Source organism: Pseudomonas sp. S30 (assembly GCF_016518545.1).
In the GTDB taxonomy this organism is placed as follows: domain Bacteria; phylum Pseudomonadota; class Gammaproteobacteria; order Pseudomonadales; family Pseudomonadaceae; genus Aquipseudomonas.
Genome location: NZ_JACVTO010000007.1, coordinates 112,311 through 169,110, shown reverse-complemented (window position 1 = coordinate 169,110; position 56,800 = coordinate 112,311). Strand labels below are relative to the sequence as shown.

Annotated in this window: 50 protein-coding genes and 2 pseudogenes (2 of these 52 only partly in view); 24 read left to right on the top strand and 28 right to left on the bottom strand. The window is 63.9% G+C overall.

The window, feature by feature from the left end; genetic code table 11:
- On the top strand, positions 1–3,607 hold the 3' portion of the coding sequence (locus IAE34_RS10505) for an NEL-type E3 ubiquitin ligase domain-containing protein (RefSeq protein WP_200138877.1). Its footprint begins 1,172 nt before the window's first position; the window shows 3,607 of its 4,779 coding nt (coding positions 1,173–4,779); its start codon lies beyond the left edge, outside the window; the stop codon is at positions 3,605–3,607.
- Positions 3,608–3,787: 180 nt separating this feature from the next.
- A complete protein-coding gene (locus IAE34_RS10500) occupies positions 3,788–4,342 on the top strand; it encodes a DUF4174 domain-containing protein (RefSeq protein ID WP_200138876.1) in 555 nt (184 codons plus the stop codon).
- Positions 4,343–4,398: 56 nt separating this feature from the next.
- Here the strand turns inward: IAE34_RS10500 and IAE34_RS10495 are convergent, their stop codons facing one another.
- The 3 genes from IAE34_RS10495 to IAE34_RS10485 form a co-directional block, all read right to left on the bottom strand.
- Positions 4,399–5,265: a shikimate dehydrogenase gene (locus IAE34_RS10495; RefSeq protein WP_200138875.1), complete on the bottom strand. Its 867-nt coding sequence runs from the start codon at positions 5,263–5,265 to the stop codon at positions 4,399–4,401.
- 133 nt (positions 5,266–5,398) lie between these two features.
- A complete protein-coding gene (locus IAE34_RS10490) occupies positions 5,399–6,739 on the bottom strand; it encodes an MFS transporter (RefSeq protein ID WP_200138874.1) in 1,341 nt (446 codons plus the stop codon).
- 158 nt (positions 6,740–6,897) lie between these two features.
- The gene (locus tag IAE34_RS10485) at positions 6,898–7,581 is read right to left on the bottom strand and encodes a FadR/GntR family transcriptional regulator (RefSeq protein ID WP_200138873.1); all 684 of its coding nucleotides are present in this window, start codon (positions 7,579–7,581) and stop codon (positions 6,898–6,900) included.
- Positions 7,582–7,871: 290 nt separating this feature from the next.
- Here IAE34_RS10485 and IAE34_RS10480 point away from each other — a divergent pair, with 290 nt between their 5' ends.
- The 5 genes from IAE34_RS10480 (at position 7,872) to IAE34_RS10460 (ending at position 11,695) form a co-directional block, all read left to right on the top strand.
- A complete protein-coding gene (locus tag IAE34_RS10480) occupies positions 7,872–8,657 on the top strand; it encodes a transporter substrate-binding domain-containing protein (RefSeq protein WP_200138872.1) in 786 nt (261 codons plus the stop codon).
- 20 nt (positions 8,658–8,677) lie between these two features.
- Entirely contained in the window at positions 8,678–9,343 is a 666-nt protein-coding gene (locus IAE34_RS10475; protein ID WP_200138871.1) for an amino acid ABC transporter permease, read from the top strand.
- Positions 9,340–9,990, top strand: a complete 651-nt coding sequence (locus IAE34_RS10470; protein WP_200138870.1) for an amino acid ABC transporter permease — start codon at positions 9,340–9,342, stop codon at positions 9,988–9,990. Before IAE34_RS10475 ends, IAE34_RS10470 begins: the two co-directional genes overlap by 4 nt.
- Positions 9,977–10,711 carry an amino acid ABC transporter ATP-binding protein gene (locus IAE34_RS10465; protein WP_200138869.1) on the top strand — a complete coding sequence of 245 codons (735 nt, stop codon included), beginning with the start codon at positions 9,977–9,979 and terminating at the stop codon, positions 10,709–10,711. The genes IAE34_RS10470 and IAE34_RS10465 overlap by 14 nt, the downstream gene beginning before the upstream one ends.
- A gap of 174 nt (positions 10,712–10,885) precedes the next feature.
- Complete coding sequence (locus tag IAE34_RS10460; protein WP_200138868.1) at positions 10,886–11,695, top strand: helix-turn-helix transcriptional regulator; 810 nt, start codon at positions 10,886–10,888, stop codon at positions 11,693–11,695.
- On the opposite strand, the gene IAE34_RS10455 is transcribed toward IAE34_RS10460, so the two are convergent.
- Positions 11,677–12,261 carry a LysE family translocator gene (locus IAE34_RS10455; RefSeq protein WP_200138867.1) on the bottom strand — a complete coding sequence of 195 codons (585 nt, stop codon included), beginning with the start codon at positions 12,259–12,261 and terminating at the stop codon, positions 11,677–11,679. The two genes, IAE34_RS10460 and IAE34_RS10455, sit on opposite strands and share 19 nt — an antisense overlap.
- A gap of 257 nt (positions 12,262–12,518) precedes the next feature.
- Here IAE34_RS10455 and IAE34_RS10450 point away from each other — a divergent pair, with 257 nt between their 5' ends.
- The gene (locus IAE34_RS10450; RefSeq protein WP_200138866.1) at positions 12,519–14,087 is read left to right on the top strand and encodes a TerC family protein; all 1,569 of its coding nucleotides are present in this window, start codon (positions 12,519–12,521) and stop codon (positions 14,085–14,087) included.
- Here the strand turns inward: IAE34_RS10450 and rarD are convergent.
- A complete protein-coding gene (gene rarD, locus IAE34_RS10445) occupies positions 14,053–14,937 on the bottom strand; it encodes an EamA family transporter RarD (protein WP_200138865.1) in 885 nt (294 codons plus the stop codon). The two genes, IAE34_RS10450 and rarD, sit on opposite strands and share 35 nt — an antisense overlap.
- Before the next feature lie 366 nt (positions 14,938–15,303).
- On the opposite strand from rarD, the gene hppD reads away from it, so the two are divergent.
- Positions 15,304–16,380 (top strand): 4-hydroxyphenylpyruvate dioxygenase, encoded by a 1,077-nt coding sequence (gene hppD / locus IAE34_RS10440; protein WP_200138864.1) that lies wholly within the window; start codon positions 15,304–15,306, stop codon positions 16,378–16,380.
- 11 nt (positions 16,381–16,391) lie between these two features.
- Here the strand turns inward: hppD and IAE34_RS10435 are convergent, their stop codons facing one another.
- Positions 16,392–17,198 (bottom strand): CSS-motif domain-containing protein, encoded by an 807-nt coding sequence (locus IAE34_RS10435; protein WP_200138863.1) that lies wholly within the window; start codon positions 17,196–17,198, stop codon positions 16,392–16,394.
- Between the two features lie 290 nt (positions 17,199–17,488).
- Here IAE34_RS10435 and IAE34_RS10430 point away from each other — a divergent pair, with 290 nt between their 5' ends.
- Positions 17,489–19,552 (top strand): hybrid sensor histidine kinase/response regulator, encoded by a 2,064-nt coding sequence (locus IAE34_RS10430; protein WP_233631065.1) that lies wholly within the window; start codon positions 17,489–17,491, stop codon positions 19,550–19,552.
- Between the two features lie 3 nt (positions 19,553–19,555).
- On the opposite strand, the gene IAE34_RS10425 is transcribed toward IAE34_RS10430, so the two are convergent.
- Both IAE34_RS10425 and IAE34_RS10420 read right to left on the bottom strand, forming a co-directional pair.
- Complete coding sequence (locus IAE34_RS10425; RefSeq protein WP_200138862.1) at positions 19,556–21,148, bottom strand: response regulator; 1,593 nt, start codon at positions 21,146–21,148, stop codon at positions 19,556–19,558.
- Positions 21,149–21,259: 111 nt separating this feature from the next.
- Positions 21,260–22,318, bottom strand: a complete 1,059-nt coding sequence (locus IAE34_RS10420) for a tetratricopeptide repeat protein (RefSeq protein WP_200138861.1) — start codon at positions 22,316–22,318, stop codon at positions 21,260–21,262.
- 194 nt (positions 22,319–22,512) lie between these two features.
- On the opposite strand from IAE34_RS10420, the gene IAE34_RS10415 reads away from it, so the two are divergent.
- Both IAE34_RS10415 and IAE34_RS10410 read left to right on the top strand, forming a co-directional pair.
- Complete coding sequence (locus IAE34_RS10415; protein WP_200138860.1) at positions 22,513–23,403, top strand: pirin family protein; 891 nt, start codon at positions 22,513–22,515, stop codon at positions 23,401–23,403.
- Positions 23,404–23,611: 208 nt separating this feature from the next.
- Complete coding sequence (locus IAE34_RS10410) at positions 23,612–23,884, top strand: DUF1652 domain-containing protein (RefSeq protein WP_200138859.1); 273 nt, start codon at positions 23,612–23,614, stop codon at positions 23,882–23,884.
- Between the two features lie 96 nt (positions 23,885–23,980).
- Here IAE34_RS10410 and IAE34_RS10405 read toward each other — a convergent pair whose 3' ends face one another.
- The 5 genes from IAE34_RS10405 to IAE34_RS10385 form a co-directional block, all read right to left on the bottom strand.
- The gene (locus IAE34_RS10405; RefSeq protein ID WP_200138858.1) at positions 23,981–24,817 is read right to left on the bottom strand and encodes a bifunctional allantoicase/(S)-ureidoglycine aminohydrolase; all 837 of its coding nucleotides are present in this window, start codon (positions 24,815–24,817) and stop codon (positions 23,981–23,983) included.
- A gap of 152 nt (positions 24,818–24,969) precedes the next feature.
- Positions 24,970–25,662 (bottom strand): sel1 repeat family protein, encoded by a 693-nt coding sequence (locus IAE34_RS10400; protein WP_200138857.1) that lies wholly within the window; start codon positions 25,660–25,662, stop codon positions 24,970–24,972.
- 149 nt (positions 25,663–25,811) lie between these two features.
- Positions 25,812–26,897 carry a hypothetical protein gene (locus tag IAE34_RS10395; protein WP_200138856.1) on the bottom strand — a complete coding sequence of 362 codons (1,086 nt, stop codon included), beginning with the start codon at positions 26,895–26,897 and terminating at the stop codon, positions 25,812–25,814.
- Between the two features lie 25 nt (positions 26,898–26,922).
- Positions 26,923–27,555, bottom strand: coding sequence for a LysE family translocator (locus IAE34_RS10390; protein ID WP_200138855.1), 633 nt, complete (start codon positions 27,553–27,555; stop codon positions 26,923–26,925).
- A gap of 2 nt (positions 27,556–27,557) precedes the next feature.
- Positions 27,558–28,334 carry a YqcI/YcgG family protein gene (locus tag IAE34_RS10385; protein ID WP_200138854.1) on the bottom strand — a complete coding sequence of 259 codons (777 nt, stop codon included), beginning with the start codon at positions 28,332–28,334 and terminating at the stop codon, positions 27,558–27,560.
- 160 nt (positions 28,335–28,494) lie between these two features.
- Here IAE34_RS10385 and IAE34_RS10380 point away from each other — a divergent pair, with 160 nt between their 5' ends.
- Positions 28,495–29,415 carry a LysR substrate-binding domain-containing protein gene (locus IAE34_RS10380; RefSeq protein WP_200138853.1) on the top strand — a complete coding sequence of 307 codons (921 nt, stop codon included), beginning with the start codon at positions 28,495–28,497 and terminating at the stop codon, positions 29,413–29,415.
- A gap of 36 nt (positions 29,416–29,451) precedes the next feature.
- Here the strand turns inward: IAE34_RS10380 and IAE34_RS10375 are convergent, their stop codons facing one another.
- The 9 genes and pseudogenes from IAE34_RS10375 to mqo form a co-directional block, all read right to left on the bottom strand.
- Complete coding sequence (locus IAE34_RS10375) at positions 29,452–29,916, bottom strand: nuclear transport factor 2 family protein (protein WP_200138852.1); 465 nt, start codon at positions 29,914–29,916, stop codon at positions 29,452–29,454.
- Between the two features lie 166 nt (positions 29,917–30,082).
- Positions 30,083–31,264 (bottom strand): annotated as a pseudogene (locus IAE34_RS10370) (MFS transporter).
- A 72-nt stretch (positions 31,265–31,336) separates the two neighbouring features.
- Complete coding sequence (gene dkgB / locus IAE34_RS10365; protein ID WP_200138851.1) at positions 31,337–32,140, bottom strand: 2,5-didehydrogluconate reductase DkgB; 804 nt, start codon at positions 32,138–32,140, stop codon at positions 31,337–31,339.
- Between the two features lie 175 nt (positions 32,141–32,315).
- The gene (pvdM, locus tag IAE34_RS10360; RefSeq protein ID WP_200138850.1) at positions 32,316–33,665 is read right to left on the bottom strand and encodes a pyoverdine-tailoring dipeptidase-like protein PvdM; all 1,350 of its coding nucleotides are present in this window, start codon (positions 33,663–33,665) and stop codon (positions 32,316–32,318) included.
- Positions 33,666–33,805: 140 nt separating this feature from the next.
- Complete coding sequence (gene mrdA, locus IAE34_RS10355) at positions 33,806–35,701, bottom strand: penicillin-binding protein 2 (protein WP_200138849.1); 1,896 nt, start codon at positions 35,699–35,701, stop codon at positions 33,806–33,808.
- Positions 35,702–35,938: 237 nt separating this feature from the next.
- The gene (locus tag IAE34_RS10350) at positions 35,939–38,140 is read right to left on the bottom strand and encodes a xanthine dehydrogenase family protein molybdopterin-binding subunit (protein ID WP_200138848.1); all 2,202 of its coding nucleotides are present in this window, start codon (positions 38,138–38,140) and stop codon (positions 35,939–35,941) included.
- Positions 38,137–39,138 carry an FAD binding domain-containing protein gene (locus tag IAE34_RS10345; protein ID WP_200138847.1) on the bottom strand — a complete coding sequence of 334 codons (1,002 nt, stop codon included), beginning with the start codon at positions 39,136–39,138 and terminating at the stop codon, positions 38,137–38,139. The genes IAE34_RS10350 and IAE34_RS10345 overlap by 4 nt, the downstream gene beginning before the upstream one ends.
- The gene (locus tag IAE34_RS10340) at positions 39,135–39,641 is read right to left on the bottom strand and encodes a (2Fe-2S)-binding protein (RefSeq protein ID WP_200138846.1); all 507 of its coding nucleotides are present in this window, start codon (positions 39,639–39,641) and stop codon (positions 39,135–39,137) included. Before IAE34_RS10340 ends, IAE34_RS10345 begins: the two co-directional genes overlap by 4 nt.
- 359 nt (positions 39,642–40,000) lie before the next feature.
- Entirely contained in the window at positions 40,001–41,653 is a 1,653-nt protein-coding gene (gene mqo / locus IAE34_RS10335; protein WP_200138845.1) for a malate dehydrogenase (quinone), read from the bottom strand.
- Positions 41,654–41,885: 232 nt separating this feature from the next.
- On the opposite strand from mqo, the gene IAE34_RS10330 reads away from it, so the two are divergent.
- Together IAE34_RS10330 and IAE34_RS10325 are read left to right on the top strand one after the other, a co-directional pair.
- Entirely contained in the window at positions 41,886–42,182 is a 297-nt protein-coding gene (locus IAE34_RS10330; protein WP_200138844.1) for a hypothetical protein, read from the top strand.
- A gap of 95 nt (positions 42,183–42,277) precedes the next feature.
- Positions 42,278–43,387: a Gfo/Idh/MocA family protein gene (locus tag IAE34_RS10325; protein WP_200138843.1), complete on the top strand. Its 1,110-nt coding sequence runs from the start codon at positions 42,278–42,280 to the stop codon at positions 43,385–43,387.
- A 45-nt stretch (positions 43,388–43,432) separates the two neighbouring features.
- Here IAE34_RS10325 and IAE34_RS10320 read toward each other — a convergent pair whose 3' ends face one another.
- Positions 43,433–45,181, bottom strand: a complete 1,749-nt coding sequence (locus IAE34_RS10320) for a glycoside hydrolase family 15 protein (RefSeq protein WP_233631084.1) — start codon at positions 45,179–45,181, stop codon at positions 43,433–43,435.
- 229 nt (positions 45,182–45,410) lie between these two features.
- Between IAE34_RS10320 and IAE34_RS10315 the strand changes: the two genes are divergently transcribed.
- Positions 45,411–45,713: a DUF6555 family protein gene (locus tag IAE34_RS10315; RefSeq protein WP_200138841.1), complete on the top strand. Its 303-nt coding sequence runs from the start codon at positions 45,411–45,413 to the stop codon at positions 45,711–45,713.
- Between the two features lie 5 nt (positions 45,714–45,718).
- Here the strand turns inward: IAE34_RS10315 and IAE34_RS10310 are convergent, their stop codons facing one another.
- The 4 genes and pseudogenes from IAE34_RS10310 to IAE34_RS10300 form a co-directional block, all read right to left on the bottom strand.
- Positions 45,719–46,222, bottom strand: coding sequence for a CinA family protein (locus tag IAE34_RS10310; RefSeq protein WP_200138840.1), 504 nt, complete (start codon positions 46,220–46,222; stop codon positions 45,719–45,721).
- A 46-nt stretch (positions 46,223–46,268) separates the two neighbouring features.
- Positions 46,269–46,859 carry a molybdenum cofactor guanylyltransferase MobA gene (mobA, locus tag IAE34_RS10305; protein ID WP_200138839.1) on the bottom strand — a complete coding sequence of 197 codons (591 nt, stop codon included), beginning with the start codon at positions 46,857–46,859 and terminating at the stop codon, positions 46,269–46,271.
- Positions 46,860–46,919: 60 nt separating this feature from the next.
- Positions 46,920–47,066, bottom strand: a pseudogene (locus tag IAE34_RS24745) (hypothetical protein); the annotation flags it as partial.
- Between the two features lie 62 nt (positions 47,067–47,128).
- Positions 47,129–47,488 (bottom strand): HPF/RaiA family ribosome-associated protein, encoded by a 360-nt coding sequence (locus IAE34_RS10300; RefSeq protein WP_200138838.1) that lies wholly within the window; start codon positions 47,486–47,488, stop codon positions 47,129–47,131.
- A 258-nt stretch (positions 47,489–47,746) separates the two neighbouring features.
- Between IAE34_RS10300 and IAE34_RS10295 the strand changes: the two genes are divergently transcribed.
- The 6 genes from IAE34_RS10295 to IAE34_RS10270 all read left to right on the top strand — a co-directional run bounded on the left by IAE34_RS10295 (position 47,747) and on the right by IAE34_RS10270 (position 53,988).
- On the top strand, positions 47,747–48,052 hold the full coding sequence (locus IAE34_RS10295; protein ID WP_200138837.1) for a DUF3649 domain-containing protein: 306 nt from the start codon (positions 47,747–47,749) through the stop codon (positions 48,050–48,052).
- The gene (locus IAE34_RS10290) at positions 48,049–49,620 is read left to right on the top strand and encodes a PepSY-associated TM helix domain-containing protein (RefSeq protein ID WP_200138836.1); all 1,572 of its coding nucleotides are present in this window, start codon (positions 48,049–48,051) and stop codon (positions 49,618–49,620) included. The genes IAE34_RS10295 and IAE34_RS10290 overlap by 4 nt, the downstream gene beginning before the upstream one ends.
- Entirely contained in the window at positions 49,620–49,946 is a 327-nt protein-coding gene (locus IAE34_RS10285) for a DUF3325 domain-containing protein (protein WP_233631063.1), read from the top strand. The genes IAE34_RS10290 and IAE34_RS10285 overlap by 1 nt, the downstream gene beginning before the upstream one ends.
- Positions 49,943–50,497, top strand: coding sequence for an RNA polymerase sigma factor (locus tag IAE34_RS10280; RefSeq protein WP_325100984.1), 555 nt, complete (start codon positions 49,943–49,945; stop codon positions 50,495–50,497). Before IAE34_RS10285 ends, IAE34_RS10280 begins: the two co-directional genes overlap by 4 nt.
- Positions 50,494–51,471 carry a FecR family protein gene (locus IAE34_RS10275; protein ID WP_200138834.1) on the top strand — a complete coding sequence of 326 codons (978 nt, stop codon included), beginning with the start codon at positions 50,494–50,496 and terminating at the stop codon, positions 51,469–51,471. The genes IAE34_RS10280 and IAE34_RS10275 overlap by 4 nt, the downstream gene beginning before the upstream one ends.
- A gap of 123 nt (positions 51,472–51,594) precedes the next feature.
- Positions 51,595–53,988 carry a TonB-dependent siderophore receptor gene (locus tag IAE34_RS10270; RefSeq protein ID WP_200138833.1) on the top strand — a complete coding sequence of 798 codons (2,394 nt, stop codon included), beginning with the start codon at positions 51,595–51,597 and terminating at the stop codon, positions 53,986–53,988.
- Between the two features lie 24 nt (positions 53,989–54,012).
- Here IAE34_RS10270 and IAE34_RS10265 read toward each other — a convergent pair whose 3' ends face one another.
- Positions 54,013–54,894 (bottom strand): helix-turn-helix domain-containing protein, encoded by an 882-nt coding sequence (locus IAE34_RS10265; protein ID WP_200138832.1) that lies wholly within the window; start codon positions 54,892–54,894, stop codon positions 54,013–54,015.
- Positions 54,895–55,089: 195 nt separating this feature from the next.
- On the opposite strand from IAE34_RS10265, the gene IAE34_RS10260 reads away from it, so the two are divergent.
- The gene (locus IAE34_RS10260; RefSeq protein ID WP_200138831.1) at positions 55,090–55,989 is read left to right on the top strand and encodes a DMT family transporter; all 900 of its coding nucleotides are present in this window, start codon (positions 55,090–55,092) and stop codon (positions 55,987–55,989) included.
- A gap of 85 nt (positions 55,990–56,074) precedes the next feature.
- Positions 56,075–56,800 carry the beginning of a glucosyltransferase domain-containing protein gene (locus IAE34_RS10255; protein ID WP_200138830.1) on the top strand. 795 nt of this gene lie beyond the right edge of the window, so only the first 726 of its 1,521 coding nucleotides appear in the window; its start codon is at positions 56,075–56,077; the stop codon falls past the right edge of the window.

Sequence of the window (56,800 nt, the reverse complement as noted above, 5' to 3'; positions counted from 1 at the left end):
CCAGCGCCTGGCCAGCGAGGGCTGGGCGCTGCTCAACCTGGCAGGGATGTTCGTGCCTGCCATCGGTCTGGCCTTGCTGGCGGTCAGTGCGCTGGAGCTGCTGCAGGAGGGCTACCACGGCTTCCAGGCCTGGCGCGAAGGCGATACCAGCGAGGCGCTGGACCATCTGCTCAACGTCGCCGGCGATGTGGCCACTTTCGCCGCCATGACCGCTGGTATCACCGTGGCGCAGCGGTTGTGGAGTCGCTCCAGCTGGGTGGACGAGCTGCTGCCCGCCAGGCTCGAAGATGGCACCACGCGACTCTGGCGTGAAGATGTGCAGGCTTATCGCAGCGCGCCGCCTGCCGATGCCCAGTGCGACGAGCAAGGCATCTGGCGGCAAGCGGACCGTGCATGGGTCAGGATCGACGCACATCATTACGCCGTGCGGCAAAACGCCGATCTGCGCTGGCAGCTGGTGCCACGCAGTGGTTACGGACCTCTGCTCGACCACAACGGCGCAGGCGCCTGGCGTTTCTGGTGGGAGCAACCCTTGCAATGGGAAGATCCCTATCAGTTATGTCGGCGCCTGGGCGAAAGCTGGGCGCAGTTGGACGATGGGCAACTGGACGAGATCATCCACATCCATGGCCTGGACGCCGGGCAGTTGCGGGCAGTGCATGCCGACGGCCGGGCTCCGGATGCCGCCTGGCTGGACAGCGTCGAACGTTACCAGCTGGACCGCCGGCTGCGCCTGACCATCGATCAGTTGCGCAGTGGCCGGCCGGCCGTGGACGTCCAGGTGCTCGCTCAGGCCCGATCGCTCCCAGGCGCCTCTCAGGCCAGCGACCAGACCCTGGCCGAGCTGGCGTGGGGACAGCGGCGCGTGCTGTTCGACCGTCTTTATCAGGCCACACAGGTCGATCAGGCGCCGGCCTTGCAAGCTTTGCGGCGCCAGTATCCCTCCCTGCATTCACGTGGCGCTGAACAGGTACTGGCACTGGCCAGGGCCACCGATCGCGCGCGTTTGCTGAGCGGTGGGCGTGTGCCGCTGAGCATCGCCGAATCAGCGGTGGCGATGGCACGGCGCATTCGTGTGGCCAGGGTGCTGGAGAGCCTCTATCTGGATGCCAGCCAGAGCGCGGATCTGGCGCGGGTCTCGATTCACCTGCTCGGTCGGATGCCGGGCGCGGCAGGCACGGGTTGGCGCCTGTACGAAGAATCGGTGTCCGGCCCTGTGCTCTTCACCGTCGAGGCCAAGGAGGGAGCCGCCACCTTCGAGCTGGTTCACCAGCAGGGGCACTTCCGGGTGATTGGCGCAGGGCTCGATGCATCGGGCGGGCTGTTCGAGGTATTGGCCCAGACCTTCGATCTGGCCCAGTGTCAGGCCATGGAACTGAGCGAACCTCTGGCGCACAACATTCGCGTGCGTCTGACGCGTTTCGCCAGCCTGCGGCGCGCTGAAATCGAGCGAGCCCTGGGGCTGTCCCGAACCACGGGCCTGTTCCGAGCGCCGTTTCGTAGCGCCAACGGGCGTATCGGCTACCCGCTCAGCGGGCGCGGGAACAGGCGCAGTCGCGCCTTGTATGCCAGGGTTCGTGCGTTATATCCAAACTTCAGCGACGCCGAGGTGGAAAGCTGGTTGCTCGCCACCCGTGCTCAGGGCGTCGATCACAACCTTGAGCTGCAACGTCTGTCGGCAGAGCTCGACACCCTGCGCGAGCACCTGAGTCTATGGACGCAGCAGGCCCAGGGGCTGATGGAGAGAAGCGAACGCAGCTCCTTGCGAGATGCCCTGATGGCGGCCTGGCGCCGTCAGTCGCAACGCGTGGCGAATCATGTGGGCGAGCCTATCGGCTACCGCCTTGCCCTGTGGTCGGTGCCGATGCGCCGTTTGCCGGAGTTGCCCGAACATGTCCGCTTCGGTCACATCCGCTCGTTGAGCATGAGCTGCATGAGCCTTGAAGAGATCCCCGAGTCGTTCATGGCCGCGTTTTCAGGCCTGCAATCACTGGCACTGACCAACAATGAGCTGACCCGCCTGCCACCGGCGGTCGAGCGCCTGGCGCAGTTGCGCGAACTGGACCTGTATGGCAACTCGATCGTACTGGACGAGGCGGACGCTACGCGGCTGGCCGCCTGCCATCAGTTGCACCGGTTGAGCCTTTCGTTCAATCCACTGGGCCGTAACCTGAACGTCAGTGCCATGACGCGCCTGGAGTCGCTGCAGATGCGCGCAACCGGTGTCGACGCCTTGCCCCAAGGGCTGCTGGACCTGCAGCTGCTGCAGGACGTGGATCTGCGCAACAACCACATCACGCAACTGCCGGAGGCGTATTACCGGGTGCCGCTGTGGGTCTCCGGCGCCATCCTGCTGGGTGAGAATCCTCTTGAGGAGGCGTCGGCACGTCGTTTGCGCAGTTTCATGCGCCTCAACGGCTGGCTGGAAGATGCCCAGGGCGACGAGGAGCCGGACGACATGCACGCCGATGATCCGGTGCAAGCCTTGAACCATGCCCGGGAGGGGTGGTTGAGCAGTATCTCCCCGGCTGATGCGCGCGAGTTCGGCGAGGCATGGGAGGCCTTGATGGCCGAGCCTGGCAGCCTGGATTATCTGAGGCTGCTGGGACGGCTGCGTGAGACTCGAGACTATCGCACCGACCCGACCGGACTGGGCACCCGGGTCAGCGCCATGCTCGCCGCTGCGCGTGATAACGGTGAGTTGCGCCAGGAACTGTTCGACCTCTCCAGAGGGCTGGAGGGCTGTGACGATGCAGTCATCGGCCGCTTCAGCGACCTCGAAGTCCACCTGCTGGTGTGGCAGGCACGAGGCGCTGCCGAGCGCGGTGGCGAGCGTGCCGCGCTGCTGTATCTTGGACGACAATTGTGGCGCCTGGATGAGGTCGACAGGATCATCGCCGAAGAGCTGCAACGGCGACGCCTGGGCGGCGGTCGGCCGGATGAGGTGGAGGTCGGGCTCGCTTACCGGCTGGGCCTGCGTGACGAGTTCGACCTGCCCGGCCAGCCGGCCACCATGAGTTATCGAGAGGTGGCAGGGGTCAGCACGGCGGACCTGGACACTGCGCGCGCTCGATTGCGCGAAGCCGAAACCGATGCCGCTGTAGCGCAGTCGATGGTGTGGAAGACGTTCTGGCGAACTCACGTGGTGGCGGCCGACCCCACGGGTTTCGAGCAGTTGGACCAACGCTTTCACAGCCGCCTTCAGGTCGTCGGAGACATGATCGAAGGCAAGACCTACGACCAGGTACTCGAAGCACGCGCGGCGCACGTGCAGGCCTTGCAATCGCAGAGCGAGACCTTGGCCATCCAGCTGCAAGACGCAGGGCAAGATGCCGAAGCTGCGCAACGCTACCAGGTGGCGCTGGCCGATAACGCGCGCCAATTGGAGGAGGGGCGAGCGGAACTCGCCCTGATGCAGGCCGACTTCGACTTCGCCGAGCGCGTACGCCATTTGCAATCCACCACTGATGACTATCAAAGCTGGCTGACCAGCATCGGTCGCGACCGGGAGGCGGCCAGGGATGCGCGAGTGCTGGAATACACCCTTGCGGCATTCGCCGAATCCAGGCCTGAACCGCAGCCTGGGCCGAGCAACGCACCATCCTGAGTCTGCGTCGGCTATGCTTGTGAGGCAGATGTGTCAGACGTTTCCGAGATGTGGTGAGCTGCTGTCAAAGCGGCAAGTCATCCTTGGGTTTCACAGGCCCTGACCCCTGGTCCAGGGCCGACTCGGACTCCGTTCGCCGATCCATAGTCACCGATTCAACCGAGAAAACAGGAGATGCCCATGCTCGTCCGGTCCTTGACCCTCGCCTCCCTACTCTTGGTCAGCAGTCCGCTCTGGGCTGCCGACAGCGACGCCCCGTTGGCCAAGGAGCTGGGCAAGGCACGGCCACTGGTGGTCATCGCCCCCAGTAGCGCAGACCCGACGTTGCGTGGCCTGGAGCAGGCCATCAATGACCCGGCCACCCAGGCCGGGTTCAAGCAGCGCGATCTGGTGCTGTTCAGCGTGGCTCAGATGATGGGCAGGCGCGAAGACAAGAACCTCGAGCAGCAGACCACCATGGCCTTGATCCGCGAGCTCAAGCTTCCTGCGAGCAAAGGCACCAAGGTGATCTTGATCGGCAAGGACGGCGAGCGTCTAACGCTCAAGGACGGCGAAGATTCCACTCCGCTCGATGCCCAGGCCATCTTCAAGGCGGTCGACGAGTTGCCTGCCAGCGAGAAAGCCGTGGCCGCACCTGCCCCGGTGGCCGCTGCACCTGCCAGCAAGCCGGAAAAGCCCGGCAAGCCTGCCAAACCAAGCAAACCCACTGCCTTGCCCAAACCCCTAGACGACTGAACCACACGTGAGCGCCGGGCCGGTGCAGGTGCTTGGGTCAGCCAGCGAGCGATGCGTCAGCCCTGGGTCAGCCGTAGGAAGTGCGCCTGCATCCGCTGCGCATCGGCGGCTCGCCCACTGAACAGCTCGAACGCCTTGACGGCCTGGAACACGGCCATGGTGCCCCCGTGCAGGGTGCGACAGCCCAGTGCTCTGGCCTGGCGCAACAACTCGGTTTCCAACGGAAAGTAAACGATGTCCGCCACCCACAGCCGCTCGTGCAAGCATTGGACGGGCAGGGGGCAGCCGGGCAGTTTCGACATGCCTACCGGGGTGGTATTGACCAGGCCGTCTGCCGAGGCGACCTGCGTAGCCAGGTCGTGGCCCAGTACGGCGCGGTCTGCGCCGAAGTGCAGATTGAGGTTGCGTACCAGGGCCTGTCCGCGATCGACATCCAGCTCGAACAGCACCAACTGCTCCACGCCGTTGGCCAGCAGGGCATGGGCTACCGCCGACCCAGCCCCACCGGCGCCCAACTGCACCACCCGCTGGCGTGGCGCGTCGTGCAGGCCACGTCGCAGGCCCTCGGCGAAGCCCAGGCAGTCGGTGTTATGACCGATGCGTCGGCCTTGGCTGAACACCACGGTGTTGACCGCTCCGATGGCGCGCGCCTCTTCGGAAAGCTCGTCGAGCAAGGGGATGATCGCCTGCTTGAAGGGAAAGGTGATGTTCAGCCCGGTGAAACCGCAGCGCTGCGCGCCATCGATCAGGCTGGACAACGCCGCGTCAGGCAGGTCCAGTTCGTCGGCGTCGATGATGCGATAGAGGTAGCGCAAAGCCTGGGCGTCGCCTTCGGCTTCGTGCAGGGCGGGTGTGAGGGAGGCCTGTATGCCTCGACCGATCAGGCCGGCGAGGATGCTCGAGGAGGGCGTTGCAGAATTCATGGCGTCGCATCGCTTTTGTTATTGGATGCGGCACTATATGTACCATCTGGTTAGTTCTGTAAATCACGGTCTGCGAGCCGGTGATGAAACCGGGCGATTACCGCCCGATTCACTGACCCCTGGCGACGGTTTCTCAAGGCGCGTGCAAGCGTCCCGTGGGCGTGTCGGCAGCGCCCAACGAAGGGTCGTCCAAGGAGCTGCGTGCCGTCTCGGGCAAAGCCAGGCCACCCACCAGCGCCAACAAGGCGATGACCACGAGGTAGAAGGCCGGCGCCAGTCGACTGCCCGTGGCGTCTATCAGCCAGGTCGCCACCAGCGGAGCGGTGCCACCGAACAGGGTGTAGGCCACGTTGTAGGTAATGGCCGAGGCGGTGTAACGGGTGCGAGTCGGGAAACTCTCCGAGAGCAATGCCGCCGTCACCACGCCGCTGCACAGCGCGCCCACCGCCAGCAGGATCACCCCCAGCAGTGCGCCCGACATCGAGCCTGAGCTTGCCAGCCAATAGGCTGGAAACACGCATAGCATCACCCACAGACAAGTGAAACCGATGGTCCGCCGGCGGCCGATGCGGTCAGAAAGCGCACCTGCCAGGGGGCAGCCGGCAGCGGCGACGAGCAGCGCCACGGTGGTCACCAGCAGCGATTGGGCGCGGGTCAGGTGACCGACCATTTGCAGGTAGGTCGCGAAGTAGGTGGTGAACATGTAGAACGACAGCGCCGTGAGCGAGATGAACGCGCCCAGGTTGCGAATCGTCCGGCCGTGATGGCGCAGGGTGTCTTTCAGCGGTGAGTGCTCATGCTGGCGCCCCTCGGCCAGCGCTTCCCGGAACGCCGGGGTTTCCTCCATCCGCCAGCGCAGGTACAAGCCTACCAGGCCCAGGGGCGCTGCGATCAGGAAAGGCACGCGCCAGCCCCAGGCGCTCATCGTCTCGGCACTCAGGCCCGCTTCCAGGCCATAGGCGATCACGGCGGCGCAGGCGAAGGCCGAGAATGTGGACACCGGCACGAAGCTGCCGTAGAACGCGCGTCGATGCCGTGGCGCATGCTCCATCAGGTAGGCGCAGGCGCCGGCGTATTCACCGCCGGCGGAGAAACCTTGCAGGCAGCGCGCCAGCGTCAGCAGGACGGGGGCGGCGATACCGATGCTGGCATAGGTCGGCAGGACACCGATCAACGTGGTCGAGCCGGCCATCATCAGGATGGTCAGCGAGAGAATGCGCTTGCGTCCCAGCCGGTCGCCCAGCGCACCGAACACGACACCGCCCAGCGGACGCAGGGCGAAGGCCACGGCGAAGATCGCGAACGTCTTGAGCAAGGCCACGCTGGGGTCTTCGCTGGCGAAGAACTGGCTGGCGATCAGCGTGGCGAGAAAACCGTAGACCGCGAAGTCGAACCACTCGACGAAGTTGCCGATGGCCGAGGCAGCGATCACGCGGCGCAGTGTGGCCGGGGATACCTCATGGGATGCGGACATGGATGTGAGCTCCGGGTGTCTAAGGCAGCCTGATGAAGGCGGGCAAGGTCATGCCCTGCCGTCTGGTTATCGGCTCCAGTACACCTCACTGCCTTGGCGCACGCATCTTCCAGGACGACACCGGGATATCCGTTTGGACCACCAGGACGTCGGGCGGCCTAACCCGCGAACACCACACCGGTGCGTGAAGCGGCATTGCGGATATGGGTCTGCATCGCCCGTTGCGCCCCCGCCTGGGATCGACGTTCCAGCGCCTGCAGGATCTTGCGATGTTCCTGCCAGGTCTCCAGTGCACGTTCAGGGCGAATGAACGGCAGCTTCTGGCTTTCCAGGAAAATGTCCCGGCTGTTGGTGATCACCTGCAGCATCGCCTGGTTGCCGCAGGCCAGCAGCAGGGTCTTGTGAAACGCGTAGTCCAGCTGCGCGGCGGCCTCGAAGCGTCCGGCGCGCAGCTCCACGCCCATGGACTGGACATTGGCGCGCAGACGGTCGAGCGTTTCGGTGGTCAAGGCCAACGCTGCTTGCCCGGCCGCGAAACCCTCCAGGGCGTAGCGCATCTGGAAGATGTCCGCAGCCGACACCTGGTCGGCATAGCGCCAGGTAGGGGCACCGGCAGCCGGGTCCTGCACGTAGACCCCTTTGCCGGCCTGAACGCTCACCACCCCCATCGCGCTCAGCGATGACAGCGCTTCGCGCAGGGAAGCCCGGCTCACGCCAAGTCGGTCTGCGAGGTCGCGTTGAGACGGCAGCGCATCGCCAGCCTGGTAGTTGCCGTGCTCGATGAGCTTGCGGATGGCCAGCAGGGCCTGTTCCGGCACGGCGCGGGGAAGTGTGTCGAGCATACTGTTCGGACCAGAGGGAAGGGCGGTGACGCTCACGTTTTACGGACATCCGCCGTGGCTGGCAAGCATTGCGCCATGCTGGCGCAGTGCACCAAGGATCCGCACGAAAGCGGGGCAGGTGGTCGACAGTAGAACTTCACTGTTCAGACCAGTATGACCATGCCGCCCGCGTGTCGGCGTTCGCCCGGATGGATTGCGCAAGCTGGCATGAGCCCTGCAAGACAAGGCACGGCGACCTGATCCATCAGGCGCCCACGGCGTTACTCCTTCCCGACCGTTCGAGGCCTTCCATGACTTGTTTGCGCACTCTGCTCCTGGCGACTTTCCTTTGCAGTTCCAGCCTGGTGACGGGCATCGCCCAGGCCGACACCCTGAGCGACATCCAGGCTCGCGGCGTGTTGAAGGTGGCGGTACCCCAGGACTTCCCGCCGTTCGGGTCCGTGGGTCCTGATCTCAAACCCCGTGGCCTGGACATCGATACCGCGCAACTGCTGGCCGACAAGCTCGGCGTGAAGCTGGCCCTGACCCCGGTCAACAGCACCAACCGCATCCCCTTTCTCACGACGGGCAAGGTCGACCTGGTGATTTCCAGCCTGGGCAAGAATCCGGAGCGCGAGGCGGTGATCGATTTCTCCAAGCCCTATGCCCCGTTCTACCTGGCGGTGTTCGGTCCGGCCGAGGCGTCGATTTCCGATGTGGCTGCCCTCGCAGGCAAGACCATCAGCGTCACCCGGGGCTCGATCGAAGACATGGCCCTCACAGCAGTGGCGCCCGCCGATGCCGTGGTGAAACGCTTCGAAGACAACAACTCGACCATCGCAGCCTACCTTTCAGGCCAGGTCCAGTTGATCGCCAGCGGCAGCGTGGTGATGGCCGCAATCGCCGAGAAGAACCCTGCCAAGGTGCCGGTGGTCAAGCTCAAGCTCAAGGACTCGCCGGTGTATGTCGGTGTCGCGAAGGGTGAGCAGCCGCTGCTCGAACAGGTCAACACTACCCTGACCGCTGCCAAGGCCGACGGCACGCTGAGCCGTAATGCCGAAAAATGGCTCAAGCAGCCATTGCCTGCCGATCTTTGAGCCTGGTCGGGACCTCGAGCATGGCCTACCAATTCGACTTTCAACCGGTACTGGCCCACGGCGCTCTGCTCCTGCAGGGCGCGGCCTACACCTTGCAACTCACCCTGGTCGGAACGCTGCTGGGGCTGGCCATCGGTGTGGTGGGGGCGGGCGTGCGGGCCTGGCGCGTACGGCCCTTCGACCTGCTGTTCGGTGTGTACGTGGAAGTGATCCGCAACACGCCTTTTCTGGTGCAGCTGTTCTTCATTTTCTTCGGGCTTCCGGCGCTCGGGCTGCGTCTGGACGAGTGGCAGGCGGCCGTGTTGGCGATGGTGGTCAACCTGGGGGCCTACAGCACGGAAATCATCCGTGCCGGCATCCAGGCCATTCCCAGAGGTCAGTTGGAGGCAGCGGCGGCCCTGGCCATGAGCCGGTTCGAAGCGTTTCGCCACGTGGTCTTGCGTCCGGCGCTGGCCAAGGTCTGGCCTGCCCTGACCAGCCAGATCGTGATCGTCATGCTGGGCTCTTCGGTGTGCTCACAGATCGCCACCGAGGAATTGTCCTTCGCCGCCAACTTCATCCAGTCGCGCAATTTCCGCGCGTTCGAAACCTACTTTCTCACGACCCTGCTGTACCTGCTGATGGCGATCGTCGTCCGGCAGTTGCTGATGTGGATCGGGCAGCGTCTGCTGCAAGGGAGGCGTTGATGGACTTTACCCTGTGGGACATCCTGCGCAACCTCGCCACGGGCCTGCAATGGACGCTGGCGCTGTCGCTGGTGGCGTTCGCCTGCGGTGGCGTGACCGGCCTGGCGATACTGGTCGGGCGGATCTCCGATCACTGGCTGCCCAGAGCGCTTGCGCGCGGATACATCGAAGTGTTCCAGGGCACCCCGCTGTTGATGCAACTGTTCATGGTGTTCTTCGGCCTCGCACTTTTCGGCCTCGATGTGTCCGCCTGGGCTGCCGCTGCCATCGCCCTGACGCTGTTCACCAGCGCGTTTCTGGCCGAGATCTGGCGTGGCTGCGTCGAGGCCGTTCCGCGTGGCCAATGGGAAGCCAGTGAAAGCCTGGCGCTGAGCCGGCTGGAACAGCTGCGCCACGTCATTCTCCCGCAGGCGATGCGCATCGCCATCGCGCCTACCGTCGGTTTTTCGGTGCAGGTGGTCAAAGGCACGGCAGTGACCTCGATCATCGGCTTCACCGAGCTGACCAAGACGGGCGGCATGATCGCCAATGCCACCTTCGAACCGTTCCTGGTCTACGGCCTGGTCGCACTGGGCTACTTCATTCTCTGCTACCCGCTCTCGCTGAGCGCCCGCTACCTGGAAAGGAAACTGTATGCCGCTGCTTAGAGTGTCTGCGCTGCACAAGTATTACGGCGACAATCATGTGCTCAAGGGCGTCGACCTGAGTGTCGAGGAAGGCGAAGTGGTCGCCATCATCGGCCGCAGCGGCTCGGGCAAGAGTACGTTGCTACGCACCTTGAACGGCCTGGAGTCGATCAGCGATGGTGTCATCGAGGTCGACGGCGAATACCTGGACGCCAGTCGCGCGGACCTGCGCGCATTGCGCCAGAAAGTGGGCATGGTGTTCCAGCAGTTCAATCTGTTCCCCCACCTCACTGCCGGGGAGAACGTGATGCTGGCACCGCAGGTGGTCAAGAAAGCGGGCAAGGCGCAAACTCGCGAGCTGGCTCAGCGGATGCTGGCGCGTGTGGGGCTGGCGGACAAGTTCGATGCCTACCCGGATCGACTGTCCGGCGGTCAGCAGCAACGCGTGGCGATCGCCCGCTCGCTGGCGATGTCCCCCAAAGTGCTGCTGTGCGACGAGATCACCTCTGCGCTGGATCCTGAGCTGGTCAGCGAAGTGCTCGGGGTGGTGCGCCAGTTGGCCAGCGAAGGAATGACGCTGATCATGGTCACCCATGAAATGCGCTTCGCACGGGAAGTGGGGGACAAGCTGGTGTTCATGCACCAGGGCAAGGTTCATGAGGTCGGCAATCCACGCGACCTGTTCGCCGCGCCTCGTACGGCGGAGTTGGCCAGCTTCATCGGTCAGGTTGCCGACGCCTGAGCGAATTGCACGCGTGCACTCGCTCGCACCAAGGCGTATCCTCCAGGCCATGGCCCCTTCATACCGCCCATGCATGACCCTGAGTGATCTCCAGCTGAGCGTTTTCGCATCGCGCCAGCCGCGACGCCAGGCTGCGCGAGCGCATGCCCGAACGCCACGCCCGGTGCAGCCTCGATGAGCGGCGGGGTCTCCAGATTCTGGCGCGACGCTGCCTTGCCCTACATAGAGGCACGCAGCGTGCGCGACGGCCGTGGCGTCTGCTATGACGCGCATTCCCACGAGAGTTTCTCCATTGGGGTGGTCACGGCCGGGCGTAGCACTTACCTGAACGCTGGTCATCGTCAGGTGTTGTCAGCGGGCGCTACGGTGATCATGAATCCCGGTGTGGTGCATGCCTGCAATCCCCTTGCCGGCGAGCCCTGGGCGTACCTGATGCTGTATGTGGACATGCCCTGGCTGCAGGCCCAGGGCTTTGTCCTGCCACAGACTACGTGCAGCCGCTCGGTCACGCTCTACGAGCGTCTGATGAAGCTGTTCGCCGATCTGTTCGACGTGCGTACCTGCGAGCGCGAGACTCGCTTGCGCAACTTTTTCCAAGCGTTGCCCGAGTACCTGGAACCTTCGCTCGAGCCGGCACCGGCAAGGCATCATCAACTGGAGACGGCGGCCGCGTTCATTCGCGCTCATCGTCTCGATCCCCTCTGCCTGGACGACATCTGCGCTGCCGCGGGTCTGTCCAAAGCCTATTTGATCCGCGCGTTTCGAAGGCGCTTCGGGCTCACCCCGCACGGCTACCTGGTCGATCAGCGCGTTCAGCATGCACGGGCGCAGTTGCGTCTGGGACGCAGCATCGCGGATGTGGCCCATGAAGCCGGGTTCGCCGATCAGGCCCACCTGCAGCGTGCGTTCAAGCGGCATCTGGCCGCCACGCCTGGGCACTATCGCGACGGCGTCCCCGCCCCGCTTCAGGCCATGACCAGGTAAGCGGCGCTGATGACCAGTAGCGACGCCAGGATGCGATTGAACAGGCGCATGTGACGCGCGTTGCTCAAACGATGACTGATCACGCTGCCAGCCCACGCCCAGCTGGCCACCGAGACGAAGCAGATCGGCGCATAGAGCCAGGCGAACAGCCACAGCAGTTGATGATCGCCACCGGTGTACGCGCCGATACCCGCCACGGACGCCAGCCAAGCCTTGGGATTGAGCCACTGCATGAGCGCTCCGTGCCAGGCCGAGGGCGCCCGGGTGCGATGGCCAATGCCCAGCTCACCTCCATCGCTGGCCAGCTTGTACGCCATGTACAGCAGAAACAGGATGCCACCCCAGCGCAGCACTCGGTCCACCAGTGGCCAGCGCAGCAATACCTCGTGCAGGCCGAATCCGATCAGCAGCAGCAACAGGCAGAAACCCAGGCTCGCTCCGGCAGCGTGTGCCAGGCTTGCACGTAATCCGTGACACGCCCCACTGGCCAGCGCGACGATGTTGACCGGCCCTGGAGAAATCGAAGCAGCCAGCGCGAATGCGGCCATGGACAATGACAGGTTCATGCGAATGGTCCCTCTGTGTGAAGAGGGGTCATGGTTACGGATGAGTCGCCCAAGCGTATTGAAGGAAAGTGCTCTGGGCGTGACTACAGGTTTTGTAATAGTTTCGCGCTGTGCGAAAAACCTGCTTGGATTGTAGGATCGATTTCCCAAATTACCTTCAAGGCGTCTATGAGCACCTTCGCGGAGCCCCCCAGTCCCTGGTCGAGCCGGCCACTGTCCCAGCATCGTCCTGATGCGCCTCCAGAGAGTACCCGTTGATGGAATGGCTAGCTGACCCCACGGCCTGGCTAGGCCTACTGACGCTCATCGTCCTCGAACTGGTATTGGGTATCGATAACCTGGTGTTCATCGCCATCCTTGCCGACAAGTTGCCCCCACACCAGCGTGACCGTGCCCGCGTGATCGGGCTGACGCTGGCGTTGGTCATGCGCCTGGGCCTGCTGGCGTCGATCTCCTGGATGGTCACCCTGACCGCGCCGCTGTTCGAGATCTGGGGCAAGAGCTTCTCCGGTCGCGACCTGATCATGCTGTTCGGTGGCGTGTTCCTCCTGTTCAAGGCCACCATGGAGCTGCACGAACGTCTGGAAGGACATGTGGCGCAAAGCAGTGGGGCGGTGCGTCATGCGGCGTTCTGGCCGATCGTCGCGCAGATCGTCGTACTCGATGCGGTGTTCTCCCTGGACGCAGTCATTACGGCCGTGGGCATGGTGGAGCATCTGTCAGTGATGATGATCGCCGTGATCTTCTCCATCGGCATCATGATCGTGGCAAGCAAGCCGCTGACCCGCTTCGTCAACGCGCACCCCACGGTCATCATGCTGTGCCTGGGCTTTTTGATGATGATTGGCTTCAGCCTCACCGCCGAAGGTCTGGGCTTCCACATCCCCAAAGGCTACCTGTATGCAGCGATCGGCTTCTCGATCCTGATCGAAGCGTTCAACCAGCTGGCTCGCGCCCGACGCAAGCGCAGCCTGCAGCAACATCGACCGCTGCGTGAACGCACGGCGCATGCGGTCATGCGTCTGCTGGGCGGCAGGCGCGTCGCGACCGACGAACTGGGTGAGGACATCGCCGACCTGGTCGACGGTGGCGAGGATCAGGTGCTGTTCGATCGTCGGGAGCGGGTGATGATCAGCGGCGTGCTGAACCTGGCCGAGCGCCCGATTCGCAGTGTGATGACGGTGCGCGCCGAGGTCCACACGATCGAGTTGGCGCATTCGCCGGAGATGATCACGCAAACCTTGATCAATTCACCTTATTCACGCTTGCCGCTGGTGCGCGATGGCCGAGTGGACGAGCCCCTGGGCTTCGTGCACAAGAAGGAGCTGCTCAAGGAACTGCTGTCGGGTAACACGCCGGATCTGGAGCGACTGGTGAGCCAGCCGTTGAACCTGCTCGACAGTTTCAGCATCCTCAATGCACTCGAGCAGATGAGGGCGCGCTCGACGCACATTGCCTTCGTGATCAACGAGTTCGGCGACTTCATCGGCGTGCTGACCATGACCGACATTCTCGAATCGATCGCTGGTGAGTTGCCGGACGCCAGTGAGGTGGAAGGGCCGGCGATCGTCGAGCAAGCGCAGGGGTTCGTGGTCAATGGTGCACTGAACCTGACCCAGGTCCAGGCGCGAACCGGTTTCGTGGCCCGCGCTACCGAGGACTACCAGACCGTCGCTGGCCTGGTCATGAGCCTGCTCGACCGCCTGCCGATGGTCGGTGACCAGCTGGAGTGCAATGGCTGGCGCATGACCGTGATGGCCGTGCAGGAGCGTCGTGTGCGCCAGGTGCGGCTCATACCGCCCGTCGACGCCGACGCAGGTGCTTGATGCCTTCGAGCACCAGCACCAGCACGGCCGCCCAGATCGGCAGGTAGGTCAGCCATTGGTCGGCGGCGATGCTTTCGCCCAGAAGCAGCGCGACGCCGACCAGCAGCACCGGCTCGACATAGCTGAGCAGGCCGAACAGCCCGAACGGCAGTGACCGACTGGCCAGCACATAGACGATCAGTGCCGAGGCGCTGATCGCGCCGAGCAACGGAATGAGCACATACAAGGCGGGGTGAGCGGCCAGGTCGGCCGTGCTCAGCGGGCCCTCGATCACGAAGTACAAGGCCCACGGCACCAGCAGCAGCATGTCGCTCCACAGGCCGCCCAGATGGTCGGTGCGACAGCGCCGGCGCAACACGAAGTAGATCGGGTAACCTGTCATCACCACCAAGGTCTCCCAGGCGAAGCTGCCATGCTGGTACAACTCGTGGCCCACGCCCAGCGCGGCGCAGCCGACGGCCAGCTTTTGCAGGCGCGACAGGCGCTCGCCATACACCACTCGGCCGGTGAGGACCATCGCCAGGGGGAGCAGGAAATAGCCCATCGATACCTCCAGGCTGCGGCCATGCAATGGCGCCCAGAGGAACAACCATAATTGAATGCCCAGCAGCGCGGAGGTGCCCAGCATTCCGAGAAACAGGACAGGCGTATCCCGGACCCGCGAGGCCAGTTCGCCGACATGCGTCCAGTCCTTGCTGAGCAGCATGAACAGCGTCAGGCAGGGCAGTGTCAGCAACGTACGCCAGCCGAAGATCTCTTCGCCGTCCAACGGTGCCAACAGAGAGGTGTAGAAGTACATCACGGCGAACAGACAGGATGCCGCGACGGACGAGAGAATGCCTTTTGACACGAAAGCCTCGATTAGCAGAAGAGTGATCGGATCGACCAACCGGCAATGATGTCAGTGGCTGCTGTACGGGGCAAGGCATGTGCGGGGAGGGTGGCTTGGGAATATCGTCTGCGCCATCTCGTCGATTAGCGCGCGACAAAGAAAATTACGCCCTGTAGAATCGATTTACGAATACAAGAAAAAGGTCCTCAGTATCGCAGGACCGCCTCAACCGAGAACACACTCCTATGGCCTGCTACGGGTTCAAGCTTCTCATCGGCGACTTTCTCTCCCGCAGCGTGAGGGGTATTCCCTGCTCGCCACCCGTCGTGACCTTCATCCCGCACAGTTGAACGCTTTCCATTCGTTGCAGATGAGGATACCGACATGGCAGATCTTTTCGAAAACCCTATGGGCCTGATGGGCTTTGAGTTCATCGAGTTCGCTTCACCCACGCCCGGCGCGCTCGAGCCGGTGTTCCTGGCCCTGGGCTTCACCCACGTGGCCACCCACCGCTCCAAGGACGTTCACCTCTATCGCCAGGGCGGTATCAACCTGATCCTCAACAACGAGCCCAGGAGCGCTGCCTCGTACTTCGCAGCCGAGCACGGACCCTCCGTCTGTGGCATGGCTTTTCGCGTACGCAACGCCCACCAGGCCTATGCCCGAGCGCTCGAACTCGGCGCCCAGCCGGTGGAGATCGAAACCGGCCCGATGGAACTGCGCCTGCCCGCCATCAAGGGTATCGGTGGAGCTCCGCTGTACCTGATCGATCGCTTCGAAGAAGGCAGCTCGATCTACGACATCGATTTCCATTTCATCGAAGGCATCGATCGCAATCCCCGCGGTGCCGGGTTGAAGATCATCGACCACCTCACCCACAACGTCTATCGCGGACGCATGGCTTACTGGGCGAGCTTCTATGAGAAACTGTTCAACTTCCGTGAAATACGCTATTTCGATATCAAAGGCGAGTACACCGGCCTGACCTCCAAGGCCATGACCGCACCCGATGGCATGATCCGCATTCCGCTGAACGAGGAGTCTTCCAAAGGGTCCGGGCAGATCGAAGAGTTTCTGATGCAGTTCAATGGTGAAGGCATCCAGCACGTCGCCTTCATGACCGACGATCTGCTCCAGACCTGGGACGCGCTCAAGGACATGGGCATGCGTTTCATGACCCCACCGCCGCAGACTTATTATGAGATGCTCGAAGAACGCTTGCCGGGGCACGGCGAACCCGTCGATCAGCTCAAGGCCCGAGGCATCCTGCTCGATGGCGCCTCGGCCGACGGGGACAAGCGTCTGCTGTTGCAGATATTCTCCGAGACGCTGATGGGGCCGGTGTTCTTCGAGTTCATTCAGCGCAAAGGCGACGACGGTTTTGGCGAGGGCAACTTCAAGGCCCTGTTCGAATCCATCGAGCGCGATCAGGTGCGTCGAGGTGTACTTAGCACCGATTGACCAACACGGGCTCAGACCGTCGGTCGATGATCGGCGGTCTCGCGCTCGGTGCTGATGTAGCGCCGACGCAGGCTCCACATCACGACCGCCGAGGTCAGCACACTCACCAGCACCAGCGAAGGCAGGACCTGAGTCCTGGCCTGGCGAGCTTCGGCGGCGGTGAAACCCTGCGGATAGCCGACCTCTACGCGGTAGCCGTACTTGGTCGAGGTTGCGCTGGTGAGGTACTCGGGCATGGAGGGCCGGGCCGGATCACGGCTGTCACCTTCGGCCCAGATGTATTGATCGCCGAAGTGCAGGGCCAGGCGCAAGCCATTCCTGAAGGCGCGCAGTTCGCTGCGGATTTCCAGACCGTAAGTGGTAGCGATGACCGAGCGATCCCCGCTCACCAGCCGGTATGCCACGAGCACGCCATCCGGTATCGCGGCGGGGTCGTAGAACATGTAGATGTCTTTGCTGGGGTCGAACACGGGCAAGGGGCCTGATGCCGCGCTACTGCACGCATGCTGCTCACCCTGGAGCACCGTCAGTGCCTGAAGGCGCGGATTGCCGGCCACCTGGTTGGCGAGCTTTGGCTCGATATCGGTGCAGGCTTTCTGGGTGGAGGGTAACGCCAACACGGCTGCGGCCCGCAGCCCATCGAACAGACGGTCGAAAGTGAACAAGGCCTCGTCGACGGCGACGGTGGCGCTCTGCTCCAGGCGCTTGTTCAACTGGTAGTTCATGACCAGCAAACCCGAGACCAGCGGAGTGGCACCGGTCAGGAGGGCAACCGCCACGGTGAGTACGCGGCGGTTCAGTTGCCTAGATATGCTCATTGAGGTGAGTTCCGATGGTGGACTAGCTCATGAGCCTAAGGTGATCACACTGGCGCGGGCTGTAGGTCATATCTGCGTAGCACTTCATAACGTGACAGGTGGGCGTAGGGTTCGTGGCACGCGCGCTGTGGGACCTGGGCTATGGTACGGGCCGGAGGCGTACCGTGAGCTCCGACCACCCATATGCTAGGCTCAATCTTACTTAGCGTGATGCTCAGGAGTTGCCATGGACACGCAAACCCGGCACCCCGTGATGCCAGTGCCTGCACCTGTGATCGGGAGTGTAGCCGTTGACTGCCGGTAAAACCGCCCAGTTGGGCGCCACCCAAGTGATTCACCTCAGGGCAGCATCGTCCTGTGCCGACCTGTCCGGCGATCATATAGCCGGATTCGACTGGGGTCAGACGCCGTTGGGCGCTGCGGCGCAATGGTCGCCTTCATTGCGCGTGGCCGTGGACATCATGCTGCTGTCGCCGTTTCCCTGCGCTCTGGTCTGGGGACCGGCCCTGACACTGATTCCAAACCTCAGTTACATCTCGCTCATGTCATCAGGCGATCAGTCGCTCGGGACACGTTTCGATCAGCTATGGCGTGATCAATGGTCGCGCATCGGCCCCTGGGTATTCCAGGCGTTGGAGGGACGCGCGAACTTCATCGACACGCCCCTGCAGCTCGGTGCCGGACCTGACGGACCCGCCTGGTTCGCGTTCGGCTACGCCCCGTTGCGCGACGAGCAGGGCGCAGTGGCCGGCTTCCTGCACACCGCGATCAACACCACCGCCAGCATGGACCAGGTCAGGCAATGGCGTGAGCAGGCTCAGGGTTTCGAGCGTCAGATGGGCGAGTACCTGCCCAGCAGCGATCACCTCTGGCACATGGCGCGCGACGCCATGGTGGTGGTCGACCGCCAGCTCGCGCTGCTGGCCGCCAACGCGGCATGGCGCCGTGTGTTGGGTTGGGATGTGCAGTCCATGGACACCGTGGCGCTGGTGGATCTGGTGCACCCGGCAGATCGCGCCGAGGTGCGGCTGGCGATCACCGATCTGCTGCAGGGCAGGGAGGTGCACGAGGTCGAGTCCCGGCTCAAGCACAAGGACGGGCACTACTGCTGGATATGCTGGAGTGCCCGGCCGCAGGGCGATGTGCTGGTTGCGGTCGGCCGTGACATCACCGAGGAACGCTTGCACATCGTGCGCGAGGCGCAGGGACTGCTACGTGACAACCAGCGGATGGAAATCGTCGGTCAGTTGGCCGGAGGTATGGCGCACGAAATGAACAACCTGCTGGCCGGTGTCGGCGGTAGCCTCGAGCTGTTGCAGCGGCGTATGAGCCAGGGTCGGCTGGAGCGTATCGATGAATACGTTCACGTGGCGCGCGACTCGGTGCAGCGCGCCATGGCCCTGACTCACCGACTGCTGGCCTTCGCTCGCAGCCAACCGTTGCAACCGTGCCCGGCCGACATCAATCGGCTGCTGCTGGAGCTGCAACCGCTCATCCTGCAGGCTCTGGGTCCGGACTTCGAGCTTCACTGGCTACTCGATGTCGCGCCCTGGCCGATCCATGTGGACGCAGCCCAGCTGGAGATCGCCATCCTGCACCTGTGCAATAACGCACGCGATGCCGCGCATGAGCGGGGGGTGGTCAACATCCGTACCTCCAATGAGCGACTTCCCGCGCAGACCGTGCACGGTGAAAACATTCCGGCCGGAGACTATGTGGCCATTCTGGTCGAAGACAAGGGCACCGGCATGCCGGCGCAAGTCCTGGCTCGTGCGTTCGAGCCGTTCTTCACCACCAAGCCCAAGGGACGAGGCGCCGGGCTGGGACTGGCGATGGTGTATGGCTTCGTACGCCAATCGGGGGGGCATGTGTGGGTGGAGTCCAATGCGCAGGATGGCACGATCGTCACCTTGCTGTTTGCGCGACACCACGGCGAACTTCCTGCCACCGAATCTTCGAGCGCGCCAGTCGAGATCAAGCGTGCAGCGGGCGAGCGAATACTGCTGATCGACGATCAACTCAACCTCAGGGCCTTGATGCGTGAGGTGTTGACAGACACCGGTTTCGTCGTCAGCGAAGCGGGCGATGCCGTGGAGGCGATGGCGATCTACGAGCAGTCCGGTCCCTTCGATCTGGTCATCAGCGACATCGGTCTTCCGGGAGGGATGAGTGGTCGGCAGCTAGGGCGAGCCATCCGGCAGCAGCGCCAGACACAGCGAATGCTGTTCATCACGGGCTATACCGAGCAGCCGCTGGAGCGTAGCCTGCTCGATCAGCCAGGCACCGCGCTGATGCTCAAGCCGTTCTCGCTGCAAAGTCTCGTGGACAAGGTGTTGGGCATGCTGGACGTCTGAGGGTCAGGCCTTGGTCAACAACTTCAAGATCTGCTCGCGCAAATGCCCAAGCTCGAAGGGCTTGCAGATCAGCTGCATGCCAGGGTCGAGAAACTGTTCCCGGATCGCTGCCGTTTCGGCGTAGCCTGTGATGAGCAGGATTGGCAGCGAGGGGTCGACGGTGCGCGCGATTTCCGCCAGTTGTCTACCGCTCATTCCAGGCAGTCCGACGTCGGAGAGAAGCAGGGCCACGTGTGGCGAGTTGCGCAGAATTTCCAGCGCCTGCACGGCGTCGCTGGCGGTCATGCAGTCCAGGCCGTCGTCGGTCAAGGCCTGATAAAGCAGCTCGCGCACATGGTGATCGTCTTCCACCAGCAAGATCGGGCCCTTTCCCACAGCGCTCGAACGAGCGCGGGGGGTGGCCAGCGGCGCGTCACCTGCCAGACTGCGCGGCAGATAGAGATCCACCTGGGTGCCTCCTCCGATATGGCTGGTCAGGGCCAGATGCCCGTGAGATTGTCGACTGAAACCATAGACCATCGACAATCCAAGACCAATGCCTTGTCCTACCGGTTTGGTGCTGAAGAAGGGTTCGAATGCATGCTCGAGTACGCTCGACGACATGCCTTGGCCGGTATCCCGGACGCTCAGGCGCAGATAATCCCCATCACAGAGAACGCTACCAGGAAAGTGCTCGGCCTGGATATGTTCGTTACGCGCCGATACATATAGCTGTCCGCCATTGGGCATCGCCTCGCACGCATTGATCACCAGGCAGTCGAGCGACTCCCGCAATTGCTGGGCGTCGGCCTGCACCGGCCACAACTCCTCGGGCAGTCGCATCGCAAGCTGCACGTGCGGGGTCATCATCTGCTGTAACCGGTCAGGACTCAGGACGCTGGAGACATGCACCGCCTGGCTGTGCAGGGATTGTCGCGAGGAGAAGGCCAGCAGCTTGTGGGTGAGTTCAGCGCCTCGACTCACGGAGGCCCGGCCCATGTGCACGATCTTCTCCAGCCCTTGGGTGTGGCCCCGTTTCAGGTGTCGATCGATGAGCTCGAAACTGCCGCCGATGCTCGTCAGCAAGTTGTTGAAGTCATGGGCGATGCCGCCGGCCAGGTGACCGACGGCATCCATCTTGTTGCGCAACTGGTGGGCAGTTGAGTCTTCGCTACTACGGCTGAGCTGGGCCACGAGTCGATCACTCAATGTCTGCAATTCTTCGCGCGCCAGATACTGCCTTCGGCGCGCGCGTAACGCCTGCATGGCCATGGACGATAGCTGCGCTTGATCGAAAGGATAAGTCACACAAGACAGGTTGCCGAGGTTTCGCGAAGTGGTCCCCGGTGCGTGAGGCAACATCAGGATGGGCAGGTCAGACCACTTGGGCTGAGCATCGACGAACTGTCGTAATGGGCACTCGGGCTCGGGAACGAGAATGTGCTCATCGACCACCACCAGTGCAGCGCCTTCAGCGAGCCAGGCCTTCAAGCGCTTGTTGTCGGTCGTGCAGACGCAGGTGATGCCACTGTCGGACAGCATCTTGAATGCTTGCGCGGCGACTTCATCTGGCGCCAGGATCAGCGCGCGCTCGTCGTAAGACAGTGAATCTGACAAGACCCGTCTCCCATGGGTAGCCACGGCCGGTAGCAGTCGGGCATCGAGAACTCTCGATAGTCACTGGACTCCTGGTGCTTGATCGGGGTTCAAAGTTGTTGCACGAAAGCGCTAAAGACCCTGCTGGAGGTACGGATCATCGGGGTTTTGCCGCTCAAGTTCAGCCAGTAGCACCTGAACGTTCTGCAGTTGCCCGGTCTCCTTCCAGTAACGAATGAGCAGGACCCGAGCCCGGCGATTGGCCGGCTGACGATCGAGCAGGCTCTGCAGTTGCTTCTGCGCAGCTTCCACTTGTTCAAGGTCGTGCAGCGTCAGCGCCAGGGTATAGCGATACTCGGAGTCGTCGGGATCGAGTTCCACCGCCCGCGACAGCGCGAGCAGGGCGTACTCGCGCTGATCGTGGCGGGAAAGCCAGAGGCCGAGTTCGTATTGCAGGAAGGCTGAGTCAGGCCGTAGGGCCAGCGCTCGTGCCAGGACTTCACGAGACTCATCATGCTGGCCCATGGCTTCGAGTATGCGGACCTGGGCCGAAAGTGCGTCCGGGTCTTGCGGTGCCAGCGCCAGGGCACGAGCGATGGCCGCTTGCGCCGAGGTGAAATCATGCTCGTGCAGATAGAGCCGGGCCAGGTGGGTCTGCGCCTGTGCATCGTCCGGCTGTGCTTCGAGGGCTTGCTGATACTGCTCCAGAGCGCTCTGGAGCGGGCGGAAGTAGAGACCGACTGCATCGGGATCAAGACCGAGCAGGGCATCGACGGCAGCGAAGCGAACGCTCTGATCCTCGTCTTCCAGTAGTGGACCTAGTACCAGGCTGCGTTGCGAGGCCGGCAGCAGTCGCCGTACGCTCGCGATCGCTGCACGACGGACCAGTGGATCGCCATGCTCAAGGTCTCCTCGGGCCAGTTTGAGCGCCAGTGGCGAAGGGTAGTTGGGCAGTTCGCCGTACAGGGCGGCGCGGCGGATAGGCGGCAAGTCGTCGCGCTGCAGTTGCTGGTAGAGCACGCGCGCGGCTCCAGGCAGCCCGCCGTGCGCCTGGCGCAGCGCCTTGGCGTAGCTTTGCGAAGGCGCGACAGGCGTGGGGGTCTGTGGTGTACGCCACAGCCACGCAGCGGCCAGGCCCACGATCGCCAGGACGATCAGGACGGCGAGCAATGAGCGATGACGTCTGGACATCGGGCATTCCAAGAGTTCGAGACTGCGAAGCTTGGGACAGGTGCAGGCCAATTGCAACGTCGGCGGGCCGGATCAGGCCTGCTGTCGTGTGGATCGATCGTCCTGCTGATGGAATTCATAAAGCTGTCAGCGCTGGCTAATCCGGCACCGGGTGCAACGGTAGACTGGGTATCAGTCAGATTCAGGAGATTGCCATGAAACAGATCGCCAGCGTCTACCGCTGCCCGCTGCCTCACTGGGTAGGAGATGGTTTTCCGGTACGCAGCCTTTTCACTTACGCGCGTGATGCGACTCTCATCAGTCCGTTCCTGCTGCTGGACTATGCAGGCCCGCAAGCGTTCCTGCCGACCACTGCCAGGCGCGGGGTCGGTCAGCACCCGCACCGAGGTTTCGAGACCGTGACCATCGTCTATCAAGGTGAGTTGGAGCATCGGGACTCGACCGGCGCTGGCGGCCTGATCGGCGCCGGGGACGTGCAGTGGATGACCGCCGCCAATGGAATCCTCCACGAAGAATTCCATTCTCCAGGCTTCGCACGCACGGGCGGGCTGTTGGAAATGATTCAGTTGTGGGTCAATCTGCCAGCCCGTGACAAGCGGGCCGCACCGGGCTACCAGACCCTGTTGAACCAGGATATCCCGATCGTTCAGTTGCACGACGGCGCTGGTAGCCTGCGCGTAATCGCTGGGCACTACGCCGGCCGCCAGGGCCCAGCCCGAACCTTTACCTCGATGGATGTGTGGGATGTGCGCCTGAACTGCGCGGCATCGCTGCGGTTGCCTGTCATGGCGGGTCGCACCTGCGTCCTGGTGGTGCTTCGTGGCTCACTTCAGGTCAATGAGCAGCGAGACGTCGAGGGACCGGCAGCAGTGATGTTCGAGCGAGAAGGAGCCGATATCCTGGTGATGGCCCGCGAAGATGTGACGCTGCTGCTCCTGAGCGCAGAGCCTGTCGACGAGCCGATCGTCGGCTACGGCCCCTTCGTCATGAATACCCAAGCGCAAATCGAGGAGGCCTTCGACGACTATCGCACGGGTCGGTTCGGTGAGCTCCCATCGGTGCATTTGCCCAGGACTGAGCGCTGACCGCCACCGCTCGTCGCCCAGTCTCATAATTGCTTGAACGCGAGCCCTCATTCGACTCTCAACCGTCCACATGACAGGGTCTCGTCCCGCCTATAGATAAACAAGGTGAATGGGCCCGTCTTACTCAGTGGCCAATATCCATTGGCAGGTAACTCGTGCATGACCTAATCGCAAGGAGGGTCATCCACAGACAGGCGAGGGTGTGACAATGTCTCTGACGGGCGTCTCAATACTGGAAATGCGGCAAATGATCGAACAGGCCTGTCTACCGGATCGTTGTGAGGTCAGCAGCACAGATGGGGTCAACCTGACCATCCGCCTGGGCACTGGTAGCAGTCTGAACGAATGCCTGACGATGACCGATGTACGGCTAGACAGCCTCAACAGCGCGCGCGATCTTGTTGGGCTGGTAGGTCAACTGCGTGAAGGGCAGCGTCTTGGCTATCTGCCCGCTGGGAACCACGTCAGAGCCCGAGCCTGAGGTCCGGCTAGAGACCTGTTCGATGCGCGGCAGGCCGCACCTTTGCGCCAACTCCCGATCGTGGCCTCATGACCCGATCGGGATACAGCTGAGGAATCAGCGCTGTGGATTCAGCGTCAGATGCACGTGTCGGTTGACGTCCTTGTACAGCAGATAACTGAAAGGCCCGGGACCTCCGGAATAGCAGGCTTGCGGGCAGAATGCCCGTAGCCACATGAAATCACCCGCCTCCACCTCGACCCAATCCTGATTCAAGCGATACACGGCTTTGCCTTCCAGCACGTACAGCCCGTGTTCCATGACGTGGGTCTCGGCGAAAGGAATCACGCCGCCTGGCTGGAACGTGACGATATTGACGTGCATGTCATGGCGCATGTCTGCCATATCGACGAATCGTGTGGTGACCCATCGCCCTTCGGTACCCGGCATCTCGATGACGGTGGCGTTGTCCCGGTGAGTGACGAACGACTCGGGCGCCGCCAGCCCCTCGACCTTCTGGTAATGCTTGCGCAGCCAATGGAAGGTGACATTGGCCTGGCTGTTGTTGCGCAGGCTCCACTGGGCGCCCGGCGCGAGGAAGGCATAGCCGCCAGGCACCAACGTGTGCTGTTTGCCCTCGACGGTAATGTCGATCTGACCTTCCACGACGAAGACCACAGCTTCTGCATTCGGATCGAGCTCGGGCCGTTCGCTGCCACCCTCAGGTGCCACTTCGACGATATATTGAGAGAAAGTTTCGGCGAATCCGGTGAGCGGACGGGCGATGACCCACATGCGCATCCTGTCCCAGAACGGGAGGTGACTGGTGACGATGTCACGCATGACGCCTTTGGGGATGACCGCATAGGCCTCGGTGAACATGGCCCTGTCAGTCAGCAGCTCGGTCTGGGCGGGATGGCCACCATGAGGGGCGAAGTAGGCGTGTTTCGACATGGACGATCTCGACTTGTTGTTCTGTCCCCGTGCCGTGACCCGCACCGTCCGGTGCGCCGCAGGGGATGCAGCGACAGAATAGAGGCGCATTCGGGACATCCACAAATTAAATGTCGCAATACCCACTATTCAGCAGGTAACTGGTACCGGCGTCAACGATTGCTGGTCAGGCGTTGCTGGGCGGCAGCGCAGCCATTGATTTCCACGGCTTTTTGCAGCAAGGCCTGACTGTGTTGAGGATCCAGGTCGCCGAGCAGGCGGTAGATCTCGGCCTGGTAATCCCGCTGTCGCCCCCATTGCATTTCCAGGCCCTGAGGCCGAGTGCGGTTGCATGCCAGGCGAAGCGCAGGTTGTGGATAGTACGACGCATAGGTGGCCGCGCCCGCGATGCTCTCGAGGGCCTGGCGGTAAGCGGAAGTGTTGTTGAAGGAGGGACACCAGTTGGCGATGGCCGTGGCGGGTGGAGCAAAGCCTTGGCGCAGGCTGGATTCGAGCAAAGGGCAGGCAGCGTCGGCGATCTTTCCGGCAGGCAGGTAGGTCAGGTAATACAGCGCCAGCCGGTATTGGGCGACAGGGTGCCCCAGGGCCACCGACTTCTCCAGCAAGGCGACCGCACTGGGAAGCGTATGGGCCATGGCCTGGCCCTGGCGGGATAGTTCCGGGTCGCGCAAGTCGACGGCGCGCAACGCATTGCTGCTGTCATCTTCCACCTCCGCCTGTTCCAGCAAGGGCAAGGCCTGGCGATAGAGCAGGTCGGCATGAGGGTCGATACGCACTTCCAGCGCATGGGCCGCCAGCGGCAAGAGGGTGGCGAGCAGCGTCCACCGTAGAACGGCTGGGGTCACGAACGCGCCTCGGCGCGCACGGGCGCAAGCGGAGCGGAATAGGGTGCAGTGTGGTTCATGGCGATTGCGCGTTGCCTCGGGCGGCCGGTAGCGGTGACGGCCTATTCTAGCCATGCCAGGGTGTTTGTCGAAAGGGGCCTGTGCAGCAATCAGACGAGCTTGAAGGGCGAGGCTCTACGTCTGGCTTGCTTTTCCTGTGCCAGGCCCAGCTTTGCGGTGATCACCTTGGCCAGCGCGTTTTGTCCCAGGTCGTTGAGGTGCATGCGGTCGACGAACAAGTGCCGAGCAAAAACCGTGGAGCTACTGAGCATGCCATTCATGTCATAGCAGGCTACGGGGTCTGACTGGCTCTTTATGCGCCTGAAGAAGGCCGAATGCAGTGCTTCGTCATCGATGCCCTCGAGCAGGCGGTCGAAATGCGCCGGGTGCCGCTCCAGTGCCTGCAACATGGCTACTTCGCCAGCAGGCAGGGTTTCCCTGCACCAGGGCAACAGAGGCTGGAGGACGAAGGTCAGCGAACTGTGGTTGTCCGCCAGCAGGCGCTCCCACTGCAACAGCGTGCGACCGATGCGGTCGGCGGCACGGATCAGGCGTTTCTCCGGCGCCGACAGGCTGCGGTGAACTGCGCAGGTTGCAGAGGCCCCGCCGCTCAGTTGCCTGCGCAGGCGTTGCCACAAGGTGGCGGAGGTGGGCGCAGCGAGGCCTCGGACGCCTTCGTCGAAGTATGCAGCGGGCTGGGGCGGCGGATCGCCTCGCCGGTCGCAGGCGAGCAGATCGCAGAGCCCTTCGTGGGCCAGGGTGTTGAGGCCGCTGAGGATCACTACGTGGCCGATACGCCCCAGACGATGCTGATGGCTCAGAAACAGCATCAGTTCCTGGGTGGCGTCGAGGCCGCAGCCAGCGATGTTCAACCAGACCTCGCCCGTGAGCACGGACAGGCATGACGCGAGCGTCTGCTCATCGCTGCTGGCTCCGACGCCCAGCGCCACCGAACCGCCCACCACCAGGTTGATGGATGCCGAACCCCCGCGCTCGCCCAGGGAAAAACGCTTTCCGGCGAAATGACTGTAACGCATGCCCAGGGCATCGGTATTGATGGTCGCCGAGCGATAGCCGCGTTCATGGACGTGCGGCGTCAGTGGGGCCCTGCGGCCGCCCAGGCAGAGGAAGTCCTGATAGTCCTCGAGAGGGAGGGCGGTGTCGACTGTCTCCAGGTCGTCGTGAAACGCTGCCATTGACGCTCCTTTGGATCCTGGCGCCTCAGGCGGCCAGTTCCTTGAGGTTGTACAACAGGCCGCCGATGGCGATCAGCAGCAGTGCCACGCCGGATGCACGGCTGATGAGTCGGCTGCTGCGCTGCGAGGTGATACGACCGATGGCGAAGATGTAGAGGCTCAGCACTGCGAAATCGATGGCGATCCACAGCAGCGACAGCACCACCATGCTTTTACCGAACGATTCGGTGACCTGGATGAACTGGGGAAAGAAGGCGATGAAGAAAATGATGTCCTTGGGATTGGAAATGCCGACCATGAAGCCTTGCCAGAGCCCGCCGCGACCAGCGCGGTCTGGTGTCGGTGCCGAGTCCGATGACACCGGTCGAGCCTGCCAGGACTCGCGCAAGGTGCCCACGGCGATAGAGCCGATGAACAGGCAGCCCAGCAGGCTCATCACACTGAGCCAGGTCCTGTCGATGGCCGCACTGGTCATGATGATCCAGGCCGCGGCGCCGATCAGTACCAGTGACGCCCAATTGGTGCCGACAGCGGTGAACAGGGCTTTGCGCGAGCCGGCGGCCGCGGCGGTGTTGACGACCAGAGCCACCACCGGGCCAGGGGTGGCGATCAGCAGCAGGACGGTCAGGGCATAGGTGGCGGTCAGGGCGGTATTCACGGTCAATTCTCGATCTGTCGTTCAGCGGTGGTGCCGGCTTGGAAAGGGCAGCGCGCAGGGCTCAGCGATCCGGGCTCCTGTAGTTGGTACTGCTGCCATTCGTAGTTGTCGTCCTGGCCGAAGAAACCCAGGGTCTGGGGTATCAGCCCATCGTTGTAGTGGCCTACGCGCTCGCGAATGCGCGCGCGGATACGCTGCCCGCTTTCGGTCGCGGCACTGGCCACCTCGTCGAAGCTGTCGCGCGGGTTGATCACGAAGGCGATGCTGCTGCCCAGATTGCGGCTCTTCATCTGGCGGTGCGCGGGAAAACTCATGTTGATGAAAAGCGGCATGCCGGCGAAACAGAACGACCACTGGCTATCCTGCGGATCGCGGGGCACGTCCTGGGGCCAGGGGTGCGGGTCGCGGGCATGGACCTTCTGCAGGATGGCCCAGGCAAGACGCTGCTGCTCGGCGAGGGTGGTCTGCGCGGCAGTTTCCAGGAACACCAGTAGCGGACAGCCTACCCGCTGCTTGCGTGGCAGGAACGCGAGGGCCTGTATGTAGTCGGCCAGCCCGCGAGCGATGTCGTTGGCTGCGTCCTGCGCACGTGCGAACAGAACATGGCAGGAGCCAGCGGCGACGGCCTTGCGTCCGAACAGGCAAGGAAAGGCAGGGCTATCCAGAATGGCCTTGAAATGCTGCAGCGTCGTGCAGGTCCAGTGCTGCGAATTGCGCGCATGTTCTTCGGCCAGCTCGCGCGCGTCCAAGCGATAGCATTTTCCATAACCCGTGAACATGTCTTCCCCGAAAGCGTTACATGATGAATGTTGTAGGCCTTATCGCGGCGTGTTGGCTAATGTAGTAGTTATTTACCTGCATTTTCTGAAAGGACGCCTCCGTTGTAAAACGCCTGAAATTGTGAGTTACTATTAGTCTTGCTCATGATAGGAAGTGCCCATGTCTGAAAGGATTCAAGCGCTGCACGCCCTGCGTGCCTTCGAAGTGGCGTCGCGGTATGGCTCCTTCACCCGGGCCGCCAAGGAGCTGGCGCTGACACAAGGCGCAGTGAGCCATCACGTCAAGACGCTGGAGGGGCTCTTCGGCTGCGACTTGTTCGACCGTCGCGGGCCGAAGCTGCACCTCACCGAACACGGCAGGCTGCTGGCCCAGGAGCTGAAGGTCGGCTTCAAGATCATCGAGAATGCCTGTGCATTGCTGCGCCAGGATCGTTACGCGTTGCGCCTCAAGGCGGCTTCCACGCTCACGGTGCGCTGGTTGCTGCGGGCCGTTGACGGCTTCAAGAGGATGGACGACAGCCACAGCGTGCAGCTTTCCAGTGTGTGGATGGACATCGACACGGTGGACTTCTACTCCGAGCCCTACGACTGCGCCATTCTGCTGAGCAACGGCACGTTTCCCGCCGACGTCGAGAGCATGAAGCTGTTCGACGAGTGGCTGATTCCGGTGTGTCATCCCGATTATCTTGGCCAGAGTCCTGCCGAGCTTTCAGTGCTGCGCGATTGCGAATTCCTTCACCCATCGCCTGATCGCCGCGACTGGCGTCGCTGGTTGGCCAGGGTGGATGCACCGTACATCAGCATCGATCAGGGCCAGGTGTTCGATACCCTCGACCAGGGCATTTCGGCGGCCCAGCAGGGATTGGGCATATCGGTGGTAGACCTGGTGCTGGCCAGTGCCGACCTGGCTGCCGGACGTCTGGTCACACCGTTCCGGCAGGCCGTTGCCACCGGAGAGGGCTACTACATGACCTGGCTCAAGGCCAACCCCAAGGCTCGACAGATGGCCAGGTTGCGTGACTACCTCCTGGGCCAGGTCCCGCCGTTGGCGCTGAAGGACATCAACTATCTCTACGGTTGAGCCGTCACTGGTTCTGGGTGGTGATGAAGTGGAGGATCAGAAGCCCAAGGCGCTCAGGCCGGGGTGGTCATCCGGCCGCCTGCCCAGGGGCCAGTGGAACTGACGCTGCGATTCGCTGATCGGCATCTCGTTGATACTGGCGTGCCGATTCTGCATCAGCCCATCCGGGGTGAACTCCCAGTTTTCGTTGCCGAAGGCGCGGTACCACTGACCGCTGTCATCACGGTACTCATAGGCGTAGCGAACCGCGATGCGGTTGCCGGTGAATGCCCAGAGTTCCTTGATCAGGCGGTACTCGTGCTCGCGGTTCCACTTGCGCGTGAGGAATGCTTCGGCCTCTTCACGGTTGTGGACGAAATCGACTCGGTTACGCCAGCGTGTGTCCGGTGTGTAAGCCAGTGCCACTTTGCCGGGATCGCGGCTGTTCCAGCCGTCCTCGGCGAGGCGAACCTTCTCGATGGCGGTTTCCTGAGTGAAGGGTGGCAGCGGCGGGCGGGACATGATGTGGTTCCTCTTGGTGGGGCCGCAGCAGACGGCCTTGCGGGATCAAGACTAGGCGTTCGGCGCGCGCAGGAGAATCTGCAGGTGGCGCACTTCATCATTGCGAGGGGCGAAACGCTGGTGCACAGGCCATCCTTGGCTTGGCGGCCTTGCGCGCACACCAGGCTTAGAGCGCTTCGCCGATCTGCGCATCTGGTACGCTGCGCCGCCCACCCAGCCACACCAGCAGCAGCGCCATGCCCGCCAGCAGACCTCCAGCCATGGGTACGGCGGCATAGCCCAGGTCCAGGCTGATCACCGCACCGCCCAGTGCCGCGCCCAACGCGTTGCCCAGGTTGAACGCGCCGACGTTGATCGACGACGCCAGCCCAGGCGCCTCGGCGGCGGCGGTCATCACGCGCATCTGCAGCGGCGGTACGACGGCGAAGGTGAACATGCCCCACACCAGCAGTGCCAGCGCCGCGCCGACATGGCTGCCGAGCGCGAGCGGCATCAGCAGCATGATCACGGCCAACGCCGCCAGGACAATGCGTGCAGCGCCATCCAGAGACCAGTCGGCCAGTCGCCCGCCCAGGCTGTTGCCCAGGGTGAAACCGACACCTATCAGCACCAGTCCCAGGGTGACGAACGCTCCAGAGGCCCCGGTCAGGTCGGTGAGGACCGGCGCGACATAGGTATACAGGGTGAACATCGCCCCGGCACCGAGCACCGTGGTGGCCATGGCCAGAAGAACGTGGGGCCGGGCGATCACGGCCAGCTCCTTGCGCACCTCGGGCACCGTACCGCGCTCACCCTTGGGCAGGGCGTAGAACAGCGCTGCGATCGCCAGCAGCCCAAGCACGGCCGTGCCGGCGAAGGCCATGCGCCACCCGATCTGTTGGCCGATCTAGGTGGCCGCGGGGACACCGCCGATATTGGCGATGGTCAAGCCCATGAACATGGCGGCGATGGCGCTGGCCTGCCGCTCCCTGGGTACCACACTGGCCGCGACCACGGCGCCCAGGCCGAAGAATGCACCATGGTTGAGGCTGGTGATCAGGCGGGAAATCAGCAGCGTGTAGTAGTCCGGCGACAAGGCTGACAACAGGTTGCCGACGGTGAAGATGCTCATCAGCAGGGTGAGTGCCGCGCGCTTGCCGAAGCGGCTGAACAGCAGGGTCATGATCGGTGCACCGACCATGACGCCGATCGCGTAGGCGGTTACTAGCATGCCGGCGCTCGGGATACTGGCGCCAACGCCTTCGGCGATCACCGGCAGCAGGCCCATGGGGGTGAACTCTGTGGTGCCGATGCCGAAGGCGCCGATGGCCAGGGCGAACAGGACACGTTTGGGATGCAGCACGCTCATCGACTACTCCAAATGATGGCGGTGGGTACAGGAAGACGGGTGTCGACCAGATCGACACCCGGTGCAGCGGGATCAATCCCAGTCCGGGGCCAGGCCGGCAGGGCTGACTTCGCGGCCGTTGCGCTCCAGGCTGGCGATACGCGTCATGTCCTGGTCGTCCAGGCGCAGATCGCGAGCGAGCAGGTTGCTGGCCAGGTTTTCGCGTTTGGTGGAGGAGGGAATCACCGCATAGCCTAGCTGCAAGGCCCAGGCCAGAGCAATCTGGGCGACGCTGGCCTGATGCTTGCTCGCGATTTCAGCGAGCACGGGATCCTTGAGGACCTTGCCATAGGCCAGGGTCATGTAGGACGTGACGGTGATGCCTTGCTCGATCAGGAATGCGGCCAGGCGGCGGTTCTGCAGGTAAGGGCTGAGCTCGACCTGATTGGTGGCGATCTCGCCCTTGCCGACCACTTCGATGGCCTGGCGCGTCAGTTCGATGTTGAAGTTGGAAACGCCGATCTGCCGGGTCAGCCCCAACTGCTTGGCTTCGGCCAGGGCCCCCATGAACTCGCGCAGTTCGACGCCGTTCCCGGGGGCTGGCCAGTGGATCAGGGTCAGGTCGACATGGTCGGTGCGCAACTTGCTCAGGCTCTGACGCAGGCTGGGGATCAGCCTGTCAGCGGCGTAGCTGTCTTTCCAGATCTTGGTGGTGAGGAACAGCTGATCGCGCGCGACACCGCTTTCGGTGATGGCCTGGCCGACATCGGCCTCGTTCTGGTAGATCTGTGCGGTGTCCACGGCGCGATAACCCAGTTCCAGGGCCATTTTCACCGAGTCGATGACGGTCTGGCCGGTGAGTCGATATGTACCGAGGCCGAAGGCGGGAAGGTTCATGGCAGATGCTCCTGGGGCGGTTGAGGGGATCACTCATTCGAGCCAGGAACAGTGTGAAGGTTGCAGCTAAATGGATTAAGCCTGCCTGCAAGCAAAGACTTTTGCCCTGGGTTCATCAATCGCCATGACGCTGCGCGCCGACCAGTGGCCGGGGCGCAGCGCGGGGAGGCGCAGGTCAGGGCTCAGTGGTGGCCACGGGGCGCGCATCGGCCTGCACCTGCTGCCAGACCCGGAGGAAATTACCAGCCCAGAGCTTGGCGATATCGGTTTCGCTGTAGCCGCGGGTCAGCAGCTCGGCGGTGACGTTGCGGATCTCGCTGACATCCTTCCAGCCGTCCAGCCCGCCGCCATCGTTGAAGTCCGAACTCAGGCCCACGTGATCGATGCCGACCTTCTTCACGGTGTAGTCGATGGCGTCGGCATATTGCTGGAGCGTGGCCTTGGGTTCCTCTTCGAGAATCGCGTAGAGGCTGCTGGCGTACTCGGCGAAGCGTGACTCCGGCCAGATGGCGATCACCGCGTCGCCTGGCATCAGCGCATTGGCCAGCCCGTTCAAGGGTTGCAGGTCGAAACGCGCGCGCAGGGCCTCCAACTTTTCCAGCACCGGCTTGCTCAGCGGCTTGATGTACTGGCCGAAGCCCACCACCTGGATCACGCCACCGCTGTCCTTGATCAGTTTCATTTCCTTGTCGGACAGGTTGCGCGGGATGTCCACCAGGGCCCGCGGCGCCGAATGCGAGGCGACGATGGGCGCGCGGCTCAGGCGCGCCACCTGCTCCAGGGCCAGGGTCGACATCTGTGAGACGTCGATGATCACGCCCAGGTCGTTGAGGCGCTCGACGGCCTGCTCGCCCAGCGGCGAGAGTCCGCCGAGGGCATCGGCGGTGTCATTGAGAAACGGCAGCGGGCGTGAGGAATCGGACCAGTCGTTGTTGCCGGTGTAGTTGAAACCGAACATGCGCATGCCGCGCGCGGCCCACAGGTCCAGTTGCGACAGGTCGTGGCCCAGCGGATAGGCGTTGAGCATGCTGATGAAGATGGCGAACTTGCCTTCGCCGTTCAAGCGGCGGAAGTCGTCGGGCGTGTAGGCGATGCCGACCTGGTTGGGGAAGTCCCGGACCATGCCGCTGATGATCTTCCAGCGCACTTCCTGTTGCTTCCTGGCCTCGTCGACGAAGCCTGGGGTCGGGCGATGGGGCGCGTTGGGACCGTTCCAGATCTCCGGCCAGCCGAAAATGGTCAGCGCCGCGCCAGACAGCCTGCCTCGGTTGGCCTTGACCAGGTCGAACTGCCCGGGACCGTCCTTGTCCAGCTCTTCGTCGGCACCGCCCAGGCTCAGCGGCACGGTGATGTGGCTGTCGAAGGAGAGCATGTGCTCGTGCAGCGCCTTGGCCTGCTCGACGATCTTGAGCGGGTAGCCGGCATTGCGCTGCTGCCAGTAGTAATAGCCACCGGCGGCGCCGGCCAGCACGACCACCAGGGCCAGGCCGATGTACAGGGCTTTGCGGGAACGGGTCTTGGTCATTGCCATCTCGTTGCAGGGCTGATCGCAACCGTCCGGCGTGTGCGCGACGCGCCGGGACAGGGTTCGGGTATCAGGTGGACGAATGGCGTCGATGCAGATTTACGTGGCAGCGGCCCGGCCGATAGCGGCCGAAGCCCGACTCAGCCGTGAGGGGCAGGGGGCTTGGCAGCGCTGCCAGCGTACTGTTCCTTCAGGTGACCTTGGTCATCCAGCAGCCACGCGTCCATGATCTCGCGCACCACGGGCCCGGCCACTCGGCCGCCGGCCTCGCCGTTCTCGATCATCACGGCGACCACGATCGAGGGATGGTCGGCCGGGGCGAAGCCGACGAACAAGGCGTTGTCGCGGTGGCGTTCAAGGGTCTTGTCTCGATTGTAGCGCTCGCCTTGGCGGATCGCGACGACCTGCGCCGTGCCGCTCTTGCCCGCGATGCGGTACTGCGCGCCGGCTGCCGCTGCCCGGGCGATGCCGCGCGGGTCGTGCATGACCATCTGCATGCCTTGGCTGACCTGGTCCCAGGCTCGTTTGTCATGCAGCACGATGTCCGGCATGGGATTGGGATCCACCGGCTTCTCGCCGCCCACGGTCATGGCCAGGTGCGGCCGGTGCCATGCCCCCTTGCTGGCCAGCAGGCTGGTGGCCTGGGCCAGTTGCAAGGGCGTGACCTGCATGTAGCCCTGGCCGATGCCCAGGATCAGCGTCTCGCCCGGGAACCAGGCCTGGCGGCGCGTGGCACGCTTCCACTGGGCCGACGGCATCAGGCCAGGCGCCTCCTCGAACATGTCCAGGGAGACTTTCTGCCCCAGGCCGAATTCGGCCATGTAGTCGTGCAGGCGATCGATGCCCAGCTTGTGGGCCAGGTCGTAGAAATAGGTGTCGTTGGAGCGCATGATCGCCGCGTACAGGTCCACCCAGCCGTCACCGCTGCGGTTCCAGTTACGGTACTTGTGGTCGTAATTGGGCAACTCGTAGTAACCCGGATCGAAGACGCGACTGCCGGGCGTGATCACGCCGCTGTCCAGGCCGGCGATGGCCACCTCCGGCTTGACCGTCGAACCCGGGGCATAAAGGCCGCGCAATACACGGTTGAACAGGGGCCGGTCGATCGAGTCGCGCAGAGCGGCATACTGCTTGAAGCTGATGCCCTTGACGAACAGGTTGGGGTCGAAGCTGGGGTTGCTGACCATCGCCAGGACGTCGCCGGTCGCAGGATCCAGTGCCACCACCGCGCCACGACGCTCGCCCAGGGCTTTTTCGGCGGCCTGTTGCAGATGGGCGTCCAGGCTCAGCACGATGTCTTTGCCGGGGATCGGGTCGTGGTGGCGTAGCACGCGCATGACCCGGCCTTGGGCGTTGGTCTCGACTTCTTCGTAGCCCACATGGCCGTGCAGCTCATCTTCATAGAAGCGTTCGACACCGGTCTTGCCGATCGACTGGGTGCCGCGGTACTCGGTGCTGTCGAGCGTCTTGGCCTCTTTTTCGTTGATCCGCCCGACATAGCCCACCGAATGGGCGAAATGCTCGGCCAGCGGATATTCCCGGATGAATTGCGGCTCGACATCCAGCCCCGGCAGACGGAACTGGTTCACCGCGATCAGGGCGATCTGCTCTTCGGTCAGGCCGACCATCAGGGTGACCGGCTCGAACGGCTTGCGTCCACGGCGCAGGTCCTTGTCGAATTGGGCGCGGTCATCGTCGGGCAGGGCGAGTATCTTGGCCAGCGCATCGAGGACGGCAGGTGTCTGGCCATTGGTGCGCTCGCGCGTCATGGTCAGGTTGAAGCTGGGCTTGTTGTCGGCCAGGACCACACCGTTACGGTCGTAGATCAGGCCGCGCTCAGGGGCGATCGGCAGGACGTGCACACGGTTGTTCTCCGAGACCGCCGACTGCTGGTCGTGCTGCATGACCTGAAGCACATAGAGCCGCCCCACCAGCACAGCCACCAGGCTCAAGGTGAGCAGGGCGCATACCAGCAGGCGACGGTTGACCAGGAGTTTTTCCTTTTCGTGGTCCTTGAGGGGAATCGGCTGTGGCATGGGGGCTCGGAAAGCGTATCGGTGACGGCAATGGCGCGGGGCTCGCGATGCTACGCAAGGCCAGGGCCCGGCTCAAGGCACTCAGGCCTGAAAGCCTGCTGCTGATAGGCCGCGAGGGCCTGTTTCAAGGGGGATCACTGGCAATGTGAAGATTTGTTCATTCGGCCGGGCGGAGGACTGCGCCAAGCCATCTCCCTGGCCTGTGGGGGGCCGGGGAGGTGGCGACAGCCGCTGGGATCACAACACCTTGTCGAGGGTGATCGGGAAGGTTCTGACGCGCTTGCCGGTGGCGTGGTAGATAGCATTGGCAATGGCCGAGGCCACCCCGACCACACCGATCTCACCGACGCCCTTGGAGCCGAGATCATTGACGATCTCGTCTTCTTCTTCCACGAAGATCACCTCGATTTCGCCTATGTCGGCGTGTACCGGGATGTGGTACTCGGCCAGATTATGATTGAGGATGCGACCCAGGTTGTGGTCGGTCTGGCCCTCTTCGTGCAGGGCCATGCCCAGTCCCCACACCACGCCGCCAAGAATCTGGCTGCGCGCCGTCTTGGGATTGACCACGCGCCCGGCTGCCACGGCGCTGACGACTCGGGTCACCTTGATCGAGCCCAAGGACTCGTCGACCTGGACCTCGACGAACACTGCCGAGTGGGTCGCCGTGGAAAAACCTTCGCGGCGACTGCCGGGCTCGGCGTCGATCTGCACCTGTAGGGCACCCTCAGGCGCTTGCGCGACGATATCGGCCAACGGGATCCGCTCTCCGGCAGCGAGCAGGTGACCGTCGACCAGGCGCATGTCCGCTGCGGCGACCGTGGCCAGTGCGGGATAGAGTGCGCGGGCGCTTTCCAGCACTCGGGTGCGCAGCACCTGGCACGCCTGGCGCACCGCCGAGCCGACCGAGGATACGGTGAACGAGCCGCCCTGGAGAGGCGCGGTGGGCAACGAGGAATCGCCGAGCAGGAACGTCACGTCGGCCACGTCCATTCCGATCGCATCAGCGGCAATTTGCGTCATGACGGTATACGTACCCGTGCCGATATCCGTGGTCGCGCTGCTGACCGTCAGATGGCCATCTGCACCTAGGCAGGCCTTGGCGCTGGCTTTCATCTGCATGGACTCCCACACGCCCCCCGCCATGCCCCAACCGACCAGCTGATTGCCGTTACGCATGCTACGCGGCGAGGATGAGCGCGCGGCCCAGCCGAAACGCTCGGCACCTTGGTCGTAACACGCCAGCAATTCCTTGCTGGAGTAGGGCTTGCCCTCGTTGCCGTTGTTCGAGGCGAAATTGCGCCGGCGCAGCTCGACGGGGTCCAGGCCAGCCGCGCAAGCCAACTCGTCCAGGGCGCATTCGAGCGCGATCATGCCTGAACCGGCGCCAGGCGCGCGCATGTCCAGCGGGGTGTAGACGTCCAGCTCAGCCAGTCGATAGCTCAGCGCGACGTTATCGCACCGATACAGCATGCCGCTCCACTCAACAAGGTGCTCGGTGAAGTCTTCGAAACGCGAGGTCTGGCCGATGGCGTCGTGGCCAATGGCTTGCAACTGACCTTTGGCGTCCAAGCCCAGCCTGACGCGCTGCTGAGTACGGGGACGGTAACCGAAGGTGAACATCTGCTGGCGGGTGAGGGTCAGGCGTACCGAACGCTTGAGGTGCAGCGCGGCCATCACTGCCAGCGGCAGTTGGTACTGTGGGCGCAGGCCCGAACCGAAGGCTCCACCGACGAAAGCGGCCAGTACCCGGATCTGCTCCTTGGGCACGCCGAATACCTTGTGCAGGTAGTCTTGGCAATTTTGCGTGCCCTGGGTCTTGTCGTGGATCTCCAGTGCGCCGCCCGGCTTGTAGAAGACCGTCGAGGCGTGAGGCTCCATGGGGTTGTGGTGTTCGTTGGCGGTGACGTAGGTGGCGTCCAGCTGAGTCGTGGCGGCAGCATAGGCCTGGGCGAAGTCGCCGCGTGCCTCGGGTGTTTCAGCTGGCGCGTCGTAGGCGCTGGACAACTCGCTCAGCAGGTCCGTGCGGTGCTCGTCCTGCTCGTAGTCGAAAGTGACCAGCGAGCCCGCATAGCGAGCGATCTCCAGATTCTCGGCCACCACCAGGGCAATGGGCTGACCGCTGTAGAGTATCCGATCATTGTACAAGGGCCGGAATGGCGAGCCCTCGGCCGAGTCTGCGTCGCTGTAATCATCGTCATAGCTGGAAATGCGCGGGCGATCCAGATGGTGCAGCACCGCGACCACGCCGGGCACCTGCAAGGCGGCGGTCGTGTGGATCGCGCGAATGCGGCCGCGGGCGATCGTGCTGGACACCACGCTGGCGTGCAGCAGGCCCGCCTCTGGGTACTCGCCGGCATATCGCGCCCGACCGGTGACCTTGGCCACGCCATCGACACGGTCCATGGGCTGACCCAGGCTAGAGGTGAAACTGTTCATGGGGTATCCCCTGTGTCCTGGGTACGGTGAGCCGCTTCCATCAGGGCGCGGACGATGGCACGCTCGGCGAGCTCCACCTTGAAGGCGTTATGGGCCAAGGGTTCTGCGTGTTGGAGGATCGATCTTGCCACTTGCGTGAAAAGCGCTTCGCACACCAACTGACCTCGCAGCGCTTCTTCCGCCGCGGCGTCGCGCCAGGGCTTGTGTGCTACTCCACCGAGGGCCAGGCGTGCCTCCTGGATGCGCCCCCCGTCCAGGCGCAGGGCCGCCGCGACCGAGACCAGGGCGAATGCATAGGACGCCCGATCGCGGATCTTGAGGTAGCGGTAATGGCTGGCGAAGTGGGCACGCGGCAGTTCGATGGCCGTGATCAGTTCACCCTCTGCCAGTTGATTGTCACGCTGCGGCGCGTCGCCCGGCAGTCGGTGAAAATCCTTGAAAGCGATGCTCCGCGTGCCATCGAGGCCCTGGACGTGCACCACCGCCTCCAACGCGGCCAGGGCGACGCACATGTCCGACGGATGAGTGGCGACACACGCGTCGCTGGCGCCGAGTATCGCGTGGATACGGTTCAAGCCGGCGCGTGCTGGGCAGCCGGTGCCAGGCTCACGCTTGTTGCAGGGCGTACCCGTATCGTAGAAGTAATAGCAGCGGGTGCGCTGAAGCAAGTTGCCACCGGTACTGGCCATGTTGCGCAGCTGCGGCGAGGCTCCGGCGAGGATCGCTTCGCTGAGCAGTGGGTAGTGCTGTTCGATGAGCGGGTGCCAGGCCAGGTCGGCGTTGCTTACCAGCGCGCCAATCAGCAAGCCGCCCTCAGGAGTGGACTGCACCTGATCCATGCCGAGCAGCGACAGGTCGATCAAGCGCTCGGGCCGCTCGATGTTTTCCTTCATCAGGTCGACCAGGTTGGTGCCCCCGGCGATGAACCGCGAACCCGCACCGGCACAGTTCAGCGCCTCGTCGATGGTGGTCGGTCGGTGATAGCTGAAAGGTGTCATTCGCGCACCTCGCGCATCTGCGGCAGCGCTTCTTCCACCGCCGCGATGATATTGCTATAGGCCCCGCACCGGCACAGGTTGCCGCTCATGTGCTCGCGGATGGCCTCGCGGGAATGGGCGCGTCCTTCCTTGGCCAGCCCGATGGCCGAACAGATCTGTCCAGGCGTGCAATAGCCGCACTGGAACGCATCCTGTTTGATGAAGGCGCGCTGCATAGGATGCAAAGTGTCGCCCTCGGCCACACCTTCGATGGTGACCAGATCGGCACCCTCGCAACGGATTGCCAGCGTCAGACAGGCATTGACGCGCTTGCCATCGCGCAGGACGGTGCATGCGCCACATTGGCCATGGTCACAGCCCTTCTTCGAACCGGTCAGGTCCAACTGGTCGCGCAACAGGTCCAGCAGGGTTGTCCAGGGATGCGCCTGGACGGTACGGGCCTGGCCATTGAGGGTCAGGGACACAGGGTGCGCGTTGGCACCCTCTAAAGCGGTGGCACTCATGGCGATTCCTCACGGTTACACTAGCGCACAGTGGGCTGTGTCTATGTGAAGCGACGGGTCGCGCACGATGAAGGTTCAATTCATCTGCCTGGACGCTTACTGTTTTTCCTGCCCGAAAGGCCTGTGCTGAGTAATTGGGTGGCGGCCCGGATAGTGATGCGGGCTTGGTCAGGGTCGCCTTCCAGCGCGGTGGGGATGCACGTTTGAACTATGAGCGCGCCGGACTACTGATGATGAGCCGATGACACGATACGCGCGCCCATGCCATGCCGCTGAAGCGGGTCGCATGGGCAGGGCAGGGAACGAACCGCAGGCGCTGGTTGACCGCCCCCACGCCTGCCAGCCAGCGCCTCATGAGGTCAGGGCTTGACCAGGTCGGGGTTGGTGTCCTTGCTGTGCTTCTGACCGATCGGATCGATGTCGTCTGGATTGCGTGGATCCTCGCGCTTGTCGATCGACGGCGCCGGCGTGAGTTGCAACACTTCGTTGGTGTAGGCCCACGCTCGCTCGACCTGGTCCGGGTGATCGTTCAGATGCGTCCCGTAGGACGGAATGATCTGCTTTATCTTCTGCTGCCACTCAGGCGTCGCGACCTTGTCCTTGAATACACGACCCAGCAGGTCGAGCATGATCGGCGGCGCCGTCGAGGCCCCTGGGGAGGCGCCCAGCAGGCCGGCGATGCTGCCGTCCCTGGCGGCCACCACTTCGGTGCCGAGCTTGAGCACGCCGCCGAGTTCCGGGTCCTTCTTGATGATCTGCACGCGCTGGCCAGCTTGCCACAACCGCCAGTCCTGCTTGTTGGCGTGGGGGAAATAAGTCTGCAGGGCCGCGAAGCGGTCGTCATCGGATTGCATCACCTGGCCTACCAGATACCTGACCAGATCGAACTCACGCACCCCGACCCGCACCATCGGCCAGGTATTGTGCAGGCTCATGCTGGCGAACAGGTCGAGCAGCGAGCCTTCCTTGAGGAACTTGGTGGAGAAGGTGGCGAAAGGTCCGAACAGGACCATGCGCTTGCCATCCAGCACCCGGGTGTCCAGGTGCGGCACGGACATGGGCGGGGCGCCGCTGGCGGCGATACCGTAGGCCTTGGCCATGTGGCGTTGAGCGATGGCCGGGTTGTCGGTCACCAGGAACGAGCCGCCGACCGGGAAGCCTGCGTAGTCCTTGGCTTCGTCGATACCCGACTTCTGCAACAGCGGCAGTGCTGCGCCGCCGGCACCGATGAACAGGAACTTGGCGTCGGTGGCGTGCTTGCTGCCATCCTTAAGGCTGGTATATTTCACGTGCCAGGAGCCGTCGTCATTGCGGCTGATATCCTGCACCTCACTGGACAGCTTGAGGTCGAAGTTCGGGCGGCTTTGCAGGTAGGCCACGTACTGGCGGGTGATTTCGCCGAAGTTCACGTCGGTGCCTATCGGTGTCCAGGTCACCGCCAGCTTCTGGTTCGGGTCGCGCCCCTCCATCATCAGCGGGACCCATTTACGGATCTGCTCGGGATCTTCCGAATACTGCATGGGGCGGAACAGCGGGCTGGCCTGCAGGGCCTCGTAGCGCTTGCGCAGGAAGCGGATGTTGTCGTCACCCCAGACGAAGCTCATGTGCGGGGTGGTGTTGATGAACGAGCGCGGGTTCTTCAGCACGCCCTGCCTGACCTGCCAGGCGAGGAACTGTCGAGTGATCTGGAACGACTCGTTGATCTCGACCGCTTTGGTGATGTCGATCTTGCCGTTCTTTTCGGGGGTGTAGTTCAGTTCGGCGAGGGCCGAGTGGCCGGTGCCGGCGTTGTTCCAGCCGTTCGAGCTCTCCTCGGCCACCTTGTCCAGGCGCTCGATCATCTGCATGGACCAGCTCGGCTCGAGTTCGTTGAGCCAGACGGCGAGCGTGGAGCTCATGATGCCGCCACCGACCACCAGCACGTCGACCCTGGGCGGGTCCGCCGCATGGGCGGTGGACAATGCGCAGCCCATGCCGAGCAGCGCGCAGTTGAAGCGGGAGGTGATCTTCATGTGGGCTCCAGGGAGGCATCCAGGCCTCAGGTTGCAGTGAGGTGCTTTGCAAAGCGATGACCAGGTACAGGTTCAAACGTTCAGGCGCCCGTCACTGCCGCCCGTCCCGGCCATGCGATGGAATGTTCGGTCAGTATGGCTCGTAACGCCTATGCTTGAAGCAACGGATCGGCGGCATGGTCGCTCATTGCCTGGACGATGCCTCACTTATCTTACCCACGGAGTACTCGACATGCTCAAACGAGGGCACGCTCACAGCCAGTGGCTGGATCCGAGCCTGCTGCACCAGACCCACAGCGAATCCCTGGAAGATGGCACGGTGCTGGAGGTTCAGGCACGCCTGTCCCGCACCGGCGCTACCCAGCTGTTTCTCGGCATCTACAGCGCGGACGGTGCCTGCATTCACGAGCGTTTCTACGACCAGCGACCAGGAGAAACCACCACGCGCGCGCTGCTGTGGGGGCTCGGTCGTGCGCGGCGGCTGGCTGCCGAGGCGCGCCAGCACGGCGACTGGATCATCAACCAGTAGGTGGCCGACCGTACAGGCATCCAGATTTATGGAACCGAGTCATGGCATCCATTGCCCACTCCCTCACTGAGCGACTGAACCTGAGGAGAGGCATGATGCAGAAGGTAACAGGCAAAGTCCGTTATGGCGTGGTAGGCGGCGGTTCGATTTCCCAAGGTGCGTTCATGCCGGGCGTTGGCCAGACCGACAACTCGCAGATCACCGCCCTGGTGACCGGCGACCCGGAAAAAGCCAGCGAGTTGGCCGAGCTGTACCAGATCAAGGCCTATGCCTACGAGGACTTCGGTACCTTGCTGAGCAGTGGCGAAGTGGATGCGGTGTACATCGCCACTCCCAACTTCCGGCACCGCGAGTTCGTGGTGCCTGCGCTGGAGGCAGGCATTCACGTGCTGCTGGAAAAGCCCATGGCCACCAACGAAGCGGATTGCAAGGCCATGATCGAGGCTGCGCAGCGCTCCGGGGCGAAGTTGATGATCGCCTATCGGCTGCACTGCGAGCCCGGCACCCTCGACATGGTCGAGCGGGTGCACGCCGGTAATTTCGGTGACCCGCGGCTGTTCACCTCGACCTTCACCCAGCGTGTCAAACCCAGCAATCATCGGGCTCAGAGCGGTTTCGATGCGGGACCTGTACCCGACATGGGGCCTTATCCACTGAACATGGTACGCCAGCTGTTCAATGCCGAGCCTGTGGAAGTGAGCGCGATCGGCGTGCATACGCCCGGTTCGGCCATCAATACCTGGGACACGGTGACGGTCAGCCTGCGTTTCCCCGACGAGCGACTGGCCCAGTTCACCGTCAGCTATACCTTGCCCGACAGCGAGCGGTTCCAACTGCTGGGCACCGAGGGTGAGATCGAGGCGTCGCCATGCTTTGGCTATGGCGAGGGTGTGGCGATCAGTTACCGGGCGATCGTCGAAGGCGAAACCCGTGTTCACGTCAACCCAGTGGTCGATCAGTTCGCGGGAGAAACCGCCTACTTTTCCGACTGCATTCTCAATGACGAGGCTCCGGAGCCCGACGGCGAGGAGGGCTGGCGTGACGTCAGGGTAGTCGCTGCGATTGAGCGGGCGTTGGAAACCGGGCAGCCACAAAAGCTAGAGCCGTTGCCGGCACGCCCCGCCGCAAGGCGTGCTGCGCAACGCCGTGCATTTGCACTGGCCGAGGTGCCACCGATGATCGGCACCGAGTCGCCAACTCAGTGACGAGCAGCCGGGCGCATCGATCGATGCGTCCGGCTTGGTGATCGACTAGCGCTCGGGTCCCTGTCCGTCGATGGCCAGCGCCGCGCGCAACGCGGCCAGATGGGTGAGCCCCTGGGGCAGGTTGCCGAGGAACTCGCCACTATCGGGGTCGACCATTTCCGAATAGATACCCACGCCGTGCGAAAGGCCCGCCAGTGCCTGTTCGAACACCGACTGCGCACGTTCGCGCTGGCCTAGCAGCGCCCAGGCCTCGACCAGCCAGAAGGTACACGCCAGGAAGCAGCCTTCTTCCTCCACTGCGCCACTGTAGCGGTAATGAAAGGCACCACGCCCCAGGTGCTGGTGCACGTCTTCGAGCGTGCTCTGCAAACGCGCCTTGGATGGGTAACCGAAGCGTACCGCCAGTGCGATCGATGCATCGAGCCGATCGCTGCCAGGGTAGAACAGGTAGGCCTGGCGTTTCTCGCTCCAGGCGTGGGTTTCGATCCAGGCATGGATGCGTTCACGCTCGCGCACCCACCGTTCGCGGCAGGTGGTCGGGAGATGGCCGCCGTCTGCCAGCTCGATGGCGCGGCTGAGGGCCTGCCAACTGCTGATCTTGGAAGTCGTGTAGTGTTGCTGCTCGGGCAGCTCCCAGATGCCCGAGTCGGGCAAACGCCAGCAATCGGCGCACTCATCCGCGAGGTGGGCCAAGGTAGCGGCACTGATATTGTCGAGGATGTTGCCGCTGTCGATGAAGCAACGTGCGGTTTCGAAGATGTCGCCGAACACGCCGTGTTGCAGCTGGTCACGGGCGTCGTTGCCTACCACTGGCGCAGAGTGCTTGTAACCCGGCAATGCCAGCGGACGGGTCACGGTGCCCAGGTCACCCTGCAGGGTGTAGAACACTTGTGCACCATGCTCGCCCAGGCGGCGCAGCAGCCAGGTGAACGCTGCCTTGGCTTCGGGCTGGGCGCCAATGCCCAGGAAAGCTTCGATGGTGTAGCCGGCGTCGCGCACCCAGGCGAAGCGATAGTCGTAGTTCTTCGCGCCACCGATGCGCTCGGGCAGGGAGGTGGTGGCCGCTGCCATGATCGAGCCGCTGGGTGACGACAACAGCAGTTTCAGAGCTAGGGCATTGCGCACCACCAACGCCTTGAAGGGGCCGTCGTAGGTCAGGCCTTGCGACCACTGCCGCCATTCGCGGTCCGAGCCATCGATGCGCTCGTCCACCAGCCCCAGGGGAGGTACCACCAGCGGCTCGTCATGGCCGGCGATCAGCGCGACGACGCTGCGCTGCCCAGGTTTGGCCAGCACACGGGCTCGCACGCCCATGTCGTCCTTGCGCTCGACCTGCACGTGCGCATCGTGCAGGAACATGCCGAGAATGTGGCCGGCGTGGAACACGCAGCCATTGTCGTTGGGCGTCAGGTAAGGGCTGACGGTGTCGGCCTGAGTGCCGAAGTCGATGGCGATGTCCAGTTCCACCTCGCCTTCGACGCCTTCGATCCGGCGCGCCAGCTCGGCCCACGGCAAGCGCCCGGCCGGACCGCTGTTGAGCGACTCGGTCAGGCGCACACGGCCGCTGGCCGTGATGTACAGCGTTTCCAGCACGTTGCTGTCCGGCCGATAGCGGCGCTCGACCTGAAACGGCTCGCGCGGCGTCACGGCGAAGAATCCACCACTGGCGGGGTCCAGCAGACGATCGAACAGGGGAGGGGAATCCATATGGGGCACGCACCACCAGTCGATGGAGCCATCCAGGCCGATCAGGGCGACCGAACGGCCATCGCCCAAGGCGGCATAATGCTCCAACGGGAGCCAGCCACCGCTGTCGCGTTGAGGTTCGCCGCTCTGGCAGTTGGGTACGGGAGTGTCTGGCACGCTGGTGCTCCGCTGTCGGGGGTCAAGGCTGTGACCGAAGCCGCGCTGCAGGAGTTCTACGGCGCATCTGCCATTGTCGTGAGTGACCGGCTGGTCAAAAAAAAGGAATCTTTTCTTCGTTTGCTCGCTCCATTGCTGCGAACTGATGGAGGAGAGTCCAATGGCGGAACAGCAACTGTATGTGATCGAGTACGCGCTGCATGGGGAGTACCGGACGTTCATCATCCGGTTGCCGCGCATGGACAATGCCCACGCCTGGCATTGGGCCAGCTGCGATGCAGGTGTCGGTATCATTCCGCGTTTCGGCCAGCATTCGATCAAGAAAGTCAGTCGCCCGATGGCCGAGCGCTATGGCTTGTCCGACGTGCGCTGGCGGCCGGCGGGGCAGGGGCCGGAATTCGTTGCACCCTCGGTGGACGTGAAGAAATTTTCCCGCAGCGGTCAGTGCGAGGCGGACGTCTAGGGGGATCAGGCTCGCTCGCCGCGTAACCAGCGCTGGTGGTAGTGAGCCAGCCGCGACAGCCCGTACAACGCCCCTTCATGCATCACCTGCGCGCGTTCACCGAAGAAGCGCTGGGTGCGAGTGAACACCGCCATCGGCTCGCCCGCGAACGCCCAGGCAAAGCACAGGGTGCCCGGATTCACGCCTGCCTCGGGAGCGGGTCCGGCCACGCCGGTGGTAGCGATGGCCACGCTGGCATCGCTGTCCTTCAGCGCGCCCAGCGCCATTTCCCAGGCCACCGCCTCGCTGGTCAAGCCATAGCGCTCGATGGTCTCGGGGCTGACGCCGAGCAGGCGACGCTTGGCACTGGGTGAGTACACCACGTAACCGCTTTCCAGCACCTCACCAGCGCCCGGTACGGCCGCCAGCAAGGTGACCATGGCCCCGGCCGTGCAGGACTCGGCTGTGGTCAACAGCAACTGATGTTCTTTCAGGTAATGCAAGGTCGTGTGCAGAGTGTCTGGGGTCATGGCGGCGGCCTGCGCGGGTTGATGAACGACTGAGGTCGGTGGCCAATCAGCTACCTGAAGGGTAGTCCAGCAACAACGCCGGGCTGTTGAAGTTGCTCAATCGCCGATCGCCCTTCAGGCAGTCCAGTGCAGCAACGCCCTTGGCCGCGAGCGCCCTCTGCAAGCTACGCTCGCCTTCGTGCCAGGCGTGCTCCAAAACGGGCAGCAGACGCCGGGGCAGGGCGCTGAACATCGGCTGCCAATAGCCCGCCTGGCGGACCATCGCGGCGCCATCGTGATCCAGGGCCGCCTGGCGCAAGTCGTGGATCAACGCCTGGTCGATCAGCGGCGAGTCACAGGCCAGCAGCACCACCCAGTCGTGGTGCATCGCCCTCATGCCGGCGATCACACCGGCGAGCGGACCCGGGTAGCCCGCTTGATCATCCGCAACGCAGCGGTCTGCATAGCGGCTGTAAAGCGCAAGGTTGCGATTGCAGGAAATCACCAGGTCATCGGTCATGGGCCGCACGATCTCTTGCAGGTGCGCGATCAGCGGCTTGCCGCGCCACGGCACCAGGCCCTTGTCACGCCCACCCATGCGCTGGCCCCGGCCACCGGCGAGAATGAGGACGGAATAGGGTGGAAGTGTATCGGGCATGGAAAAAGGCTCCGGGCGGCGTTGCCCGGAACCCTCTCATCGAACGCCTGGCTTGTCCAGTCACGCGTCAGGTGTGGCCTTGCCTCGGCCCGTCACGCGCATCACCACGACGAAGAACACCGGCACGAACACCACCGCCAGGGTGGCACTGAGCATGCCGCCGATGACGCCGGTGCCGATCGCCTGCTGACTGGCCGAGCTGGCGCCGCGGGGGGGGGCCCCCCGCCCCCCCCCCGGGGGGGGGGGGGGGGGCGTCGGCCCATCAGCTGTCACTCTTGGATGGGCTGCGGGTCTTCGATGAGCTGCGGAGCGCTGCGCTTGCTGCGCAGTTTGCCAAAAAGGTGCTCCAAGGCATTGTTGAGCTTGTTCGCTGCGCCTTCGATCGCGTGTTCCAGCGAGTCGGCGGTGTGACTGACCGAAATCGGCTGGTGGCCTTTTGGCCGGGCTTCGATCTGGCAGCGCTTGTCGTGAGGGCCGGACTTGTCGCCGTTCTCGTCACGCAGATGCACCTCGATGCGGGTAAGGTCGTCTTCATAGCGCTGCAGCGTGCTTTCCAGCGTGCTGCGGACCCATTCGTTCAGACGGCTGCTGCTGTCGATATGGTTGCTGCTGTTGACCTGGATCTGCATGGTTCAATCCTTATTCAGCTGGCTCGCAGTGAGGCGCGCCTAGGCCGGTGAGGCCCATGGAAACGCTTCGCCTCTTGACTCTAAAGTCAGGCAAGTGGAGGGGGAATTCAACCCCCTGGTCGTAAATAAATGTCTTGTTTCAAAATCGGAGCGAAGTCCTCGGGACTTTGCACGGCGCAGCCTGTCCCGAAGCTTTGCTTGTGAGAATTGAAATCATTACTATTGCATTCCTTCGCCATCGCTTCGGATCGCCGTACCATGAAAAGCCCTGCCGCCGGTCTGCCTTTGCGCTATCGCCTGGCCGTGACCTCACGCAGCCTGGCCGCCTTGCTCGGCGGCTATCTGCTGGCCTCGGCGGTGGCGGTCTGCTTGAGCCTGCTGCTGCCCGGGGCCCGCGTCGACGCGGTCCTGAGCGCGACCATGCTGTCCTTTGTCTTCTGGGTGCTGGCCTTCATCTGGTGCTTCGCCTGCCGTAGTGCCTGGCGCGCCTGGCTCGGGGTGTTGCTGCCCAGTGCCGCGCTGGGGGCCGTTGGCGCGCTGGCGTACTGGACGAAGCTGTCATGAAGGAAGGCTTTCGCCAGGCGATGGCCTGGCTGCACACCTGGACCGGGCTGATTTTCGGCTGGATGCTGTTCGCCATTTTCCTCACCGGCACGCTGTCGTACTTCAAGGAAGAGATCACCCACTGGACCAAACCGGAAATCCAGAGCCATCCGCTGAACCCGGCAGCCAGCCTGGATCTGGCGCAACGCTACCTGCAGGCCAACGCGGCGGGTTCCAGCACCTGGTTCATTCGTCTGCCCGGCGAGCGCGAGGCGGCCATGAGCGTGGGCTACCGCGACCCGGACCCGGCCAGCAAGCGCGGCTTTCTCGGCAGTGAGCTGGACGCCGCCAGCGGCCAGGTGGTCGAGGCTCGCGAGAGCATGGGCGGCGAGTTCTTCTACCGTTTCCATTTCCAGTTGCAGATGCCCCATCCCTGGGGGCGCTACCTGTCCACCTTCTGCGCCTTCATCATGCTGCTGGGGCTGATCACCGGCATCATCACCCACAAGAAGATCTTCAAGGAATTCTTCACCTTCCGCCCCGGCAAGGGCCAGCGCTCGTGGCTGGACGGCCACAATGCCATTGGCGTGCTGGTGCTGCCGTTTCACCTGATGATCAGCTACAGCAGCCTGGTGATCTTCATGTACATGGTCATGCCCGCCGGCATCATCGCCAGCTATGGCGATACCGACGGCTACTTCAGCGACCTGTTCGGTGGTGAGGAAAACGTGCAACCGGCCGGCGTCAGCGCCTCACAAGTGCCGCTGTCGAGCCTGTACGCCAAGGTGCTGGAGCAGGCACCCGGCGCGCACCTGAACCTGATTCGCGTGCAGAACCCGGGGGACGCCAACGCGCGGGTCACCCTCAGTCGCGCCTCGGCGGACAGCGTGGCCTATCAGCGCAGCACCAACTGGACCTTCGACGGCGCCACGGGCGCGCTGGTGGCCCAGGGCGCACCGGAGAGCGCGGCGATGAAGACCTCCTTCACCTTCGTCGGCCTGCACATGGGCAACTTCGCCGGCCCCTGGTTGCGCTGGCTGTACTTCGTGTTCGGGGTGGCGGGTACCGCAGTGATCGGCACCGGCCTGGTGATGTGGCTGGGCAAGCGCCAGCTCAAGCATGCCAAGAGCGAGCGCCAGCCGCCGGAGCTGCGCCTGGTGGAGGTGCTCAACATCGCCAGCATGAGTGGTCTGCTGCTGGGCGTGGCGGCGTTCTTCTGGGCCAACCGGGTGCTGTCGGTGACTTTCGAAGCCCGCTCGGACTGGGAGGTGAACGCCTTCTTCCTGGCCTGGGGGCTGTCGCTGGTCCATGCCGTGCTGCGTCCGGGACGACGCGCCTGGGGCGAACAGCTGGCCCTGGGCGCTGCGGCCTTCGCGCTGCTACCGCTGCTCAACGGCCTGACCACAGGTCACGGTCTGAATCGTTCGATTCCCGCGGGCGACTGGGCCATGGCCGGATTCGACCTCACCGCCCTGGGCGCCGGCCTGTTCCTGGCCTGGGCGGCCCGCAAGATGCTGCGCGCACCCAAACCGGTGGCCAAGCGCGCGGCCCGTGGCAAGGCCACGGCCGAATCCCTGGAAGCGAGCTGATGCTGAGCGTTGCCCTGTTCAACTTCGCGGCGCTGGCCGCCCTGTGCCTGGCCATGGACAAGCACTTCGCCGACCTGCTGAGGCGCAAGCCCCGGTCGGCCCAACTGCTGGCCTTGCGGGTCGCCGGCGGGTTGCTGTTGCTGGTCGCGCTGCTGCGGGCGGTGCACCTCGAGGGGCTGGCGCTGGGCCTGGTCGAATGGACGGCGCTGCTGATGGCCGGCCTGACCCTGTGGGTGTTCGGCCTGCCTTACCAGTCGCGCCTGCTGCTGGGGCTGGCGGCCGGCAGCCTGGTGGCGGCGCCGCTGCTCATGGCCGTGCCGGCGTGACCGAGCCGGAGCTCGACGAAGCGGGCGGCCGAGCGCGGTTCGTCCAGGTGTTCCTGGCCCAGCGCGGACGCATGGAGGCGCTGGTCAGTCGCCGCGTCGGCTGCCGCGCCACGGCCAGCGACCTGGTCCAGGAGTTGTTCCTGCGCTTCTGGCGCCGGCCTGCGGTCAAGGTCGAGGCGCTGGACACCTACCTGCTGCGCTGCGCCGGCAACCTGGCCATCGATCATCTGCGCAGCGAGGGCAGTCGTGGCCGGGTCAACGAGGGCTTGAGCCTGGACGAGGAGCCGTCGACGCAGGCCCCGGAGCTGGCGCTGGAGGTCGACCACGACCTGCGCCGGATCGACCAGGCGCTGCGCGCCCTGCCGGAGCGCACCCGGCAGATCTTCCTGCTCAACCGCATCCATGGCCGCAAGTACGGCGAAATCGCCCAGGCCATGCAGGTGTCCCAGAGCGCCGTGGAAAAGCATATGATGCGCGCCCTCGAAGCGTGCAAGGCGAGTATCGCCGAACCCGCTGTCGCCACGCGCAGGCCAGGGAGCGAGCGCCGATGAATCCGTCCGATCCGATCATTCCCGAGGCCTCGCGCCGTGCACTGGGCTGGTTGAGCCGTATCAACGAACGCCCGGCCACGGCCGACGGCGCGGCGTTCAAGCGCTGGTTGCTGGCCGATCCCGCGCACCGCAGCGCCTACCTCGAGGCGCAGGCGCTGTGGCAGTCGACCGAGGCTCCCGCTCGGCGCCTGGCCGATGAAGACGATGGCGCCTTGCAGCAGTACTTGCAGCGCATGGATCGCCCTCGGCGTCGCGCGCCCTGGTATGGCGCCGCTCTGGCAGCCGCGGCCTGCCTGGTGCTGGCCCTCGGCAGCCTGGCGGGCTGGCAGCCACAGTTCTGGTGGCAGGACCTGCGGGCCGACTACACCAGCTCGGCGCAGGTGCGCGAGGTCACGCTGGTCGATGGTTCGCGCCTGACTCTGGATGCCGGCACAGCCGTGACGGTGGATTTCGAGCATGGCCAGCGCCGCGTACGCCTGCTGCGCGGCGCCGCGTTCTTCGAAGTGACCCATACCGGCGCACCGTTCGTGGTCGACGCCGGTGGCGGCGAAGTGCGGGTGCTAGGCACCCAGTTCGAGGTGCGCGACCAAGGCCAAGGTGCTCAGGTCACGGTGCGCAGCGGCCGAGTGGCGGTGCTGCCGGGCAACGGCGGTGCCACGCGCGAGCTGGTGGCCAACCAGCAGATGGCCTATGCCCGGGGCGTGGCCGGCGAGTTGCACGGTGTGGACAGCGACAGTGCACTGGCCTGGCGCCAGGGCTGGCTGAACTACTATCAGGTGCCGCTGGCGCAGGTAGTGGATGACCTGCAGCGTTACTACCCCGGACGCATACTGCTGCTGGACGAGCCACTGGCCCAGCGCCGGGTCAGCGGCAGCTTCCCGCTGCACGAGCCGCTGCAGGCCTTGGCTTCGCTGGGCAAGGTGGTGGGCTTCACGCCCACTACGCTGTTGGGGCGAGTGACGGTGCTGCGCTAGCGCTCTGATGCAGGTTGTAAGTTTTTTTCAAAAAGCAGGTGAGGTATTTCCCAGCCATATCCGTGTAGTGAGTGAAAGTGCGATTCATTCTCAGTCGTCCCATTCCCTCACAGGTCTGCGTTCATGAAGTTCTCTCCCCCTTGCCTTGCTCTCTGGTTCGGCGTGTCCGCCGCCTCGGTCGTCGCCCCGGTGTCGCTGGTCCAGGCTGCCGAGCAGGCTCAGTCCTACATCTTCGCCCAACCGGCGCAGCCTCTGGCACAGGCCTTGGCGGCGTTCAGCCGCGCCACTGGACAGAGCGTGGTCTATACCCAGCAGCTGCCCACGCAGTCGGCGCCGGCCTTGCAAGGGGCGTTCAGCGCCGAACAGGCACTTGACCAGTTGCTCGGCGGCTCGGGCCTGGCGTGGCGGCGAGTCGATGCCCGCACCTTCACCCTGGAGTCGGCGAATACCGGCGCTGCCATCAACTTGCAGGCCACCACCGTCAGCTCGCAGATGGACAGTAGCAGCTACCAGCCGCCGGCCAGCGCGTCGATCATGCGCGGGCAGGGCCCCAACCTGGAAATTCCCCACGCCATCAACGTGGTGTCGGCCCAGGTGCTGCGCGACCAGGCGCCGCGCAACCTCGACGACGCCCTGGCCAACGTCAGCGGCATCACCCAGGGCAACAACTTCGGCGCCACCGCCGACACGGTGATGAAGCGCGGCTTCGGCGACAACCGGGACGGCTCGATCATGCGCGACGGCATGCCGTTGGTGCAGGGTCGCAGTCTCAACGCCACCACCGAGCGGGTGGAGGTGCTCAAGGGCCCGGCTTCGCTGCTCTACGGCATCCAGGACCCGGGCGGGGTGATCAACGTGGTCAGCAAGCGCCCGCAAATGCAGCAGTACAACGCGCTGACCCTGCGCGGGTCGACCTACGGCAGCGGCAAGAACGGCAGTGGTGGCAGCTTCGACAGCACCGGCGCGCTGGGTGACAGCAACCTGGCTTACCGGCTGATCGTCGACCATGAGGACGAGGACTACTGGCGTAACTTCGGCGTGCACCGCGAGTCGCTGGTGGCGCCTTCGCTGGCCTGGTTCGGTGAGGACACGCAGGTGACGCTGTCCTACGAGCACCGCGAGTTCCTGACCCCGTTCGACCGCGGTACGGCCATCAGCAACCGCACCAATCATCCTCTGGACATCCCCGCTACGCGGCGGCTGGACGAGAAGTTCAACGACATGGAAGGGCGCTCGGACCTGTATCGCCTGGAAGTGGATCACCAGCTCGACGACGTCTGGAAGCTGCACCTCGGCTACAGCTTCAACCGCGAGACCTACGACGCCAGCCAGGTGCGCGTGACCGGCGTGAACGATGCCCAGGGCACGCTGAACCGCAGCATCGATGGTACCCACGGCGCCATGAGCCGCGACCAATTCGCGACCTTGAGCCTGGCCGGCAACGTCCAGCTGGCCGGCATGCAGCATGATCTGCTACTTGGGATGGACCACGAGGACCGCAAAATCTACCGCGCCGACCTCATTCGCCAGAACAGCCGCTCGCGCTTCAGCTATCTGAATCCAGTGTATGGCCGGGAAGTCGAAGGCACTACGGTGCGTGCCAGTGACAGCGACCAGACCGACAAACTGCGCACCGACTCGCTGTTCGCCCAGGATGCGATTCACCTGGACGATCACTGGATCGCCGTGGCCGGCGTGCGCCTGCAACAGTACGATCAACTCGCTGGCCGTGGCCGGCCGTTCACCGCCAACACCGACGCCCACGACCACGCCTGGACCCCGCATGCCGGGCTGGTCTACAAGGTCGACGAACAGTTGTCGTTCTACGGCAGCTACAGCGAGTCGTTCAAGCCCAACTCCAGCATCGCGCCGCTGACCGGCGGGTTGGTGCTGGATTCCTCCATCGCGCCGGAGGAGGGCAAGGCCTGGGAGCTGGGCGCCAAGCTGGACATGCCCGGGCGCCTCACCGGCACCCTGGCGCTGTTCGACATCACCAAGCGCAACGTGCTGGTGTCCAACCTCGACGCGAGCACGGGCGAGACGCTGTACAGCAACGCCGGCGAGGTGAATTCGCGAGGCGTCGAGCTGGACCTCAGCGGTCAGTTGAGCGAGCGCTGGAGCCTGATCGGCAGCTATGCCTTCACCGATGCCGAAGTGACCAAGGACCCGTCGCTCAAGGGCAATCGCCTGCAGAACGTGGCGCGCCACACGGCGTCGCTGTCGGCGGTGTACGACTACGGCAGCCTGTTCGGCGGCGACGACCTGCGCCTGGGCGCGGGCGCTCGCTATGCCGGCGAGCGTGCGGGCAACCCGACCAACGATTTCGACCTGCCGGCCTACACCGTGGCCGATGCCTTCGCCAGCTACGAGACGCGGGTGGATGCCCACAAGGTGCGTTTGCAGCTGAACGTGAAGAACCTGTTCGACAAGGTGTACTACAGCTCGGCGGTGAACCGCAATTTCGTCGCCATCGGCGATGCGCGACAGGTGAGTGTGTCGAGTACGCTGGAGTTCTGAGGACGGACTGTGTCGTGCTGTTGGCTAGCGCGGGCTGGCGAAGGCGGCGCGGTAGTCACCTGGTGTGGCGCCCAGTGCCTGCCTGAAGCGGTTGCTGAAATGGCTGGCACTGGCGAAGCCGCACATCAACGCGATCTGTCCCAAGGGCAGCATGCCATGGCGCAGCAACCGGCACGCGTGCTCCAGGCGCCTGGCCAGCAGGTACTGGTGCGGCGGCAGGCCGAAGCTGGTGCGAAACATCCGGGCGAAGTGGTATTCGGACAGGTTGCAACGCAGCGCCAGATCGCTCAGAGACAGCGGCTGGTCCAGGTGCGCCTGTATGTAGTCGGTGAGTTGTCGCCGCTGGTGGGGCGCCAGGCCGCCCTTGAGCCTCAATCCCAGGCGCGGCCCGGCCTGATCGAGCACGGCATGATCGACGATGGCGTGGGCCAGGCTGCTGGCCAGCAGGCGTTCGCCCGGTTCGCTCCAGCCCAGGGTGATCAGCTGGCGAAAGCGCAGGGCCTGCTGCGGGTCGTCGAGGAAGATCGCTTCGTGTAGCTGCACCTGGCGGGGCTCGCGGTCGAGCAGGCGCAGGCAGCCCATGGCGAAGCGTTCCTCGCTCACGTACAGGTGCGCCAGGCGGATGCTGCCGTCGATGATCCAGTTGGACTCGTGGCCGGCCGGCATGATGCACAGCCTGCCGGGCGCGCCCTTGGTGCCGGGCCGCTGGCGACGGTAGGTGCCGGTGCCGTCGGCGATGTAGCACGACAGTGTGTGGTGGCTCGGGGCTTGGTAGTCGCGGGCGTCGTCGCGGTTGCTCCACAGGGCAGCAGCCAGGCCCTCGCCGAATAGCGCACTGGATTCCAGGCGCGCATGGGGCGAGCTGTTCAGGGCGTTGAACACGTGCAGCTGATCAAGGGATGACATCGGCGTTTTCCTCTGAGTGCCCATCGTACTGCCCGGTGCGCCGGTTACCAGTACCGCTGGAGGGAAAAGCGCAAGTTTGTGCAAGCGCCTGGGCCAGGCAGGGTGAACACTGCGCCGGTCGGAACCTGAAGGCTGCGCGCAAGACACTTGCTCGGGCCTTCAGCGTCCCAGTCGCTCATCCTCGAGGATCGCCCCATGAACCTGTCCCTGTACCTGCTCACCGTGCTCATCTGGGGCACCACCTGGATCGCCCTCAAGCTCCAGTTGGGCGTGGTGGCGATTCCGGTGTCGATCGTCTATCGCTTCGCACTGGCCGGGTTGATCCTGTTCGCCTTTGTGCTGCTGACGCGGCGCCTGCAACCGATGAATCGTCGCGGCCACCTGATCTGCCTGGCCCAGGGCGTGTGCCTGTTCTGCGTCAACTTCCTGTGCTTCCTCAATGCCAGCCAGTGGCTGGCCAGCGGCCTGATCGCCGTGGTGTTCTCCACCGCCACCTTGTGGAACGCCCTCAATGCGCGGCTTTTCTTCGGCCAGCGCATCGCGGTCAACGTGCTGGCAGGCGGCGCGCTCGGCCTGGTCGGGCTGGCGCTGCTGTTCTGGCCGGAGCTGTCCAGCCATCAGGCCAACGCCGACACTCTGCTGGGGGTGGGCCTGGCGTTGCTCGGCACGCTGTGCTTCTCGGCGGGCAACCTGCTGTCGACGCTGCAGCAGAAGGCCGGGCTCAGGCCCATGACCACCAACGCCTGGGGCATGGTGTACGGCGCGAGCCTGCTCGGGGTGTACTGCCTGCTCAGCGGCGTACCCTTCTGCGTGGAGTGGAATGCGCGTTACATCGGCTCGTTGCTGTACCTGGTGATTCCCGGCTCGGTGATCGCCTTCACCGCCTATCTCACCTTGGTCGGGCGCATGGGGCCAGAGCGCGCGGCCTATTGCACCGTGCTGTTCCCGCTGGTGGCGCTGAATGTGTCGGCCTTCGCCGAAGGCTACCAGTGGACGGCGCCGGCGCTGCTGGGGCTGCTGGCGGTGATGGCGGGCAACGTGCTGGTGTTTCGCCGGCCACGGGTGCGTGAGTCGATGACGGGGCTGGCGCGATAGCGTTCTTCGGCGCTGACAGATTTGTCAGGTGACAGGTCGGCCGCACCCGCTAGACTTGCCGGGACAAACGAGTTCGGGGCAGTGCATGTCGTCTAGTGTGTTCTGGAATAGAAATCTCACCCCGCAGGAGGTCTGGTTTGTCTGCCTAGTGGCGATAGGGCTGCATCTACTGCCGTTGATCCTGGTCGATTACGCGTATATTGACGATATATGGCGCAGCCAGACTGCCAGTATCACGAATGGATCAGCAGACTCCTGGGTCGTTCAGGGTCGAGTGTTGACCGAAGTGCTGCACCTGCTTCTAGGCTTCAGTGCAGCCGGCCCCAATCTATTTCCGCTGCCTTTGCTGCTAGCGTGGCCGTTGATCGCAGCGGCGCTGGCCAGGCTTGCCATGCACTACTACCCTCAGCCCCGCCTGACCCACGTGCTGGTCGTTCTGCCCCTGTGGTTCAATCCTTTTTTCCTGCAGAACCTCTCTTATCAATATGATGCGCCTGCAATGGGACTGGCTCTGGCGGCCTGCGCCTGGGCCATCGCACTAGGTGCGAAGGGGTGGCGCTCATGGTGGTTGGGTGGCCTGCTGATAGGGGTCGCTTGCAGTCTTTATCAGGTCAGCATCAACGTTTATGTCGGATTGACCTGTTTGGAAATCATGAGGCGCGTCGTCGAGGGCAGCCGCGCGGTCGACGTCTTCAAGCATCTGGTTGCGCGTGCCGGGCAGTTCTTGGCCGGCTGTGTGATTTACCTGCTCACGGCGCATCAGTTGGTCGATGTGCCACGCTCGGCCATGCTACCACTGGATGCCCGTTGG

Coding starts and splice junctions, on each gene's coding strand:
- mobA (WP_200138839.1), bottom strand. CDS start 46,859: ATGCCCGATACACTTCCACCCTATTCCGTCCTCATTCTCGCCGGTGGC.
- IAE34_RS10345 (WP_200138847.1), bottom strand. CDS start 39,138: ATGACACCTTTCAGCTATCACCGACCGACCACCATCGACGAGGCGCTG.
- IAE34_RS10310 (WP_200138840.1), bottom strand. CDS start 46,222: ATGACCCCAGACACTCTGCACACGACCTTGCATTACCTGAAAGAACAT.
- IAE34_RS10260 (WP_200138831.1), top strand. CDS start 55,090: ATGAACCTGTCCCTGTACCTGCTCACCGTGCTCATCTGGGGCACCACC.
- IAE34_RS10500 (WP_200138876.1), top strand. CDS start 3,788: ATGCTCGTCCGGTCCTTGACCCTCGCCTCCCTACTCTTGGTCAGCAGT.
- IAE34_RS10405 (WP_200138858.1), bottom strand. CDS start 24,817: ATGTCGAAACACGCCTACTTCGCCCCTCATGGTGGCCATCCCGCCCAG.
- IAE34_RS10485 (WP_200138873.1), bottom strand. CDS start 7,581: ATGCTCGACACACTTCCCCGCGCCGTGCCGGAACAGGCCCTGCTGGCC.
- IAE34_RS10410 (WP_200138859.1), top strand. CDS start 23,612: ATGTCTCTGACGGGCGTCTCAATACTGGAAATGCGGCAAATGATCGAA.
- IAE34_RS10420 (WP_200138861.1), bottom strand. CDS start 22,318: ATGTCCAGACGTCATCGCTCATTGCTCGCCGTCCTGATCGTCCTGGCG.
- IAE34_RS10395 (WP_200138856.1), bottom strand. CDS start 26,897: ATGGCAGCGTTTCACGACGACCTGGAGACAGTCGACACCGCCCTCCCT.
- IAE34_RS10385 (WP_200138854.1), bottom strand. CDS start 28,334: ATGTTCACGGGTTATGGAAAATGCTATCGCTTGGACGCGCGCGAGCTG.
- IAE34_RS10480 (WP_200138872.1), top strand. CDS start 7,872: ATGACTTGTTTGCGCACTCTGCTCCTGGCGACTTTCCTTTGCAGTTCC.
- IAE34_RS10450 (WP_200138866.1), top strand. CDS start 12,519: ATGGAATGGCTAGCTGACCCCACGGCCTGGCTAGGCCTACTGACGCTC.
- IAE34_RS10290 (WP_200138836.1), top strand. CDS start 48,049: ATGAAGGAAGGCTTTCGCCAGGCGATGGCCTGGCTGCACACCTGGACC.
- dkgB (WP_200138851.1), bottom strand. CDS start 32,140: ATGAACCTTCCCGCCTTCGGCCTCGGTACATATCGACTCACCGGCCAG.
- mrdA (WP_200138849.1), bottom strand. CDS start 35,701: ATGCCACAGCCGATTCCCCTCAAGGACCACGAAAAGGAAAAACTCCTG.
- IAE34_RS10455 (WP_200138867.1), bottom strand. CDS start 12,261: ATGAACCTGTCATTGTCCATGGCCGCATTCGCGCTGGCTGCTTCGATT.
- hppD (WP_200138864.1), top strand. CDS start 15,304: ATGGCAGATCTTTTCGAAAACCCTATGGGCCTGATGGGCTTTGAGTTC.
- IAE34_RS10465 (WP_200138869.1), top strand. CDS start 9,977: ATGCCGCTGCTTAGAGTGTCTGCGCTGCACAAGTATTACGGCGACAAT.
- IAE34_RS10475 (WP_200138871.1), top strand. CDS start 8,678: ATGGCCTACCAATTCGACTTTCAACCGGTACTGGCCCACGGCGCTCTG.
- IAE34_RS10275 (WP_200138834.1), top strand. CDS start 50,494: ATGAATCCGTCCGATCCGATCATTCCCGAGGCCTCGCGCCGTGCACTG.
- IAE34_RS10315 (WP_200138841.1), top strand. CDS start 45,411: ATGGCGGAACAGCAACTGTATGTGATCGAGTACGCGCTGCATGGGGAG.
- IAE34_RS10270 (WP_200138833.1), top strand. CDS start 51,595: ATGAAGTTCTCTCCCCCTTGCCTTGCTCTCTGGTTCGGCGTGTCCGCC.
- IAE34_RS10415 (WP_200138860.1), top strand. CDS start 22,513: ATGAAACAGATCGCCAGCGTCTACCGCTGCCCGCTGCCTCACTGGGTA.
- IAE34_RS10490 (WP_200138874.1), bottom strand. CDS start 6,739: ATGTCCGCATCCCATGAGGTATCCCCGGCCACACTGCGCCGCGTGATC.
- IAE34_RS10460 (WP_200138868.1), top strand. CDS start 10,886: ATGAGCGGCGGGGTCTCCAGATTCTGGCGCGACGCTGCCTTGCCCTAC.
- IAE34_RS10340 (WP_200138846.1), bottom strand. CDS start 39,641: ATGAGTGCCACCGCTTTAGAGGGTGCCAACGCGCACCCTGTGTCCCTG.
- IAE34_RS10265 (WP_200138832.1), bottom strand. CDS start 54,894: ATGTCATCCCTTGATCAGCTGCACGTGTTCAACGCCCTGAACAGCTCG.
- IAE34_RS10435 (WP_200138863.1), bottom strand. CDS start 17,198: ATGAGCATATCTAGGCAACTGAACCGCCGCGTACTCACCGTGGCGGTT.
- pvdM (WP_200138850.1), bottom strand. CDS start 33,665: ATGACCAAGACCCGTTCCCGCAAAGCCCTGTACATCGGCCTGGCCCTG.
- IAE34_RS10380 (WP_200138853.1), top strand. CDS start 28,495: ATGTCTGAAAGGATTCAAGCGCTGCACGCCCTGCGTGCCTTCGAAGTG.
- IAE34_RS10330 (WP_200138844.1), top strand. CDS start 41,886: ATGCTCAAACGAGGGCACGCTCACAGCCAGTGGCTGGATCCGAGCCTG.
- IAE34_RS10285 (WP_233631063.1), top strand. CDS start 49,620: ATGCTGAGCGTTGCCCTGTTCAACTTCGCGGCGCTGGCCGCCCTGTGC.
- mqo (WP_200138845.1), bottom strand. CDS start 41,653: ATGAAGATCACCTCCCGCTTCAACTGCGCGCTGCTCGGCATGGGCTGC.
- IAE34_RS10300 (WP_200138838.1), bottom strand. CDS start 47,488: ATGCAGATCCAGGTCAACAGCAGCAACCATATCGACAGCAGCAGCCGT.
- IAE34_RS10350 (WP_200138848.1), bottom strand. CDS start 38,140: ATGAACAGTTTCACCTCTAGCCTGGGTCAGCCCATGGACCGTGTCGAT.
- IAE34_RS10375 (WP_200138852.1), bottom strand. CDS start 29,916: ATGTCCCGCCCGCCGCTGCCACCCTTCACTCAGGAAACCGCCATCGAG.
- IAE34_RS10295 (WP_200138837.1), top strand. CDS start 47,747: ATGAAAAGCCCTGCCGCCGGTCTGCCTTTGCGCTATCGCCTGGCCGTG.
- IAE34_RS10495 (WP_200138875.1), bottom strand. CDS start 5,265: ATGAATTCTGCAACGCCCTCCTCGAGCATCCTCGCCGGCCTGATCGGT.
- IAE34_RS10325 (WP_200138843.1), top strand. CDS start 42,278: ATGCAGAAGGTAACAGGCAAAGTCCGTTATGGCGTGGTAGGCGGCGGT.